Raw genomic sequence first — 57,318 nt, forward strand, 5'->3', positions numbered from 1 at the left:
GTCTGTTCTGTCATGGCTGTTACGAGTTAAGTCTGCAAACTTTAAAACGTACAGGAGCTATTGGCAGAACAGATTTTTTTGTTTTACCCCCGCGTGCACTATCACGCAACTTGAGTTAATTAATATATCACCGTCTAACAAATAAGGGTACCCCCCCCTCAGGCAAATAAAAAGAGGGGGGTACCCTTATTTGGTCTTAAGGGACTATATAATCTCGGGCCGATTTTAACCTTTTGAGACAACTGTATTATCACCACCAAGACGTTTTGTCCTATTCAATTTGCTTCGGAATGATTTTTATTGTAGTGCTGCACTCAATCACCTTCAGCTTAGATACTGTTTTTAAACTTGTTTAAAACTGTTTTAACACTGTTTTTATACTGTGTTCTTTATAACCCTATCCTATGTTTCGATAAAATACCCACTTTATTTCTTTCTAAATCTGATGAGAGGTATTATCTCATTCTCGAGTTGTTCCAATATAGCAATTCGACCTTTATTCTCTCCGTTCTTAATGGCCCTACATTTAAGACGGTGATGCTTGGTGGGGTACTTTTCTTTTAGGTAGTCTTTGATATACCTACTTTTTGGAAAAACATCAATCTTTTGGTACTTCTGTTTTGTGATTAAAAAACCTGCCCTATGAGCAGCTTGCCTTAACTCAGAGCATCGGCTTAATGACTTGCCAATCAGTTCAGAGATATAATGTACAGAGAGGCCGTTATAGTCAAAAACAGTCGAGGGTAGGCTTGGGTTGGTGCCGTTTACCCTATATTGTGGCACGAGCCTATTCCCTCTTCTGTTTCTTTGCTTTGCATATTTTATGTGGTTGATTTTGCAACATACAATGGAAGCAAAAACAAACTCTCTGAAGTTTCTAAATGAATCAGTTTCAAACCAAACGTATGTTTTATCGGGAATCTCAAGCTGAGAACATATTCTGTTGTAGCTCCTTATGAAGATGTAATTGGAAGATTCATTGTGACCAATCCAGTTAAGGGCTATAAGCTTGTTCAGGTGCTTTTTGAATGTCTTCCTACACTTAATACCTATATGCTCTCTCAGAGGCTTTATCAGCCTGCTATTGGCCTTTATTTTGCCAGAACATAACATCTTGAGAGCTACATATACCTTCAACTCTTCAATCAAACTAGCACGCTCTGCATGTAGGGCTAATTGTACAGGAATCCAGCTCTCTCTCTGATGAAAGAGGTTTGCTGCGTTGGCATCCATCAATATAACTAGGATGCTCTTCTCTTGCTGACTCTCATAATAGCCGAAGTTTCAGCTACTATCTCAGTTTGTGTTCTTTGGTATTGTCCTTTTACCCAAGCAATCAGGTCTTGCCTGTTGAAGTAAACCCTCTTACCTTTTTTGAAATGTGGGATTTCCCTTGTACTTGTCTTGCTATATATTGCGTGTTTGGATAGGCTAAGAAGAGCAGCGGCCTCAACTACAGTCATTATATCATTATTGGACTGTGACTTGTTCGTTAGGCTCAAATGCTCCTCAAAACGCAGTAGTATAGACTCTATTCTGCTTAAACGTTGCTCAATTATGGTGAACGGATTCTCTGTCATACGCCTCTATCATTTGGTTCGGTACAAATGTCCGAAAGAGGGTATTTGCAAAATTTGCTAATTATTTGCAGACAGATTTGTTTTGTTTTTTATAGCATCAAGCAATCTTTGTTTATGACGGTCTACTTCTTGACGTTCAATTGCACTTGCGTTTGACTCACTGTAGTTGCTTATATATTTAACCAGAAGCTGTCTTGTTCCAACTTTTTTGAACGTAGTTTCAAGTGCTCGGTGTAGTTCTTTTTGTCCTGTAAGATGCTTATAAATAAGGTACCCTAACTCACTCAATACGACAAGCATTATTGAGTATTCTTTTTTTAGTCTTACATCTGTGTACAGCTCCAGTATGATAGGATATATTTTCTTACCCTCATCTGTTAAGAGGTAATAGAAGTCAAACTCAGTAATGGTTGTGGGGGGATGCTGTTGATGTGCTGTGTCTGCTTGATGATGAGGAGAGTTGACTTGTGTAGCTTTCTTGATTTTAGTTATTATCTCTCTCTGTAGATCAAATAGAGGATACAAGTCCCAAGTTATAACACCTCCTAAAAGTTTGTCTGTATCAAGTATTTTTTCCTCACCACCTTTAGGGAATTTGATAACCTTCATAGGTAACTCCTTGCCCTGTTGAATGTATTGGTCCTCCAATTCGTTTATTCTGTCAGAATAACTTGCCTCTACTTGGTCTTTACGGTTTAGGGTGTGATAGTGTACCTCCTCTAACAGGGCTTTGAGTCTGTCTAATTTGTGATTTCCTGTAACATGGTCAATGTATGCTAATATCTCCAATCGGTCGAGTTCACCAGATTCTACAAATAGCAAAAACTCCTCTAGTTTCACCTTGGTTTAGTTGTTAACAGATTTACCTAACTTATATTAATTTTTTTCTGCATCTCTAAAATTTTGCTTAAAATAAGTAAGCACCTCCATAACGTCAATACAATAATTACTAATCCAAGGATATTATAGAAATAAAGAGCAAACCTGTATTTCTCGGGAAGACCAAGTTTTAATGAAAATCCAATTATCGATATTATGATTAATGATTTTATGCAGTTTTTAAGATGTTTTACGGTCTCAAAATAGAGCGATGATGCGAAGAACAGTTTAAATGTTGATTGCTCTTCTCTAAAGTTTTCTTGGGTTACATCGGAGCCACTTTTGAATGTTATTAAAACTGTTAGTAACGTCAGTATAAACCCTGAACTAGTCAAGCTTATGGTAGATAAATCAGAGGCCATTGGCAAATAATGGGACTCCTGTGGAAGGGGGAGAATTTTCTTTAGGTAAAACCAGAATACGGTAGCTGCTATAGTGATAGCAATCGTGTAGTCCCAAAACAGAGGTCTTATAAAGTACTTATCTAGCATAATTATAGGTCAGACATAAACTCATTAAACTCCTCATGAATCAGCTCATACCACTGTCTGCTGCTCTTAATTGATTTTAAATTAACCTCTTTTAAAACTTCCTTTTTTCCTTTGAGTAGATTAAATACCTCCTCCTTTCCTTCTACATCTTCATATTTAACCACAAAATTATCGAAACAATCAATATTATATGGTCTAGTTTTAAAAGCGTTGAGAAGGTCCAAGAACATTTTGTTACCCTCATTATTTATCTCTGAACTAGTATACGCCCTGCCTGGAGTTTGAAAAAGAGCTTCTAACTTCAGAAATTTTGGATGTACCAGATTTCCGAGGTTATTCAATCCTGTAAAATATTTACCCACAAGTGTTTTATCCATCTGTACGAAGTTCTTGGGTTGAATCTTAATATCCATATTAAGAACGTTTTTAAGATTTCTCAACGTGTCATCGATAGAAGTTTCCATGAACATCTCAACCTCTGTTGCTTTGGATTTTCTTAGTGTTTGATAAGAAACATTCCTAAGGTAATATTCAATATCCGAAATTCGAGGTCCGTGATGATTATACTCAACACAAATTACACTCTTATTCCTGCTGAAGTCTATAAAGAAGTGTGTTTCTTCGGCAACGGTTCCTATACTTGAAAGAGGGACTAGTTTATAATCATCAACAGGCTTAAGTTTAGGTACTCGTCCTGGTCTTAGGAGTGCAATTGAGCACCGAATCCTTCTTTCTCGATGCATAATAATAGCACTCGTCATAAAAAGCTCTCTCCTTTCTTCTTGGGGACGATTTTGATTCCTGTCTATTAGATGTCCTTTACCTGCATGCTTTTGTACTGATATATATGTTATTACATCTTTTAATATGGAATTATGGTCTTCATTCGAACCTTTAAATGGTGTGAATCCTAACGAGTAGAAGTGAAATTTTATAGGTGTTAAATTTTTCGATTGTTCCATAACGTTAACTGGGGTAGTCAAAAGCAATTTTATCAGGTCTATGAACTACCCACTAAAGTATAGTATTATAACTACTTGTGCTAATATATGAATTATAATATGCTATCAGTGAATACCAGTGTCAGTCATGCAGTTTGTATGCAAATTGTATGCAAATAAAAAAAGCCACTTAACAGTTTTACCTGTAAGTGGCTGATTTTCAAGTGGTCGCGAAGGGAGTCGAACCCCTAACCTTCTGATTCGTAGTCAGATGCTCTATCCAGTTGAGCTACGTGACCATTCCGTTATTGTGATGCAAAGTAAAGGCCTTTTTTCTTGCAATGCAAGCCCCCAGGCGAATTTTTCTTAATTTTTAGCTGTCGCTTTTCGCAATGCTTTCTTCAAGGCCTGGTCGAACACAAAGTAAAGGCCGCCTATCGAAATGATTATCAGGGATATCATGAGCAGCTGGCTGCCTTTGTTGCTGCCTGGGTCCTGCAATAATTTTATGACGTCGCTGGCCTGCGTGCCTACCCAATAGAAGAAAAGTGTGCGCGGCAGCATGCCCACCATACTCGCAATGAAGAACCTGACCTTGTCTACCTGCAGCAGCGAAAGCACAAAATTCATGAGCGCAAAAGGGAGCACCGGCGATATACGGGTCAGGAAAATCAGGCTCCAGCTCTGGTCGCGCAATTCCTGCATGAGGTACTTGGTCTTCTCGAAGCGGTTTAAGAAGTTCATCATCTTGCCATGATCGATCAGGCGGGCCAGGGTATAGCCGATGAGCGAGGCAATGCCATACGACACCACAACCCCCGCAAAGCCCGGCCAGCCTAGGTAGAAGCCGCTCACCAGGGCCACAAAAGTAGTTGGGGTGAGCGCAAGCGACATCGTAACGGAGATCACCACAAAATAAAGCAGCATCTGGGGCCAGCTCAGGTCCCGCAGCAGGTCCTGGTATTGGTATAGAAAAACCGCCGCCGTAGAGCTCACCACCAGCGGCACAGCTACCAGCAGCAGCATAGAAACAAACGAAGAAGCATTTTCCCGTATAAAGGTCCGCAACATGGACAGTTTTAGCATAGAACTCATGTTTTTAGAAGATGGCTATACCTGAAGCCATACGCAAAGTTGAAGAAGGTATACGTAAGAACAGAAAAGCAAAAGCTTTTGAAAGCATTCAGACGGTCCTGCCTCCTGGAAAGTAAATTTATTAACTTGCAGCATACCATTCACACTTAATGATAAAACTATGAAATTCGGAACGAAAGCTATACATGCCGGTGTGGAGCCGGACCCAACCACAGGCGCCATCATGACGCCAATCTACCAGACGTCAACCTACGTGCAGCGGTCGCCGGGCGATCACAAAGGGTACGAGTACTCACGCTCGCACAACCCCACCCGCACAGCCCTGCAGAACGCTTTAGCAGAGTTGGAGAACGGTCAGCATGGCCTCTGCTACGCGTCAGGTATGGCGGCCATCGACGGCATCATCAGAATGCTGAAACCAGGTGATGAGGTAATCTCTACGAACGATCTGTATGGCGGCAGTTACCGCATTTTCACCAAGATATTCCAGGATTACGGCCTCAAGTTCCACTTCACCGATATGAGCGACCTGAACAATGTTGAGTCGCTGGTGAATGAAAATACCCGAATGATCTGGGTGGAAACACCAACCAACCCCTTGCTCAACATCATCGACATAAAAGGCTGCGCCGAAGTCGCCAAGAAGCATAACCTCCTGCTGGTAGCTGACAATACGTTTGCGACGCCATTTCTGCAAAACCCGCTCGACCTGGGCGCTGATATTGTGATGCACTCGCTTACCAAGTACATGGCCGGCCACTCTGACGTGGTGATGGGCGCTGCGATTGTGAAGGATGACGAACTGCACAAGAAACTGGCCTTTATCCAGAATGCCTGCGGCAGTGTTCCAGGGCCGCAGGACTGCTTTCTGGTGCTACGTGGCATCAAGACGCTGCACGTGCGTATGGAGCGCCACTGCGAGAACGGCCGTGCCGTAGCACAATACCTCAAAAACCACCCGAAGGTAGAGAAGGTGATGTGGCCTGGTCTTCCGGATCATCCGAGTCACCACATAGCCAAGGAGCAGATGCGCTCTTACGGCGGTATGATTTCGTTTGTGCTGAAAGGCGATCAGATGGACGATGCCATTAAGGTGCTCGAACGCTTCAAGTATTTCACGCTGGCCGAGTCGCTGGGCGGAGTAGAGTCACTGTGCGGTCACCCGGCCTCCATGACGCATGCCAGCATACCGAGTGAGGAGCGCCAGAAAGCCGGCCTGAGTGATTCGCTGATTCGCCTGAGCGTGGGTATAGAAGACATCGAAGACCTGCTGGCCGACCTGGAGCAGGCCATCGGCTAGTTGCGTCTGAACCTTTGCAAAAAAGCCGTTTCGGGTTAAACCGGAATGGCTTTTTTTGTAAATTATCGGCTCAAACAGGTATAGATTGAAAAATACACAGGTCATATTCCGGGAGCGACAGCGATTCAGGCAGTTCTGGCTATGGGCGCTCATAATAGGTATAGCCGCCATCTTCTGGGCCGGGTTTGTATACCAGGTGGTACTGGGCGGAGCTTTCGGCAACAGACCGGTGACGGATGTGCAGCTGAGCATTATGCTGGCGCTCATCGGTTTTGGGCTGCCTTTTTTCTTTTACTGGATGTCGATGACAACAGAGGTGCAAACCGGTATGCTCTATGTTCGGTTCAAGCCATTTCACCTGAAGCCGGTGCGTATACCTTTGCACACCGTTCGGGATTACGAGAAAGTAACCTACAGCCCTATCAGCGACTATGGCGGCTGGGGTATCCGGTGGGGCGCCAAAGGCAAAGCCTACAGCATGTCGGGCAGGGAAGGGGTGCTGCTGCATTTCTATAACCAGCAGCCGCTGCTGGTTGGCTCGCAGCGGGCCAAAGAACTGTTCAGGGCAATCGAGCAGGCCAAAGTGTCTGGCTAAGGACTGGGGAATAAAGCAGACAGGTATAGGCATAACAGCAAAGGCCGCTACTCGGGGTGAGTAACGGCCTTTGCTGTTGATCAGGTATAAAAATTACTTCTGCGCCTGGATACCAAGGATTTTGTAAATCTCAGTGAAGTCTGGCGTCAGGATGATCTCCGTACGACGGTTCTTAGCTTTTGCGGCAGCAGAACGACCCGTATCCACAGGCTGGAAGAAAGCACGTCCGGCAGGCGTTACACGGTCAGGAGAAAGGCCGCGCTGTGTCATCAGACGAGTGATCTCAGTGGCACGCAGTACGCTCAGGTCCCAGTTGTCGGCAATGTTCTTGGTGCCGGCCAGTACTTCCACGTCATCTGTGTGGCCTTCTACCATCACACCCACGCTCTGGTTTTTCTTCAGTACGTTCACCAGTTGGTCAAGAGCTTGCTTACCGGTGTTGTTCACTTTCGTGCTGCCTGTCGCGAAAAGCAGTTTGTCAGACATAGACACGTATACCTTGCCATCGCGGATGCTCACGCTCAGGTCACCCTGGTTGAAGCCCGCAAGGGCGGTGTTCACCTCATTGCGCAGATCGTCCAGAATTTTCTTCTGATCATTCATGGCGCGCTCCAGGTCAGCAAGCTTCTGCTCACGCTCTTTCAGGGTACTGCTCAGCTCGTTTACTTTGTCGCGGTTGGCAGCCTGCTCACGCTCCAGCGCCTCTTTGCTGGCTTTCAGTTCGTCATACTTCTTAGACGAAACGCACGAAGACATCATAGCGCCGCATAGCAGCAGGGATAAAGAGGCTTTTGTGAAATTAGATTTCATGTGAATGGGTTGTTTATTTTGTTGTTTGTTAATTTTTAACTGGCAACTATGGGAAAGAACGCATTAGGAAACCCTGATCGTATACCTGGTCTCTTAAATAATTCGGATTCACTGCCCCAGCTGTCGTTTGAATAAGCAAATATTATGCTAAAACTATATATTATAAGCTTTATAGGTGAAAAATATTTTTCCGGATGGGTTTTGCTTTCTTTGTGAGTAAGTAATGGTCTGTTAATAAGTGCTATGTGGTGTAAAGCGAGGCTATGTGCTCCTGTGCAAGGTGATGCAGGCTGTTTAATTGAAACAGCGGATCGAACTGTGGGCACACGGAAGGTTCACATTGGGAAAACGCATTTCTGTTTACGGAAAAATAACTTAAATTTAGAGATTGTTTACATTCACGGAAACCTTACATACCTATACCTTCCCCATGAAAAAGAAACTATACCTGAGCTGGGTTCTGGTGCTGCTTAGCTTTGTCAGCTTTGCACAGCAGAAGCCCGACTATTCTAAAATAACCCTGGTCATACACGGCGGTGCGGGCACTATCACCAGGGCCAACATGACCCCCGACAAGGAGAAAGCCTACAAGGAGACGCTCAACCAGGCACTCGAAGCAGGTTATGCCATCCTCAAAAAAGGTGGCACCAGCCTGGACGCGGTGGAGGCCACCGTGCGGGTGATGGAAGACTCACCGCTGTTTAATGCCGGTAAAGGGGCCGTGTTCACCAACGAAGGCAAAAACGAACTGGACGCTGCGATTATGGACGGCCGTGATCGCAATGCAGGGGCCATCGCCAGCGTGACCACCGTACGAAACCCCATCTCAGCGGCCCGTGCCGTGATGGAGAAGTCGGAGCATGTAATGATGATCGGTTCCGGTGCCGAGAAGTTTGCCACCGAGCAAGGTATAGAGATCGTGGACCCGTCTTACTTCCACACCGAGACCCGCTTCCAGCAACTGCAGAAAATCAAAGACAAAGAAAAGACCGAACTGGACCACAGCGGCTCTGGCAGCAACGAGAAGATCTTCATCGAAGGCAATAAGTTTGGCACCGTCGGAGCTGTCGCCCTGGACGCCTACGGTAACCTCGCTGCGGCCACCTCCACAGGCGGTATGACCAATAAACGCTACGGTCGCGTGGGCGATGTGCCGATTATAGGGGCCGGCACCTTTGCCGACAACAACACCTGTGCGGTGTCGGCAACGGGCCATGGCGAGTACTTTATTCGCTCGGTGGTAGCGCACGACATCGCTGCCCTGATGGAGTACAAAAAGTTTTCGGTAAAAAAGGCCGCTGAAGAAGTGGTGATGAAAAAACTGGTAGAGCGTGGCGGTGAAGGCGGCGTGATTGCCCTGGACCGTAACGGTAACTTCGCCATGCCTTTCAACTCGGCAGGTATGTACCGTGGCTACATCAAGAACGGCAAAAGCGAAGTGGCGATCTACAAGGACTAAACCTCGATCAGGTATAAAACAGGAGCGGCGGATCTATCAAAGGTCCGCCGCTCCTGTTTTATAGGTATAAGAAACGCTACTGTTCGTTATCTGCCTTTATCCAGTGCAATGCTTTGTCACGGTCGATGTGCTCGAAATACTTTACCTTGGCCGTCGTGAAAGGAGATGCCATCACAGTGAGCCAATCCAGCCACTTCCGATTGCCCACTATGGCCACCCTGTTAAAGTCTGCGGCATGCCTGAAGTCGAATTTCAGGTCTTCCCAAAGCGCCCTGAGCGAAAGATCCTCCACCTCCTGTAATTCCGCATAGACGCGGACTTTGCCATACTGCTTTATTTTCTCCTCCAGGATAGGCAGCATCACCTGGTAGTCGTACTTGTCAATGCTGCCGGTAAGGCGTAAAGCCACCAGGTCTTCTTTCGACTCTTCAAGTAACTGTAGCATGGTGATCAGGTTTGTCATAAGTACGTAACGCCCGATCACGCGTTCAGGTATAGGATCTGATTACAGCACTACTTATACCTTGTTTTGTGCTAATTTATGGTGTGTTTCCATCAAGGCGGCGAAGCTCACGGAGTAGCGCCTCGCGGGTGGTGACTGTTTTGCCGTCTGCGAACCGAATGCTGTAAGGGGTACCCGAAGATGACGCCGACGCCAGCTTAAGGATAAAGCCTTCCGCTGTTTTTACTTTCTCGCCGTGCTTCTGCCATTTCGACTCCAGATGGCTGGCTGCTTTTTTGGGGTCGTATTCGCTGTTATTCCGGATAAAAGTGGCACCTTCGAGACCGCGGATGTATTGCAGGAGCTTGGCTACCTTTTGGCCTTCGGAGAGGCTGCCGCCCACGTTATGGGTATACTGTGGTGCTTGCGCTGCTGTGTATTGAAATGCCCCTTGGGTACCGAAAAGAGCGAGTGCGATCAAGACTACTTTAAGCATAAATTTTGTACTTCTTTATTTTTAAAAAATCTGATAAACTGTAATTAATTTTGTGGCATTAACGCACTTAATTTCAGGTCGTAACGTTAGGTTCAGAAGCAAAAGCTATACCTTTTTCTGCCGTTGTAACGGTAACACGTAATTTATGAAAAGAATAACTCCTCTATTCATGTTGGCACTGCTGATATGTCAGCAGGCTTTTTCCCAGCAGAACATTGAAACCAGACTGGGCTATCATTACAACGATAAATTTGAATTTTCGGATGAGTGGCAGTATCTCTCCACGGATATTTACCTCTATAATGGCGGCCAGTTCAACCGGGTTTTGAATGAACTGGAGACTGGCGTGAAGAAGGATCGGAAGAACCGCTATGCGTATGAACTCGAGCACCTGTTCATCACGGCTCAGCTAAAGAACCTGAAGCTCTTTGGCAACGACCAGATTGTGTATCCGCTATTTAACTTCAACATCAATCGCGACAAAAACGACTACCACACCCAGGTGAGCGATCATTTGGAGGTAGTGCGCATCATCGACAAGATGCCGCTCAGCTCAGCCCAGAACAATATTGATGCTGCCATCAACGCCAAAGCCGTCTCCACACAGGATGGTGATCAGGTGTTTAACCTGGTAGCCAGCCAATTGGTGAATCTCTCTAACCTGGCCAACCCGTCGGTGGCGGTGATGTCGCTGGTGGGGGAGTTCGGTAACCTGCTGAGTGCCCGTGCCAAGAAGAAGGAATACAAGTTCAGCTCTACCATCCGGCTTTACGAAGGGCAGAACTTTGACACACGCCTGCACTCGGTTAAGGTTTACGTGTTTGTGCCGGGCAGCGTGAAAGCCGTGACCCTGAAACCAGCCAAACTTGCCGATTACCTGAGTAAAAACACAAGCAAGCTAGACCGTAGGCAACTGGAAGATGCCATTGGCTACAAAGACTACCCTTACATTGTGGTGGCCAACTACAAATCGCTCTATAAAGTGGATGTGCTGACAGGGGACGAAGTAACAATGGATCTGATCGAGAAACGCAGGCAGAAGATACAGACGGCTTACGATACCAAGCTGATGAATGACGAGACTTATCGCCAGGAGAAACTGTATGTGGAGTTCCTGCGGATTTTCGCGGAGATGAAACAGAACCTGAACGCTTACCGGCTCAACTATCGCAATAACTCCCCGGAGATCAATGCTAAAAACCTGTTCGGCATTATGCAGGAATACAAGCGCATGAAAACCGCTTTTGAAGCCCGTGAAAAGGAGTTTGACAAGAACACGACTTACAAGAATATTTTCCGGCCTGAGTACGAGTCCATTTTGGGCAATGCTGACTTATACCTGGATGCCGACCATAATCTGAAAAACGCCAAGGTGCTGGTAAACACCCTGCAAGAACTCGAGAACAACCCCAAAGCGTGGGATATACCCGCCAAACGCGAAGCTGCACTGGCCAGGCTGTCGGCTGTAGAACTGCCCCGCGCCGATTACCTGTCGGCTTCGGTGGAAGGGGAAGCGATTGTGCGCCTGACAAAAAAGCTGGAAGACCTACAGTATCGCGAGGTGTTTGAGAAAGAGGTGAAGAAGCTGGCGGATGCGCAGGCCTCTGACGAAACGGTGCCCATGCGCAATGCCCTGCAGGACAAGGCCAATACCAGCAACTGCGTGAGTTGTCGCGACAAAGTGCGCGACGCCGTCAGCGAGTATAACAAACGCTACGAATCATTCCGGTTGAAGGAAGAGAAAAAGGAAATGGGCGCTTTGCAGAGTGCCGCTGAGGAGCAGGTGCTCCGCCAATTGCGCTGGCAGTCGTGCTTCGAAACCAACTTACAGGCAGTAGCTGTGGCCAGCACCGAAAACGGGATGGACAAATACTACAGCAAGCTGAATGAGAAGAGTAGCGATTTTTCCGTGACCATCAAGGAGCTGGAGGCACTCGTGAAAAACGAGCCTGCAAACCCTCGGCTGCAGCAGGTGCAGGAATACAACAAAGAGCTTAAGCGGCTTATGCAAGACGCAGAGCAGCACTATGCCCTGCTCTGTCAGTTGGACAAGAAACTGTGTCAGTGTCAATAACCAGCTGATAACATTACCCGGATGTTCCCCGTTGGAAATGTATGGTTGATGTGCTGGACACGCTTTTAGGGATAGGCTCCGATTCGCTCACATGGTGGCAGATGTCCATCAGAGCGGTGCTGGTTTTCATAGCGGCCTTGCTGATTATACAGGTCGGCAATAAGCGCATTTTCGGCAAGCATACCGCATTCGATATTGTACTGGGTATCATTTACGGCTCCATTCTCAGTCGTGCCATTACAGGCAACTCCCCCTTTTGGCCCACGCTTGCTGCCGCCCTCACACTGGTTTTGCTCCACCGTTTTTTTGCGTTCATGGCTTACAATACATCAGGGTTTTTCGGACCCTTCATCAAAGGAGACCCAGTGTGTTTGATAAAAGACGGCAAGATTCAAGAAGATGAGCTGAAGAAACACAGCCTAACCGAAAAAGACCTGAATGAGGCTTTGCGCTCTGGGGGCGTCACAGATGCAAAAGACGTGGCATACGGTTTTCTGGAGCGCAGCGGGGACATCAGTATCGTTAAAAAAGACTCTTAAACAGAAATGCCTTTCCGAATTCGGAAAGGCATTTCTGTTTAATGATTTAAGCAAATGCTTAGGCCATCTGAGCGTCCAGCTTCTGAGCCAGCGCGCCTTTTGGAACGGCACCTACTTGTTTGTCAACAACCTGACCGTTTTTGAAGATAAGAAGCGTCGGGATGCTGCGGATACCGAACTTGGCAGACGTCTGTGGGTTAGCGTCCACATCTACTTTACCGATAACAGCCTTGCCTTCGTACTCTCCGGCCAGCTCTTCTACGATCGGGCCTACCATGCGGCATGGACCGCACCACTCTGCCCAAAAGTCTACGAGTACAGGTTTATCTGAATTGATGATCTCATCAAAATTAGCGTCAGTGATTTCTAATGCTTTGTTAGCCATAACTTAAACGTTTTGTTGGTTAAATTCTGTGTTTTAAATATAATGATAATTACTAGTTCGTCAAATATAAGCCCAAAGTGCGCCTGTCTGACAAGCTGTCCTGTTTGCAAACAGTCCTTGCTGCAAATTTAGAATTTATACATACGACTTTTACAAATCGAGGGTATATTTATTTGTATAAACAAATGTTATGGGGTTTAGTTTCAGGGGAGCTAAGAGTAGGGGATACGGATGTCCGAATGAGCAATGAACCGGAGTACCGATTGCAACAAAAAAGGTATGCCACTACCGCAGCATACCTTCTCTATACCTGGAGTTAAGAGAAATTCATTTCCAAATCGCTCCATCCCAAAAACTTCAAATCAATTACAGCAGCTTACATTCGCCCAGTCCCAAGTCCTTGATCTGACCCAGAAAGAGCTTCGGATCGATTCTATACTTACGGGAGTAGGTAGGCAGTACCAGTTTTTCGTCTGGCACGTGCAGGGTAATCTCCAGTCGTTTCTGGCCCGGGCTGGTGGCAATGGCTTCTTCCAAAGCTTCGGCCAGATTCGGAGTCAAAAGTTGCAGATTCACGTTCACTTGCACGCCCTGCGCCATTTTGTCCATCACATCGCCCAACAGCTGGATGTTGGTTGGCTTGAGCTCCCACTGGTCCTCGGTGCGGTAGCGCAGCTGCACCTTGCCTCTGATAAACAGGTATAGCCCCTGCCGCAGGTAAGGCTGGAACTTCATGTAATCTTCGCCGAACAAGGCCATTTGCAGCGTGGTGTCATAATCCTCGATAGAGAACAGTGCAAAGGGGTTGCCATTCTTGGCTGTCCTGATGACCACCTCCGACACCATGCCGGCCACATTAATGTCTTTATTCTTATGGTTGGCAATGTCAGCTAAGGCAGAAGTGCAGTAGGAGTCGATTTCCAGTTTGAACTGGTCGAGCGGGTGTCCTGAAATGTAGAAACCTACTACTTCTTTCTCGCGGCGCAGCATTTCGGCCTGCGTCCATACCTGTACTTCCGGGATTTTAGGTAGCGGGGAGGCCACAGCGGCACTGCCTCCGAATAGCGACTGTTGCGCTGCCTGTTGCTCGGCCTGGTAGTTGTTGCCGTAGCGAACCGCCTTCTCCAGCAAGCTGATGTTCTCGCCTTCCGGCACTTCCATCAGCTGGGCGCGGTGGTACAGTCCCCACGAGTCAAATGCTCCGGCCAATGCCATGCTTTCAAAGGTTTTCTTGTTCACGGCACGCAGGTTAATGCGCTTCGCGAAGTCGAAAATATCCTGGTACGGACCGTTCTTCTCTCTTTCTGAAATAATGGCGTCTACCGCGGCTTCGCCCGTGCCTTTGATGGCGGCCAGACCGAAACGGATCTGCCCCTGTTCGTTCACGTTGAACTTGAGCAAGGACTCATTCACATCCGGACCCAACACAGCCACACCTTGTTTGCGAGCCTCCTCAATAAAGAACGTCACCTTTTTGATGTCGTTCATGTTGTTGGTGAGCACCGCGGCCATGTACTCGGCAGGGTAATGCGCCTTCAGGTAACCGGTTTGGTAAGCCACAACAGAGTATGCGGCGGAGTGGGAGCGGTTAAAGCCGTACTGGGCGAACTTCTCCATTACGTCGAACACCTCCGAAGCTTTCTTGGCCGGAATCTTGTGCATTTCTGCAGCACCGGCAATAAACTTCTCACGCTCCTCGGCCATCTTTTTCATGTCCTTCTTACCCATGGCGCGGCGCAGCAAGTCGGCGCCACCCAGCGAGTAACCGGCCAGAATCTGGGCCGTCTGCATGATCTGCTCCTGGTATACCATGATCCCGTAGGAGTAATTCAGGATTGGCTCGAGCAGCTCGTGCGGGTATTCCACTTCCTCTTTACCGTGCTTACGGTTAATGAAGTTCGGGATGAACTGCATTGGACCCGGACGGTAAAGGGCGTTCATGGCGATCAGGTCTTCAATATTGGTCGGCTGCAGGTCCTTGAGGTACATGCGCATGCCTTCCGACTCGAACTGAAACGTACCGATCGTGTCACCACGCTGGTAGAGTTCGTAAGTCTTCTCGTCGTCTATCGGAATGTTGTCGATGTCGATCTCTACGCCATGGTTTTTCTTGATCAGCTCCATCGCGTCTTTGATGATGGTCAGGGTTTTCAGGCCCAGAAAGTCCATCTTCAGCATGCCCGCACTCTCAATCACCTTGCCATCGAACTGCGTCACCAACAGGTCGGAGTCCTTGGAAGTGGATACCGGAATGTAATTGGTGATGTCGTCCGGGGCGATAATAACACCCGCAGCGTGTATACCTGTGTTTCGAATCGAACCTTCCAGCTTTTCGGCCAGCCTCAGCACGGCGGCGCGTGCGTCATCCCCTTCGCGGATGGCGGCCAGCTCCAGGTTCTCCATAAAGGCCTTGGCCAGCGTGGTGCCCGGAGTTTCGGGTACCATCTTAGCCAGCTCATTGGCATCCGATAAAGGAAGTGAAGTTGAACGGGCCACGTCCTTGATCGACGATTTGGCAGCCATTGTACCAAACGTAATGATCTGGGCTACCTGCGTCTTGCCATACTTGTCTACCACGTAATCAATCACGCGCTGGCGGTTCACGTCGTCGAAGTCAATATCAATATCGGGCATGGACACACGCTCCGGATTCAGAAATCGTTCGAAGAGGAGGTTATACTTGATCGGGTCGATGTTGGTGATGCCAACACAATAGGCCACCGCCGAACCGGCGGCAGAACCACGACCCGGACCCACGAACACACCCATGTCGCGGCCACGGTTAATAAAGTCCTGCACAATGAGGAAGTAACCCGCAAAGCCCATGGTCTTGATCACGTGCAGCTCAAAGTCAAGTCGCTCGGTTACTTCGGCAGTAATTTCAGAGTAGCGCTTGGCAGCACCTTCGTAGGTGAGGTGGCGCAGGAAATCGTCGGCGTCGGCGTGCTGCGGCGGTATAGGGAAGTTCGGGAGCAAAATATCGCGCTTCAGAACAGGCGGCGTGATCTTGTCCACTATCTCGTTGGTATTATCCACCGCCTCGGGCACATCTTGGAACAGCTGGTTCATCTCTGCCTGCGTCTTGAAGTAGAACTGGTCGTTCGGGAAACCAAAGCGTGTTTTCGGGCCAGCCTCGTCAATGCGCTGCAACATCTGGCGCACGTTCATGTGGTTGCTGTACTTGCTGCGCACATTCTCTACCGTGTCGTAAATCACTTTCTGGTCGTCGCTCAGGAAGCGGTAATACTTCGTGGCAAAGTCACCCACGGGGGTACTCTGGTCTTCGCCGGTGTTTACGCAAAGCAAGATGTCGTGCGCATTCCAGTCTTCCTGATCCACATAATGCGAATCGTTGGTGCAGATTACCTTGCAGTTATATTTCTTTGCCCACTTCAGCAGTACCTGGTTGATGTCCTCCTGGCTCTTGCCCGTGCCGTCGATGTTCTGCAAGCCATGGCGCTGTATTTCAATGTAGTAATCCTCACCGAACACATCGAGCCACCACTTGAATATTTCTTCGGCCTCCTCTTCACTTTTCCAAAGTATAGCCTGCGGTACTTCTGCGCCAATGCAGCAGCTGGTCGCGATCAGGCCTTTGCTATACCTGAGCAGCAGCTCCTTGTCGATACGCGGCCACTTGCTGTATACCCCCTCGATGTAAGAAAGCGAGCAAAGTTTGGCCAGGTTCTGGTAACCCTCCTGATCCTTAGCGAGCAGCAGTTGGTGGTGACGCACGTCCTTCTGCTCTTTGGTAAAGGTCTTGAGGTGACGGTCGGTTACCAGGTAAAACTCGCAGCCCACGATCGGCTTCACGTTATACTTGTTGGCCTCGTTCACGAAGTTGAAGGCGGCGAACATGTTGCCGTGGTCGGTCATGGCAACGGCGGGCATGCCATCGGCCTGCGCCTTTTTCATGAGCGCGCTGATGCTGGCCTGACCGTCGAGCAGGGAGTACTGGGTATGGGTGTGTAAATGCGAAAAAACTGGCAAGACTATAGAGAATTAGTAATGACGAATGATGAATAATGGATGACACGCCGGTATAGTTCTGGTTATACCATCGGTCATTTTCGGGATGTTAAAATTACGGAAAATTGATCGGCTGCCCAAACCAAAAGCAACTCCCGACCAAAACAAAAACGCGACGGAAATAGTCCCGTCGCGCTCCTTTATTTTGACTTTGCCTGGATCTCAAAATGTTATCCTAAAACATTTGCTGTGCTTCGTTTTCGGCCATTTGCTTTTCGTTCACGACATACAGTTTCTGGGTAGGGTAGGCGAACTCAATGCCGCGTTTTTCAAACTCTCTGAACAATTGCATGTTGATGGCCTGCTGTGTGTCCATATACCTGTTATACTCGGATGAGAGCACATGGTATACGATTACAAAATCGAGGGAGGAATCGCCGTAGGACGCAAAGTGTGCCCGGTCAAACTCCGCCAAATCCTGCGCCGTGATAATTTCTTTGATAATCTCAGGTATAGCCTCCACCTTGTCGGCGGGTGTTTCGTAGGTGACGCCAATGTTGAACTGAATGCGGCGGCGCTCCATGCGCTTGTAATTATGGATGCGCGAACTGGTGAGGTCAGAGTTCGAAATAATGAGTTGCTCACCTGTCAGGCTTATGATGCGCGTGGTTTTCACACCGATATGCTCTATGGTGCCGCTCTTATCGCCGAGTGCCACAAAATCGCCCACCTCAAAAGGCCTGTCGAGAAAGATGACGAAGTAGTTGAAAAGGTCACCCAGAATATTTTGAGCCGCCAATGCCACGGCAATGCCGCCTATACCTAAGCCGGCGATAATAGCCGTCAGGTCGTAGCCCATGTTATCGAACAGGAATCCGAGACCGATAAACCACACGACCAAGTTGATGATCAGGCTAATGGCCCCGATCTCGTTGGCGTTGCTGCGGTCCTGGTGTTTTCGGTTTAAATAAGACTTCACTAAAAGCACCAGCGTGGTCGTGATAAACCGGATCACCATGAACGTAACGGCCACTGTAACCGCAATCTGGAAGATACCTGCTACTTTTGGCGTCAGGTTCAGGGAGGTGATCCCGAAGTAGATGACGATAAAATGCACGATCGGAATGCCAAAGCGAGCAAAGCTCTGAACAGCATAGTCATCGAAGTTATTGTTGGTGTTCTCGGTCCATCTGCGAATGCGGATCAGGACGGAGCGCCTGAAAATGGTGATAAGCAGCGAGCCCAGCAGGATAATAGCGAAGGCAATAAGGTAATCTTGAACGGTGTTGTGGAAATAGACGCTCTCTAAAAGGTCGGTCATGTACTCTTGCAATGGTTGATGAAGTTTAAAGTTACAAATTATAGTTTAAACTTTGGGTATGGGGCTACCCGTAAGCACTTAGGTATGCACGAACAGGTAAACGCGTAAAACAGGTATGGCGGAAGCAGAAGACTCAAGGAAGCCAGGGGGCATGTTCCGGGCACTGCGCTCGCGCAACTACCGGCTGTTCTTTACCGGGCAGGGAATCTCGCTGATCGGTACCTGGATGCAGCAGATCGCCATTAGTTGGCTGGTATACCGGCTTACTGATTCTGTGTTCCTGTTGGGTGCCGTCACATTCGCCAACCAGATTCCGTCTTTTCTGCTGGGGCCGTTCGCCGGTGTGCTGGCCGACAAATTTAACCGCTACCAAGTGTTGCTGGTCACCCAGTTCCTATCGATGCTGCAGGCGGGCACCTTGGCCGCATTGGTCCTCACCGACACCGTGCAGGTATGGCATGTGCTCGTGCTGATGGCGCTGCTCGGCACGATCAATGCCTTCGATATCGCCACCCGGCAGGCCTTTGTGGTGCAACTGGTGGAGAAACGCGAAGACATCAGCAATGCCATTGCCCTTAACTCTTCTATGTTTAACATGGCCCGCCTGGTAGGCCCATCCATTGCGGGTTTGTTGATTGCGTGGGTAGGAGAAGGCATCTGTATTCTGATCAATGCGGTGAGTTACGTCGCTGTGCTGGCCTCTTTGTTGATGCTGCGGCTGGAACCGTTTATACCGCAGGCGGTGCAGCGCAAGGTATGGGAGTCACTCAGGGATGGCTTTTCGTATGCCTTCGGTTTCCCGCCTATCCGGACGCTCATCCTGATCGTGGGTCTGATCAGTCTGTTCGGGATGCCCTTCAGTGTGATGCTGCCGGTGTTTGCCCGCGACATCCTGCAGGGTGGGGCCAATACACTGGGTTACCTGATGGGCGCTTCGGGTTTAGGTGCGCTGAGCGGGGCTCTTTTTCTGGCGCAACGCAAATCAGTGGTCGGGCTTGGCAAAGTCATTGTATTGACGATGGCCCTGTTTGGCACAGCCCTCATGGCGTTCTCTTTTTCCACGGTGCTCTGGCTCTCGCTGGTGCTGATGCTGTTCTCCGGCTTCGGTATAATCGTGACGATGGCTTCCTGCAATACTCTGCTGCAAACCCTGGTGGATGACGACAAGCGGGGGCGTGTGATGAGCCTGTACGCGACCGCCTTTATGGGGATGGCACCCCTGGGGAGTATGCTGGCCGGTGCGGTGGCAGAGCATATCGGGGTAGCCTATACCTTGCTGGGTTGTGGTTTTTTATGCGCCGTCAGCGTGATACCTTTCGCCTGGAACCTAAAGCGGCTTCGCCTGATGGTGCAGCCCATATATGAGCGTCTCGGCATAGAATCTGAGATTGCCACCGGGCTGCGCACCGCCACAAAGCTAACGGCTCCGCCGGGTAAGCGGTGATGTTTGTCAGCTATACCTTTTAATTAAAAAAGCCAGCTTATCCAGCTGGCTCTTTTAATTTAATCATTCTTGAGAGTTTATTTCTTCCTGATTGTCAGCTTGTCGCCGGGCTTTACATTGAAGTCGGATTTTCCGTTCCACTCCATAATGTCTTTGATCGTAACGCCATACTTACGGGAGATTTGGTAAAGGCTTTCGCCAGATGCCACCGTGTGCTGGGTACTGTTACCCGTAAATGTTTCTGCCGGCGCTTCTTCCAGGTCTTCGTTTGCGTTGGTCGCATCAGCGGGTGCTGTTACGCGTAGCTGTTGGCCAACGGAAAGCGCCGAGCCGGAGAGGTTGTTCCATGCTTTCAACTCGTTCACTGTCGCATTATACTTCCGGGACAGCATATAAAGCGATTCGCCCGAAGCTACTGTATGGATATCGGTGCTTTCTTCGGTAACTGCTGCTGCCTTTGCTTCCGCTTTGCCGACAGACGATTCCGAAGGCACGGTAAGGGGCTCCGCAATAAGCAGTTCCTGTCCGATTTTGATTGGCGCGTCACCCAGGTTGTTCCAGGTCGTGATGTCATTCACGGTTACGGCGTAGAGCCTGGCTATGCCCCACAGCGACTCACCCTGCTTCACGATGTGGCGGGCAGGTTTGGCAACAGGAGCGGTTTCTTGCTGCGGAGCGGATTTCGTTTCTTTCTTAACAGCCGCCACTTTGGCTGGCTCAGGCTTCGCCGGAGTGGTTTCCTTTTTCGGTGCTTCTGTAGTGGTTTCTACAACAATTTCTTCGGCTGCTATTTCCTCTTCCGTACCAGAGAACCCCACAAACACCTCCTCACCCAGACCAGCGGCCCACTCCCCGGATTCTTCTTTCTCTGCAACTTCCTGTTCTACAACTTTCGGTTTCTCGGGTTTTGTTTCCGGTGCTTTCTTGCCAGGGTATAGAATGGCGTTATGCTGTTTGGATTCTTGAGGATCTGCCTCGGTCTTTGTTTGCTGCTTCGGCTCCTTCATAGCCGTTTCTGTGGCAGGTATAGCAATTGCCGTGTCTTTCTTAGCAGGCACTTCTGCTACGGCCTCTTCCTCTTTTACCTTTTTATCAACGGTTGCCACTTCTGCGATTGGTTCTGGCTTAGAAGCCGGTGCAGGGGATGGCTCCGGTTGTTCCGGCTCTTTTGTGAACCGCTGCAGGCTGTTCTTAAAGCGTGTGAAGATGTTTTCGGTTGGGGCAGATTGTGTTGCCGGAGTTGTCTGGCTAGCAGTAACCGTGGTCGCAGGCGTTTTTTCCTGAGAAGCCACCGTTGGCTTAGCAGCTGGTTGTGTCCGCTTCACGTCACGCACTTCGATCGCTACCTTGGCTGGTCGGCGTTTCTGAAGCCAAAGCACACGGCCCGGAACAGGCACTTCGGAGCGTTTCATACGGTTTTTGAAGATCAGGTAATCCATCCGGATGCCATACAGTTGTGCAATCTCCTGCATGGTTTCACCCTGCTGCACGACGTGGTACTCTGTGTCGGCATTCAAATGCTTCGGCTGAATGTAATAAGCAGTGCCTTCTGTCAGCTTATCGAAATCGCGCAGGTCATTGTAGCGCAGGAACTGCCGGGTGGTAATGCCAGCCTTGATGGCCAGTTTGTCTTTGTTGTCTCCCTTGCTGGCCACGATGGCGTTCAGGTTGTTGCGTTTCACAATGCTGCCTGCCGTTGGGGCCGCTGCCGCCTGCCGTACCGGAGTGGTGAGCGTTGGCTCAGCCGAGGCAACTATACCTGGCTCCACGTTACGGCGAACCGGCAACATCACATAGTAATCCTTGTCTGCAGGTATAGCGCTTCCCAACAGCCATTTGTTATACTTCTCAAGTTCGGCGGGATCGGTCTGGTGGGCCAGTGCAATGTCTGCCAGGCTTTGGCCTGGTGTGGCACGCAACTCGCGCAATGAGACAACCGGCTGCGGGCTTTTGCCAATAAACGCGTCGTAAGCGACTTTGTGAGCCAGGAAGGTTAGCAGATAAGGATCTGAATTCTCCGTGATATCCATCTTCTTGCTTCCTTTATCCGATTCTTTGGTATAGGCCTTGGCGCCACTATAACCATGGTAATAGGAGAGGAGTGCGTTGAACCAGTTGTTGTAATAGTTGTTACTGCGCTTGAAATAGCGGGCAGCGCCACGGCTGGCCTCTATGATGTGCTTTCGCTCATCCACGATGTGGTCCATGCGCAGGTTGAAGTCCATGGCAGCCTCTTTTTTGAATTGCCAGTAACCCACGGCATTCGATGTAGACACAGCATCGCCACGCAGGCCACTTTCCTGCAGGGCTAGGTATTTGAAATCATCCGGCACCCCTTCTTCCTTGAACGTACGCTCTATCAGCGGAAAGTAAGCATCAGCCAGCTCCACCTTCATCTGGAAAAACTTCGGGCTGCGGTGCAGCGCATCGACTTTCTTTTGAATCTCATCCTGTGCCTTAGGCGAAATGCGCAGGTGAATGTCGCCGAAATAGATGTTATGAGGTACGGTAACTTGTTGTGCCATACCCAGTAAAGGCAAAAGCAATAACAGCAAAAAGGGTAATGATGTCTTCATAAGCGTAATCGGATAAAAAAAGAGACTGAGGCCGCGTGCAGGGCTACAGTAAATGTTGAAACAAGTGTTGATAACTATTTAAGGTATAGTGTGTTCTATATATAGATATACACTTGCAAAAATAACGCAATTTGCCGCTCATTCTAAAGCTTAGAACGAAGTAATTTTTGAGAAATTTTCGGCTGTGGATAAATAGGAAGGCTAGTGCAAAAAAAGGGCGGTATTGCTACCGCCCTTTCAGGTTATCGCTTTCGGGCCACCATGAGCCCGTCCCGCACCGGGAGCAGAATGTTTTCCACACGCGGGTCGTCCTGCACTTTTTTGTTGAATTCCAGCAGGGCGGCGGTGTCTTCGTCCAGCTTTTTTCGGTACTTCTCCAGTACCTTGCCGCTCCAGAGCACATTGTCGGCGATGATGTAGCCGCCGGAGCGCACCCGGTCTATCACCAGGTCGTAGTAATTGGCATAGTTATACTTGTCGGCATCGATAAACACCAGGTCGAAGGTCGCGTCGATGGCAGGTATAATCTCCAAGGCATTGCCCAAGTAGTATTTCACGCTTTCGGTCAGGCCGGCTTCCGCGATGTAGCCGCGCACGATGTCCTCCAGTTCTTCGTTGATGTCGATGGTGTGCAGCGTGCCGTCTTCCTGCAGGCCCTCGGCCAGGCAAAGAGCGGAGTAGCCGGTATAGGTGCCCACTTCCAGGATCTGCTTTGGCCGGATCATGTGTGAGAACATAGAAAGCAGTCGTCCTTGCAGGTGCCCCGAGAGCATGCGTGGCTTCATCACGTTCAGGTGCGTCTGGCGGTTTATCTTGTGCAACAGCTCCGATTCCGCAGAGGTATGGTCCTCTGCATAGTGCTGCAGGTCTTCGTCAATGAATTCCATCTTATTAATTGTTAAATGGTTGAAGGTTAAATTGTTGTTCTTAACAATTTAACCATTTAGCAATTTAGCCTTTAACTAGGTACGTAGTTGAGAAAACTGAGCTTCTCTTCGGGCAGCACGTCGTTGGCGATGTCGATCAGGTCCTGGGCTGTAGTGTTTTTGATCTGGTCAAAAATCTCGTTCAGGGTGTCGATGTGACCCTGGTCCAGTATGCTTTTGCCCATCATCATCATCAGGCCCATGTTGCTTTCCTCGGCCATGGCCAGCTGTCCCATCAGCTGTTCTTTGGCCGTGTGCAGCTGGAGGGAGCCAAGCTGTTTCTCCCGTAGCTTCTTAAGTTCTTTCAATACCAGGGCCGTGGTGCGCTTTAGCTGTTTCTTCTCCGTGCCGAAGTAGATCGAGAGCAGACCGGTATCAATGTAAGTGGCGTAGTTCGCGTCGATGGTATACACCAGGCCGTGCTTTTCGCGGACGGCCAGGTTTAGTCTTGAGTTCATGCCTGGGCCACCCAACAAGTTGACCAGCATAAAGAAAGGTATACGGCGCTCGTCATTCAGGGCGTAAGCCGGACAGCCGATCACGCAATGCGCCTGCGAAATCGCTTTCTCGACAGTCACCGTTTTAGGAGTATACTGTCCGAAAGGGGCGCGCTTGCGGGGTTTGCTGATACTCGGAATGTCAGCCAGGTACTTCTCCGACAATTTAAGCACCTGTTCGAAAGGCAGGTTGCTCACTGAGCAGTACACCAGGGCATCCGTACTCAGATTGTCTTTGATAAAACGCTGAAAGTCGTCTTTCTTAAAGCCTGCCACGCTCTCCTTGGTGCCCAGAATATTGTTGCCAAGCGGATGATGGTCGAACACCACGTTGTCGAACTCATCCACGATGGCTTCTTCCGGGGTGTCCAGGTACATGGCCATTTCCTCCAGAATCACGCCGCGCTCTTTCTCAATCTCCTTCTCAGGGAAGATAGAATGAAAGGTGATATCGGTCAGCAGCTCAAAGGATTTTTCGAAGTGTTTGTCTAGTACCGAGCTGTAAAAGCATAGTTTTTCCTTGGTGGTGTAGGCGTTGAGTTCGCCACCCACCGACTCAAGGCGGTTCAGAATATGGAATGACTTGCGCTTGGCAGTGCCCTTAAACGCCATGTGCTCCCAAAAGTGGGCCAAACCTAGCTGCTCAGGCTGCTCATCGCGGCTCCCGATATCAAGAATGAAGCCGCTGTGGGCGATTTTGGTGTGTAGTACTTGTTTGTGAACGATACGGATTCCGTTCGGTAATGTATGGATATGATAATCAAGCATTCAGTTCGCAATTAGCCTGCAAAGATACGCAAAATTAACAAATCTGGCTTGGCCGGTACCTGCTAGTTAGCGGCTAAGGTTACGGCCACCTACATTGATGACGAAACCGAGCGAGAAAACCGAGTAGCCTGCAGTAAGTGCCTTTCGGTTGCGCAGGCCGAAGTTGCTGCCACTGGTATACTGCAACTGCACCGTGGGGCTCAGCGCCAGGCGAGTGAAGAAAATCGGCTCCAGGAAGATGTTGTCCTCCTTTTCCTGTGCCACGCCGTTGAGCAGGTGTTTGTTCATGTCCACGTAGCTAAGCCGCAGGGCCGTGCCGTAGTTCAGTGGAAACTCATTGCCCAGCAAACGTAGCGACTTTTTCTTTTTAGAGCTAAAATTGACCTGCGTGAAATATTTGCTGAAACCGGCCTCGCGCCGGGTATAGGTTATGACGCCCTCTTTTTCCTCTTTTTCAGTACGGTCGCTGCTGCCGCCCCCAATGCCGGCGTATATCTCCAGCACCCGGTTCTGGTTCGGCCCGAAAGTGGTGAAGTAGCCAGCGCCGGCTTCGATCAGGTTATGTCGGAAATCACGCTTTTTGCGCTCCTGATCGAGCATAGAGCCATTTATCATTACCCCAAACTTATCGGTTACGGCATAGGCCGTGTTGAAAGTGATGTTTCCCTTGGGAGTAATATGGCCTGCCGCACTCAGCTCGCCTTTTTCGGTGAACATAGGTACGTTAGGCACATTCGGCATGTAAGTGGACACACAACCGGTAGTAAGCAAAAGGGCAACAAAAGGAAGAAGCTTCGTGAGATGTAAAACTGATTTCATACGGGTAACCTGGCTAAAAGAACTGCTAAGCTAATTCTCTCCTGGCTAAGAAGAAAAATATTTTTGCTCTTTTCCGCGAATGTCCAGCAGCAGGCCATCAGGCGACATGATGCACAGCCATGGGGTTATACCTGCTTTCAAGTTTAGGCGCATTCCCTTAGCTTTGCCGCCAGGTTATACCTTATGAAGAAAATCCTAATCATACAGACGGCCTTTCTGGGCGATGTGGTGCTGGCGACAGGCCTGGTGGAGAAACTGCATGCTCACTACCCACAGGCGCAACTCGACTTTCTGCTGCGCAAAGGCAACGAGTCGCTCCTGAAAGGGCACCCGCTGCTGCGCCAGGTGTTGGGATGGAACAAGCAGGAAGGGAAGTACAAGAGCCTGCTGCAATTGCTCTCGCAAATCCGAAAAGAAAAGTACGATCTGGTAGTCAATCTGCAGCGCTTCGGAGCCACCGGTATACTGACCGCACTGTCAGGGGCTGGGGAGACCGTGGGTTTCGATAAGAACCCCTTCTCCCGTTTTTTCACCCGCCGCTATACCCACGATGTAGCGTCCGGCACGCATGAGATAGAGCGCAACCATTTGCTCATCGCTTCCCTCACCGACTCACAGCCAGCCAAACCGAAGCTATACCCTGCGGCAGAGGATTTTGCCAAAGTTCAAAGCCTGAAAGAGGAACCCTATATCTGTATGGCGCCTACCTCAGTTTGGTTCACAAAACAGTACCCGCAGGAGCAGTGGGTGGCATTGCTCAACCAACTGGGTGACAGGTACCGGGTATACCTGTTGGGCTCTCCTGCCGACAAGACGCATTGCGATGAAATTATTCAGCAGACCAGTAGCCAACGGGTAGAGAACCTTTGCGGCCAACTCAACCTGCTGCAATCGGCTGCCCTGATGCGCGATGCCGTGCTCAACTATGTGAACGACTCAGGCCCCATGCACCTGGCCTCTGCCCTGGATGCGCCAACCTGCGCCATTTACTGCTCTACCGTGCCCCGCTTTGGCTTTGGTCCGCTGGCCAGTTTTGCCAAAGTTGTCGAAAAAGAGGAGCCGCTTTACTGCCGCCCCTGTGGTTTGCACGGATATAAATCCTGCCCGGAGGGACATTTTCGATGCGCAAAAGATATCAGGACGGAACAGCTGCTGGATGTGCTTGCAGGGCGTACAGAGTGAGCCAGTTATTATTGAAAACTTGCCAAGCCACGGCCACACGCCGGCCCAGGTATAGCGTATTGGTATATTAGGTTTTTTCTATAGATGTATTTGGTCTTGTGATAAAAGTGCTACATTTGCAGTGCAAAATCAGCTGTACGAAAAGCAGCTGACAAGCAAATCCGCTTAGCTACTATACCTACAAAACTATGAAATACCAGCCCATCGACAAGGAGCTGTTCTGCCACAACAGGCGCAATTTTGCGCATCAGCTCAAACCTTCGTCCCTTGCTGTTTTTCATTCCAATGACGTGATGCCAACCAATGCGGATGGTACCATGGCGTTTCGTCAGAACAGTGACCTTTTCTATCTTTCCGGCATAGACCAGGAGGAGAGTATTTTGTTGCTTTTCCCGGATGCCCGCGACGAACGCATGAAAGAGATTCTTTTCCTGCGCGAATCGAATGAGCACATCCTGGTTTGGGAAGGGTATAAGCTCACTAAAGAACAGGCCCGCGAAGCCTCCGGTATAACTACCGTCTATTGGCTGAAGGACTTCAAGCAAGTACTCAACTCGCTGATAGCCGAAGCCGAGCACGTATACCTGAACACCAACGAGCACCTGCGTGCCGTGGTAGAGGTAGAGACGCGTGATGCCCGCTTTATCAAGTGGTGCCAGCAAACCTACCCGCTACACCGCTACGAACGCAGCGCACCAATCATGCACCAGCTGCGGGCCATTAAATCCGATATCGAAATAGCGCTGCTTCGCAAAGCATGCCACATCACCGAACTAGGTTTCCGCAGGTTACTGCAGTTTATCAGGCCCGGCGTGATGGAGTATGAGGTAGAGGCGGAGATATACCATGAGTTCATACGCAACCGCTCACGTGGACCTGCCTATAGCTCGATCATCGCCTCGGGAGAGAACGCCTGCATACTGCACTATACCGACAACAGCCGGGAGTGTAAAGACGGCGACCTGCTGCTCATGGACTTTGGTGCCGAGTATGCCAACTACGCAGCCGACATGACGCGCACCGTGCCGGTAAACGGGAAGTTCACCAAGCGCCAGCGGCAGGTATACGACGCCGTACTGCGCGTAATGAAGGCCGCCATCCAGATGCTCGTACCGGGCAACTCACTCGATCAGTACCACGCCTTTGTGGGCACCGTAATGGAAAATGAACTGATTGGCCTGGGCCTGCTCAGCGAAGGCGACGTGCGCAACCAGGATCCTCATAACCCGCTATATAGGAAATACTTTATGCACGGCACGTCTCATTTTCTGGGGCTCGATGTGCATGACGTGGGCAGCAAATACCGTCCGTTCGAGGCAGGTATGGTGTTTACATGCGAGCCAGGAATATATATAAGGGAAGAGGGAATCGGGGTCAGGCTGGAAAATGATATTCTGGTGACAAAAGGCGGTCCGGTTGATCTGATGAAAGACATTCCACTGGAGGCAGAGGACATCGAGCGACTGATGAAAGGATAATTTGCCTGTGTTCGGCGCATGCGCTCTACAGGCTCGCTTTTAACTCTCTGCAGCCTTTTTTATTGTATTTACGTTAAAAAAAAGTGGCTTTGCATTAAATAGTGTTGGGCAGACAACCTTAATGGGACTGCGAGGGTTGAATTAAACTGGTGCAACACATGCACAACGTGTGGAAAGCCGTGCAATAAGACAGGTTATTGGAAAATGGATTTAAGCTTTTAAAGGCAATTTTATACAACAACTAAATGCTTTTTGCTTATGGATAAACACTACACTCATGTAAAGACTACCCGCCTGACGTATCAAAATATACGTTCCGTCTGTTTTTTTATGGAAATATAAAAAAACTTACCTGAAAATATGTACGTATTGTCATATCAAAATATACTTTTTAAAATTATGCGAAAAACTCTAACGAAACTATGTGCAATTGCTTCTGCGTTTGTATTCCTGCTGTCTGCCAATTCAGCTGTGCTTGCGCAGAACGCTGACCAACGGACAAACCTCCAGCTATACGGAAGTGCGCTCCAATATAAAGGTGATCTAGGTAACCAGTGGTGGACTTCAAAGCTAGGCTGGGGAGGCGGTGTATCGCTGAACCAATACCTGAGCCCGTCGCTTGACGCCGGCCTGCACCTGAGCTACAGCAATCCTGAGTTCAGCAACGGATTCCCGAACACCATGAACACGAAAATAGGTATGGCCATGCTGGGCCTGCGCCTTAAGATGTATGGTAACATTCTGAAAGAAGACGCTTTCATCGGCCCATACCTGACCGTAGGTGGCGGCGGTCACTTCGCCAGAGCTGAAGGTATGTCACCGACGGGTGCTTACGACGATAACTTCGTTGCCTTCGCTGGTTTTGGCGGTGCAGGTATCCGTTTCAGATTCTCTGACAACGTAAGCCTGTTTGTGCAGTCTGTTGCCCATTTCACTAGCAACGACATGTACGACAACCTGGACGGCTCTCCGAACGCTCCTTCCGATATCAACGACCGTTTCCTGCAACACACGATTGGCCTTGGCTTCAACTTAGGCAAAGGTACTGACACAGACGGTGACGGTGTTCCGGATAGAAGAGACAAATGCCCTGACACTCCAACAGGTGTTCAGGTTGACAAAGAAGGTTGCCCAATCGATACAGACGGTGACGGCGTAGCGGATTACCAGGACGACTGCCCAACTGAGGCTGGCGTAGCAAACCTCGGTGGTTGCCCTGACCGTGACAATGACGGTGTAGCTGACAAAGATGACCAGTGCCCTGACGAGGCCGGTACTGTTGCGACGCAGGGTTGCCCTGATAGCGACGGCGACGGTGTAGCCGACAAAGACGACAAGTGCCCAGACACTCCACGTGGCGTACAGGTAGGTGCTGATGGTTGCCCAGTTGACTCTGACGGTGACGGTGTTCCGGATAACGAAGACCTTTGCCCTAACTCTGCTGGTACTGCTGAAACCAAAGGTTGCCCTGAGCTAGACGCTCGTACTAAGAAACTGATTGAAGAGAAGGTTCGCTTCGAATTTGACCAGGCTCGCGTACAGGATGGTTACCGCCAGCTGCTTGACAGCATTGTGGTAGCACTTGAGAAATACCCTGACCATGTACTCTTGATCAAAGGTCACGCTGACCACATCGGTTCAGAAGAGTACAACCAGGCGCTGTCTGAGCAAAGAGCCCAGGCTGTGAAGGATTACCTGATCCAGCGTGGTGTTCAGAACCCAGACCGATTGGTAACAAGAGGTTACGGTGAAACTCAGCCACTTGTACAGGTTAACACAAGACTCTCTAAAGCCAGAACAGCAGCGGCCCGTGCTCAGAACCGACGTGTCGGTTTCGAGATGAATACACCGGACATGAAGCTGAACATGGAATAATATAGCCGAAAGGTTGAACGTTAAAAGGCCCCGCAGAGCGATCTGCGGGGCCTTTTGCGTTTTGTAGATTCTGGAAATGAGAGTTTAACCGTAAGAAAGGTTTATACCTGATGGCAAGGTATAGAAGGCCAAAAATAGCGAGTAAAGCAGGTAGGAAAGCGAGTTTTACTTTTTCGAGGCCAGCAGGTATAGCACCGCCATGCGGATGGCGACACCGTTTTCTACCTGGTTGAGTATGATGGAATGATGGGAGTCGGCGGCGTCGCTGCTTAGTTCGACCCCGCGGTTGATCGGGCCAGGGTGCATCAGCACGATTTCCTTGTCGAGGCTATCGAGCATCTTTTTATCGATGCCATAGTACAGAGTATACTCGCGCAGAGAGGGGAAATATTTCATCTGCTGGCGCTCCAACTGTATGCGCAGCACGTTGGCCACATCGCACCAGGCAAGGGCTTTGCGCACGTCCAGTTCCACTTTTACACCCAGTTCCTTGATGTATTTCGGGAGCAGCGTAACAGGGCCGCACACCATCACCTCGGCACCAAGTTTCTGGAGTGCAAAGATGTTGGAAAGCGCCACCCTTGAATGCAGAATATCGCCAACTATCACCACTTTTTTGCCAGCCACCTCGCCCAGTTTCTCACGGATAGAGAAGGAATCCAGTAAAGCTTGTGTCGGGTGTTCGTGGGTGCCGTCGCCGGCATTCACGATGTTGGCGTCAATATGGCGGCTCAGGAAATGTGGTGCACCCGGGCTGGAATGGCGCATCACGATCATGTCCACTTTCATGGCCAGAATGTTGTTAACCGTGTCGAGCAGGGTTTCGCCTTTTTTGACAGAACTGCCGCTGGAAGAGAAATTGATCACATCAGCAGAGAGCCTTTTCTCAGCCAGCTCAAAGGAAAGGCGTGTGCGGGTAGAATTCTCGAAGAAAACGTTGGCAATGGTGATGTCGCGCAGCGAGGGCACTTTTTTGATGGGCCGGTTCAAAACATCCTTGAAGTTATCAGCCGTTTCAAATATCAGCTGAAGATCTTCTGCTGTAATGTCTTTGATGCCGAGTAAATGCCGGACGCTGAGCTCTTGCATGGGTGCTTTATTCTTCGTTTTTGGTTACTAACCAGATATTGTCTTCCTGTGTCTCCGGGCCTTCCCACTCTACAAGCACACGCTGCGACTGCAGGGAGTTGACGCGGCGCCCTACATAAGTAGGCTCGATAGGCAGGTGGCGGCTATAAAGGCGGTCTATCAGCACAAGCAATTCCACATTGGCAGGGCGCCCAAAGGCGATCATGGCGTCCATGGCAGCCCTGACGGAGCGACCAGTGTACAGTACATCGTCTACCAGGATCACTTTTTTGCCCTCAATCAGAAAATCGATTTTAGTGGCGTTGGCGGCCAGAGGAGTCTCCCTTCTGCGGAAGTCGTCGCGGTGGAAAGTAGTGTCCAGGTAGCCGGTCGGGACGGTAGTGCCCAGTATAGTAGCCAGCGTGCTTTGGATGCGTTGCGCTACCTGGCGGCCGCGTGGCTGCAGACCGATGATAACGGAATCAGAAAAGTCGCCGTGGTTCTCGATGAGCTGGTGGCAAAGGCGCATCACCATGATCTCAAGCAACTGGTGGTTTACAATGAGTCTTTTCTGCATGGCCGGAGGTATTGATTGCAAATATAGAGACTTAGGTTGAATTGCTAAATTGTTTGATTGTTTAATTCTTGAATGGCTACATGGTTAGACGGGTGAATACTTAGCTAGTTAAATAGCTGCATGGTATACCTATACCTGGAGTTTGGGTCAATTGATCAGTTCAACGTTTTAAGCATGTAGCCAGGCAGCCATCTAAAAAGTGATTTTATTGATATAGAAAACGCTGCGGCTGGGGGATTTAGGGGAGCGTATGCGCTGATAACCAAAGGCGACGAAACTGGACCCGTACCAACGCACTACTCCCGGCATTTCGGTGCTGGTTATTTTCTCGTCCTGCTTGTAAGGCAGCAGCTCGATTGAGGTTTCTTTGTCGCTATACCTGTCCTGCTCCATGATGCGGTATTGGAGTTTCTTCTCCTCGGGGTAGACCATGACAAAGCGCCCGCCAGGCAGGTGGCCGATCTCCACAGCATGGGTCAGCTCCGGGGTCGTGACATCGCGTAGCGGGAAGGTGTTGTCCCAAAGCAACACTCCGTTCTGGTCAAAGCCCAGGGCGACGGCATGTGTGCGCTTATAGGCGTTGGCAGCCCTTTCGCCGCTTCGCAACTTGGGGTCCAGGTAGCTGCTTCCGCTTCGGTACTGAGGATAGTAGGCTTCTGCGGCCAGCACATAGCCTGTTGGGGTAACCACGAGGTCGTGCAGCAGAAGCCGGAAGCGGTGGAGGGGCTCTTTGCCAGCGGCTACTCTGGCCAACTCACGCTTCTTCGTCCGCTCTTCCCGTCGGGGTTTCATGTACTTGAAAAAATTCTTCAGCTGTAGGAATGAGTAAAACTCTCCGCTAACCACCTGCGAGGCCACGGGCGAGGTGAAAAAACCCTGGGAATAGCGCAAGTCACGCGCCCCGTAAGTGCCCAGAAGCATTTTGGAAAGAGAGTCGCCGGGGGTTACTTCCGCATTGAGCAGGCTCTTGTTTTCCTGCTGCAGGATAAAGTAGTTGCCGAGGAGTTTACCTTTCGCATTAAACCGCTTAACCTGCAGGCGTGAGATCCGGCCATTGCTTTCGGTGAGCACCACATCGGCAAAGCCCTGAGTTGGGTCTACCAGCAAATCCGAAAACGTAGACTCGCTGCCGTAGACGGAGGGTAGCATGAGCGGCTTTTTTTCGGCCGGGTCTAGGTATAGCAACACCGGTTTCTGATCATAGCGGTTGTCGGCAATGATAAAGTATTTGCCCTGCAGCACGTTGAACTCATGCATCAACTCTGCCTCATCGAGCGTATACTCCTCCTGCCGTACCGTTCCGTTATCGTTGTTGATCCGGACAAAGGTATAGTGCTCGGGTCTGTTGGCCTGGAAAATAAGGTAGGTATAGGGGCTTTCGGTGTAATGTCTTACAAACTCATATTCGTACTTGAGATCGAGCTGAGCGCTCCAGCCTCGCTCCAACTGGGAATCAAATTTTTCAATCAGAAAGGTCGCATCCGTTAGCCAGGCGTTCGACTTCTTGCTGTAAACCAACAGGCTGCTGTCAGGTATGGGGATCACCTCGAGGTGACTGGTGCCAATCTCAAACGGCAGCTCCAGGCGCACAGGTTGCTGCGGCTCCTGTGCCCAAAGCAGGGCAGGGGCTATTGTGGCAAGGTATAGCAGCAGGACTCGCAGGTTAGGCATGGCACAGCATTAATGCTAACGGGTAGCAGAAAAGTAGAATGCGACAGTAAAAGCTTTTTACTGTGTTTGTTAGGCTAACGTTGTGCCAGCTGACTTCAGGAGCACCGTGTTAGTTGCCCAGGGCCAGCAGCACGTCAAACTCCTCGGCCTTGAGCGGCATAACCGACAACCGTGACTGGCGCAGCAGGGCAATGTGTTCGAGTCGCTGGTCCTTTTTGATTTGTTCCAGTGTTACAGGGTCGCGGAAGTCGCGTACGGGCACCAGGTCCACAGCTACCCATTTGGCGTCGTCGGCAGTAGGGTCGGGGTAGGCGGCTTTGTCTACTTTGGCCATACCTACAATGGCTTTTTCGGATACGCTATGGTAGAACAGCACCAGGTCGCCGGGCTGCATCTGCTGCAGGTTGTTTCGGGCCTGGTAATTGCGCACGCCGTCCCAGCAGGCACGTCCTTCTTTCACAAATCTAGACCAGGAGTATGTTTCGGGTTCTGATTTTACTAACCAGTATTGCATATGATAGGGTGTATTCGGTGTTGTGATAAAATTCTGTTTGAGCTGCCTCTTCCCCTTATTCCAGGTTAGGGCAGGATTATTTGGCAGCCCGCCTTTTCAGGTATAGCGTCAGCTCACCAATAATGACTGCGATTAAAAAACCACCTAAAAATCCTTTGAAAAACCCAGCTGCCGTGTCGGTTGCGATCAGGGTAGCCGAAACGAGAAGCAATGACGCGTAAAGAATGATACGGGTTTTTGCAGGGAGTTTTTCGGAAGGAGCTGCCATCGGTATAAGGTATAGCGAATCAGGGGAATCAGTTTTGTACGTCTGGGGTGATCCTGACTTTTAGCACGTTGTCTTTCAGCGAAACCACCTGCATGGTATAGCGCTGCTCCGGGTGGCCGTTGCCTTGAATATGCACCAGTACAGTATTCTTGTCCTTGTACTCCCAAAGGCCAATTTGTTCCTCCAGTCCGTCGGCGGGCGCGATAACATACTGCTTGGCTACCCCTTCGCGCTCCAGAGCAAACCCGGTTCGGCCTCTGGAAGGCGGGAAATCATAGGAGTTGGGCCGGTATACCTGAATATCATCCTGATCTTCTTCGTACGAATGCAGCCAGGTTTGGCCAAGGAGCTCAGCCTCCGCCTTTTTCCGGCAGGTGTTGGACAAAAGCATCAGGCAAAGTATGCAGATAAACGAAGCGTATTTCATAAGTTATCTTTTACACCGGTTCTGGGTGGCTATTCTAAGGCTAAGATAGGTAATTCCAGCTTTATATAGAAACCTCAGAATATAAAACCCGTGGAATCCAGTGTGGCAATGGTTTGGAGGCTTTTTCTATCTTTGTGTTTAGACGAAACATAGCCTTGGAAAATAAGAAGATCATAAAGCTGTTTAAGCATGCGGCCGAGCTGATGGAGCTGCACGACGAGAATCCGTTTAAAGTGCGTTCTTACGTGAACGGGGCCGCAGCGCTGGAATTGGTGGAAGAGCCCTTGGCCTTGAAAAGCCAGGCCGAGCTGGAAGGTATAAGCGGTGTGGGCAAGAGTATAGCCGCCCGCATCATCGAGATAAACGAGACAGGCTCCTTTACAGAGCTGGACCAACTCCTATCCGTTACGCCGCCGGGCGTGGTGGAAATGCTGCGCATCAAGGGGATAGGTCCTAAAAAAGTACGCACGCTTTGGAAGGAGCTCGGAACAGAAACCGTGGAGGAACTGCTGGACGCCTGCGAGCAGGACAAAGTAAGCAAGCTCAAAGGCTTCGGGGCCAAAACGCAGGAGAACATCCGGCAGGCGCTGCTCTTCACGCAGCAGAACAGGGGCAAATTGCTTTATGCCGAGGCCGAACCCGCCGCCCAAGAACTGCTGGAACGAATGCAGAAAGTATTGTCGCATACCCAAATTGCGCTGGCCGGAGACGTGCGCCGCAGGCTGGAGATCGTGGAAAAACTGGAGCTGATTGTGGCGACGGATTCCGCAACCGATGCCGAAACTGCCCTGAACGAGCTGGACGTGCTGCAACAGGACGAAACCACATCCGGTCCTTTGGTATGGCGCGGCAAGCATACACTGAGCGGCTTGGCTACCGAGATCCGCTTTGCCAGTAAGGAGCGTTTTGCCAATGAGCTGTTTGTGCGGTCTGCCGCCGTAGCGCACCTTTCGCAGGTATTCGCCGCCGGCAAGACCATGCTGACCGTGGTGCGGGAGGGAAGCCATACCTCCGAAGAGGACATCTATGCCTCGGCAGGTATGGCCTATGTGGTGCCGGAACTGCGTGAAGGAACCAACGAGCTGCAACTGGCCATGGAGAACAAACTGCCCAAACTGCTTGAAATCACTGACCTGAAAGGCATACTGCACAACCACAGTACCTACTCCGACGGAGCGCATACCCTGGAGCAAATGGCGACTTACTGCCGTGATATGGGCTACCAATACCTGGGCATATCCGATCACTCCAAAACCGCTGCCTATGCCGGCGGACTGCGGGAAGGCGATGTGCTGCGCCAGCAAAAGGAAATTGACGAGCTGAACCAAAAACTGGCTCCTTTCAAGATATTCAAAGGGATAGAGTCTGATATTCTGGGCGATGGCTCCTTAGATTATGATGAGGACATTCTAGCTTCGTTTGACTTCATTGTAGCCTCTATTCACAGCAACCTGGGCATGGATGAGAAGAAGGCGACGGCCCGTTTGATCACGGCGATCGAGAATCCTTATACCACCATGCTGGGCCACCCGACTGGCCGGTTGCTGTTGCGCCGAGAGGGCTACCCGATCGACCACAGAGCTGTGATCGATGCCTGCGCTGCCAACAACGTAATTATCGAGATTAACGCCAACCCCTGGCGACTCGACCTGGACTGGCGCTGGGTGGCGTATGCGCTGGAGAAAGGCGTGATGCTCAGTATCAACCCAGATGCCCACCACACCAGCGGCTACGACGACATGAAATATGGTGTGCTGGTTGGCCGAAAAGGAGGCCTTACCAAAGAGATGACCTTTAATGCGAAATCGGCGGAAGAGGTGGAGAAGTATTTCAGAGAGCGGAAGGAGAAGATCAAGTAAGGAATGCCGAAAGTACTCATCCTCCGTTTTTCCTCTATTGGCGACATCGTGCTCACCACTCCTGTCATCCGTTGCATCAAGCAGCAGGTGCCGGGGGCAGAGGTACATTACTGCACCAAGCAGGGCTTTAGAGGTATACTAGAGCATAACCCCTATGTGAACAAGGTGCACGTGTTGGGCGAGAGCCTGAGCGAACTGGTGCGGCAGCTGAAAGCGGAGAACTTCGACTACGTGGTAGATCTGCACAATAACCTGCGTACCCGCGTCATCAAAACCCGACTCGGAAAACCATCCAAAAGTTTCAATAAGCTCAACTATGAAAAGTGGCTGATGGTAAACTTTAAGGTAAACCGGCTGCCGCATACCCACATCGTGGATCGTTACCTGGCAGCCGCCTCGGCGCTAGGTATACAGGACGATGGCAAGGGACTGGACTACTTTATACCTGCCCAGAACGAGGTGGAGCTTTATACTTTGCCCGAGCCGTTTCGGCAAGGCTACGTGGCCTTTGCCATCGGAGCGCAGCATTACACCAAACGACTGCCTACCGAGCGCATCATCGAACTGTGCGAAAAACTGCAAAGCCAGATTATCCTCTTAGGCGGCAAGGAAGACATACCAGTAGGAGAAGAAGTAGCCACTTATTTCACACGATCAACGAACAACGATCAACGAACAACGATCATCTACAACGCTTGCGGCAGGTATAGCCTCAACGGATCGGCATCGCTGGTGCGGCAGGCGGAGCTGGTCGTAAGTCACGACACGGGTCTGATGCACATTGCGGCGGCTTTTCAGAAGGACATCATCAGCGTGTGGGGCAACACCATCCCGGAGTTTGGCATGTACCCTTTCCGCACCAGGTATAAGGTGCTGGAGGTAAACGGACTCAGCTGCCGCCCGTGCTCTAAAATAGGGTATAGCAAGTGCCCGAAAGGTCATTTTAAGTGCATGCGCGAAATTGATTTTAACGAACTGACAAAGCTTGATTTCAGAACCTGATTTCATTTCGTCTTTAAACAAAAGGAACGCCCGCGCAGGTATGGACTTGCGCGGGCGATATTTTTTAAGGTATAGCTATACCTTGCATTGGCGGTTTACTGCAGCGGTTTCACGGTATAGCCAGCTTTCTGCAGCAGCTGGAGCAAACCGTTCTCGCCGGGTAGGTGCAGCGCGCCCACTGCAATGAAAGTGGATTGAGCCTTCATGATGGCGGGGAGTTTGGTCATCCAGGCCTTGTTGCGGTCGTCCACCATATAGGCCATGTCGCCACCTCCTGTAAGCTCATTGTATTCTTCCGAGATGGTCCACATACCTGCCAGGTCCTTATCGAAGTACAGTTGCGTGAGGCGCTCGGATATTTGCTCAGCCGGCTCCTTGTGCTTCACATACGCTACCAGGTGCTCTGCCTGTTTCTCGACTGTATGGTGGTCATAAAGTAGGTCAAACTGCTGCTCCATGGTTTCGAGCCTGTGGATCTTCTTACCGTCCTTATGGCCAGAGTTGGCAAAATAAACGTCGAGCGGCTGGCCTTTGTATTGCTTCAGCACCTCCATGTTCTGATACTGCGACATGGAAAGCATCAGGAGAATTGTCATGGGTTTCATCTGGTCTGCCATGGCCAGGTCAAAGCCAAAAGACTGCTTCACCTCGTTACTGACCAGGGCAAAATCTTCTTTACTCAGCAAGGCAGAAAGCTTATTATCCGGCATCACCATTTTAGCGCCCAGCTGCATCATTTTGGCCGAATCAATTTCCGTTTCCACTACCACTGCGCGGGCTTTTGTGAAGTGTTCCAATACTTCCGGCTCTGAGTTCAGGTAGCTTTGGTTTAGCAGGTGGAAGGTGCCGTACAGGTAGGAGGGCGCTTTCAGGTCCTTGCCGCTGATCTCCCAAAGCAGCGATTTGGCTAAAACTGTTGGATGGCTTTTGGCAGTCGCCTGCGCCGGTTTCGTCTTTACTTTTTGTGCCTCGCCCGCTACGGGGATCAGCAACAGGACAAACAAAAAGAGGTACAGGAGAGAAAGCTTGTTTTCGTGTTTCATGATGTCAACTTAAAGAGAGTTGGATCGAATCAGGAGCTAAGATTTGCTATTTCAAGCGATTAGTATGAATTTGAAACTGAATATGGCGGAGGTCGCATATTCTTGGTAATAATCAGAAATACAATTGAGATGTCCAAAAAGAATTTGACCTGGCAAGCTGCCGACGAACAGTTGCTGGAGGCACTGTTGCTGGCGACAGGCGGCGAAGGTGGTGCCTCTCTGCAGGATGTGTTGCTCATGGGCGACGCACTGGATGGCACTGTGCTAACGCTGCAGGAAATAGAACAGGCGCTGGAGAAACTGGTGTCGGTGGGTTTTGTCCTGATCCAGAAGAACAAGCTGTCTTTATCGGAAAGTTTTCTGAAAGCCTACGAGGCTATCACCTTAATCTCAGGTGCCGAGGAGTTGCAGAAACCCTTGCAGAAACTACTGGAGCAGCAGGAGATAAGCGAAGAAGGTATAGCGAGGGCAAAAACTGAAACGCTGAAGAAATTCAAACTCAAAGCCTACTACCAGCAATACCTGGAGCAGTTTGGTTGATTTTAAATTTGAAGATGTGGAGATTTGAAAATTTGGAGATGAAAAAATGTATGAATCTTCAAATTCGACCTTTAACTAAAGTTGCAAGGGGCTAAGGTATGGATCCAATAAAAAGAGCCGCTGAAATCACTCAGCGGCTCTTCTGTTTTATCAGGTATAGAGACATCTTCAAATCTCCACATCTCCAAATTTTCAAATCTTAAGAAATCTTCTCAAAACCCAGGTATGGGTGCAGCACCTTCGGCATGTTGATGCCATCTGGCGTTTGGTTGTTCTCGAGTATAGCGGCTACGATGCGTGGCAGGGCCAGGGCGCTGCCGTTCAGGGTATGCAGCAGCTGTGTTTTACCCGACTCGGTTTTGTAACGCAGCTTCAGACGATTGGCCTGATAGGTTTCAAAGTTGGATGCAGAGCTTACCTCCAGCCAGCGGCCCTGTGCAGTAGAATATACCTCCATGTCGTAAGTCAGGGCAGAGGTGAAGCTCATGTCGCCGCCGCACAAGCGCAGCACACGGTATGGCAGTTCCAGCTTCTGCAGCAAGCCTTGGATGTAGCTGCTCATTTGTTCCAGTGCTTCGTAAGATTTCTCTGGCAAGGTAATCTGCACGATCTCCACCTTATCGAACTGGTGAAGGCGGTTTAGGCCCCGCACATCAGCACCCCACGAACCTGCCTCTCTTCTAAAACACGGCGTATGGCCCGCGTTCTTGATCGGCAATTGTTCCACCGGCACGATTACGTCACGGTAAATGTTGGTGATCGGCACTTCGGCTGTCGGGATCAGGTATAGGTTGTCTTCTGTGGCATGGTACATCTGCCCGTCCTTGTCAGGCAGCTGACCGGTGCCGTAGCCAGAGGCCTCGTTTACCAAAATCGGTGGCTGCACTTCCATATAACCGGCTTTGATGGCCTCGTCGAGGAAGAAGTTGATTAGGGCGCGCTGCAGTCGAGCGCCCTGCTTCTTATACACCGGGAAACCAGCGCCTGAGATTTTATTGCCCAGCTCGAAGTCGATGATGTCGTATTTTTGTATAAGCTCCCAGTGCGGTTGCGCTCCTTCGTGCAAAGTTGGGATTTCACCGTGTTGGAGAACTACTTCGTTGTCTTCTGCTGTTCTACCTTCAGGAACACTCGTGTGCGGAAGGTTAGGCAGTTTGTATAATGCCTGCTGTATTTGCTCCTCGATAGCAGATAGCTGGTCAGCCAGCGATTTGGTCTGCTGCTTCAACTCTGATGTCTCTGCTTTATAGGCTTCTGCCTTTTCGCGGTCGCCGCTTTTCATCAGTATACCGATCTCTTTGGAGATCGTGTTGGCCCGGGCCTGTAATTCGTCGTGGGTGCTTTGCACCTGCCGGCGCTGCTGGTCCAGCTCCACCAGTGCAGCAACTTCTTGCGCTGCGTTTTTGTAGTTTTTCTTGTTCAGCCCAGCCACTACCAGGTCTGTCTGCTCTCTTAAAACGTTTAGCTGTAACATAGTTTGGTGTTATGTAGAGGTGCAAAAATATACTTTTTTAGGTAGTAAGCGGCATTTACGAAATCTTTTAAAGAAATTCTGAAACATTTTCAACAAAAACACCGCTAATATTTGTTAATTAATAAGCATTGCAATAACATTGCAGTGCAATTTAAGGACGGCCCTTTCCTGAGCCTCACAAACTCTATCGCAACCTATTCTTTTTCCTAATAAAACAGATGCTCTCGCTGCGTTCGCACACTGCGCGCCTGGCAGGTTAATTAAACTACCATATCATATTTATGTACAATATTGAAGAATTGAAAGATCGGCTTCTTTCAGAACTCAAGGAAATTGCAGAAGACCTGGGTGTTAAGAATTTCAAGAAATTGAGCAAACAGGATCTTGTCTACAAAATACTTGACCAGCAAGCCATTACCCCTCCCGACAAATTGCCGAAAAAAGTAAAATCCTCTCCTCGTCCAGCCGCCACCGGCGAATCAGCAGCTACTGAAAACACAATTACTGTTGTAGAAGAGCAAGAACCAGCAGTTGCACCAGTTGCAGCTGAAAAGAAACCAACTCGAGAAAGCGTAGCCCGCCAAGAAACTACAGCACCAACACTGGTGCAGCAACCAACTCCGGCGAAAGACCACGGTCCGCAAACCATGCAGCGTGAACGTACGCAGCAGCCCCGCCGCGACAATCGCAGTGAAGGCGGTGCACGTGAGCAGCGAAATGAACAGCGCACTGAGCGCACAGAGGCTCGTCCGGAACGCGTAGAACGTACAGAAAGGGTAGAACGCACCGAAAGAGCGGAGCAGCAACGCCCGGATCGCAGCGAGCGCAACGAGAACCGCCCTGAGCCAAGAGAGCAGCGTGCAGAAGTGGGCAACAGAAGCGACAGCCGCAGCGAGCAGAACCGCGGTGGTGACAATTTCCAGCGTCGCGGACAGCAGCCGCAAGCCGCTGCCAGCAGCAATAACTTTAGAGAATTTGACGGAATAATCCTAAATGAAGGGGTGTTGGAACTGATGCAGGACGGCTATGGCTTCCTCCGTTCCACGCACTACAACTATTTAGCTTCTCCGGATGATATATATGTGTCGCCGTCGCAGATCAAATTGTTCGGTCTGAAAACAGGGGACACCGTAAAAGGCCAGATTCGTCCGCCGAAAGAAGGCGAGAAGTATTTTGCCCTTTTGAAAGTAGAAACCGTGAACGGACGCACGACAGAAGAAATCCGTGACCGTATTCCTTTCCAGCACCTCACGCCGCTTTTCCCGGAAGAGCGCCTGAAGTTAACAACCAAGCCAAGCCAGCTTTCAACTCGTATCCTAGACCTGTTTGCCCCAATCGGTAAAGGCCAGCGTGGTATGATTGTAGCGCAGCCAAAAACAGGTAAGACTGTGTTGTTGAAGGAAATCGCCAATGCGATCTCTGAAAATCACCCGGAAGTATACTTGATGATCCTGCTGATCGACGAACGTCCGGAAGAAGTAACCGACATGGCCCGCAGCGTGAGAGCGGAGGTGATCGCCTCTACGTTTGACGAGACAGCCGACCGCCATGTGAAAGTATCCAGCATTGTGTTGGACAAAGCCAAGCGTATGGTGGAGTGCGGACACGATGTGGTGATCCTGCTGGACTCGATCACACGTCTGGCCCGTGCCTATAACACCGTGGTGCCTTCTTCTGGCAAGATTCTATCGGGTGGTGTGGACGCCAACGCGCTGCACAAGCCGAAGCGCTTCTTCGGTGCTGCCCGTAACGTGGAGAACGGTGGTTCCCTGACCATCATCGCCACGGCCCTGATCGACACGGGTTCTAAGATGGACGAGGTAATCTTCGAAGAATTTAAAGGTACCGGTAACATGGAACTGCAACTGGACCGCAAACTGGCCAACCGCAGAATTTACCCTGCTATCGACGTACCAGCTTCTGGTACCCGTCGCGAGGACCTGCTCATGGACAGAGACGAATTGAACCGTATCTGGATTCTGCGCAAGTTTATGTCCGACATGAACTCTGTGGAAGCCATGGAATTCCTGAAGGACAGAATGGTAGGAACGAAGAGCAACGAAGAGTTCCTGATTTCGATGAACAGCTAAGGTTATACCTGGCTCTATATAAAGACCGGCCCCATTGCTGCAAAGCAAAGGGGGCGCTTTTTTTTTATTTGAACTGATTGAGCGAAATAGTGAATGAGTGATTGAGTGTTTCTTATTTATTCATAGATTTTCGTGCTTTGGCCATGATGGATAAGACTTCTATGAACTCCTTTTTCAAGTCTTGAACAGTACCTGTAGCGGTGGTCCCAGATTCTTCCAGAAGTTCAAGCCAGAAAAGACTTTCATCGGCTTCCTCTATCACGATACAAAGTTTAGCATAAAACTCTGCGGATGACCTGGCTCTGCAGGCCGCTCTGTAGTTGGCGGCAACCGATGTGGCGGAGCGTAGCAGTTGTCGCTTCATAATAATTGCCTCTTCCACTTTTGGCAATTGCTTGCTAAACTTGATTACATCCAATGCAAGCTGCTTGGTACGCTGCCTGAAAAGCTCGGCAAACTGTTCTTTGGGTAAACGTTCTCTATCCACATTACTTAAATTTGATTTACTGTGAAATCAAAAAGTAATCTTTATAGTTCAATAATGTAATCACTCATTCACTCATTCACTCATCCAAAATTTAACCTAACTCCAAAACGGATAATTCGGGTGAGCGAGCAGGTACACGGTATAGGTTAGCACTAAGCCATAAACAATGTGAGCGAAAATGAGTGTTATCAAGTAAGTGCGGAGTGAAATAATGGGTGGGCGTGGGTGTACCAAAAAGAAAAGGTACCACAGAAACATCGCCATTAGCCCATGCGCCAGCCCAAACAGGAAACCCCAGGAAGCATTGATCAGACCCACCTCAGAGTGCCACAATGCGAGATAGAAAAGTGCGAATATAATCCCGATAATGTAGTGGGCTACTGTGCCGTATACCTTGGTGCTAACTGTATCAGATAATGTACAGTCCGGATGGGTCCGGTTGGTTAGCATAGTGCCCAGAATCTTGATAACTTTCATAACACGGTGCGTAACCAGCGAGAGCAGGTATAGGAAGGCAGTCATGGCGGCCGTAGCGGCGAGTCCGGCAATTACAGCGTAGAGGAGTTTCATGGCACAGGCGGTTTTTGGTGTTATACGAAATCCGGCTACGTAGTTTTGCTCAAGGGCCTCTGAAGGAATCAGGAGTTATAAAAGGTGCGCCAGACAAGCATGAGCATGAAAGCCAGACTGATACAAAGCGATGAGATTTTGTTCATGCGCATGGTATTCTCAAAGTTCACCTCTTTGGGGTTTCGCCAGGATTTTAGCACCCAACGTGTAAAAAAGAAAGAGATAGGAGCGGTGCAAAGCAGGAAAATCAGCACGTTCAGTAGTTGACCGGCGTTAAGGTATAGCCCAAGCAAAAGCGCCGCGCCAAGGCTTAAACTTATCCCGGCAAACAGGAAGGTGCCCCGCACGCCCAACAGCAGACTCAATGTCTTGTCGCCTCGCTGGCTGTCTTCCTGGTGCTGGTAAATCTGGGTGAGCGGGTAGGAGCCGCACAAAAAGAGCGTGCTTACCATAGCATACCAAATGTTAGGCGGCTGCAGCACGTGCTGCAAGTCCAGACCAGCCCCCACCTGAACCGTCAGGAAAGTGAAAGCCCCCTGAAAAAATGTAACCACCACGGTACTGACGATCGGGTATTTCTTGAGCCGGACCCCTCTGTAGCTGTAGGCCTTTGATACGAGCAGGTATACAGCAACCAACAGGGCAAATAGCGGCGATAGGAAAAGACTGCCCAGCACCGCGGCCACATCGAAAAGCACAACTAAATGAAATAACTCCTGCGTAACCTGAGGCGGCCGCTTGAGCCCGCCAATGCTGCCTTCGTCGCGGTCGTGGTAGGAGTTGTAACCGTTGCTGGCAGGATACACAAGCAGATGCAGGATAATGAAAACCCCCACCGCCCGCCACAAGGTATAGCCATCGGCCACACTCAGGGCAAACCAGTACACCGGCATCAGGTATACCGAAAACGGAATCCGCATCAGGGTGAGTGCACTGCTGTATTTTCCGGAAACAGGTATGGCGAGAGGTTTCAAGGTTATAGTTGCTTAATTGTTAAACTGTTTAATTGTTGGTTGATAGGATTTTTGTAATAAGTTATTCGGATAGTTATTGCAGCTTCTTTTTTCAGATGAATAGCCATGGCTAAGGGATAGCGCAAAGCCATCAACTTATCAGTTAAGCCAACCAATAATTCAACCATTTAACCATGCAACCATTAAACCATCAATCAGGATACCCCACCAGATAAATAACCCGCTTCCCCAAACCCTTGCCAACGATGCCGCTACGCCAGGTATAGCCGGGCGGTGTTTGCACTTTTGCCACCAGTTGGTCGAGCATGCGCGGGTTGTACAACCGGAAGAGCGACACAAACCCATCCCACATAATGCCCAATGGAATGACAGGTATAAGATACGTGAAAAACAGCCGGTTTAGTTTGAACGGCCGGATAAAAGGCGTAACAGCCAGAATGATGAAAGGGAAAGTGAGCAGAAAGATGAGCAGTTCGCCCCAGGTTTTGCCGCCTCCCTCCAGTATGCCAATGGGGACACGCTGATTGGCGGCATCCTGCAGTATGGCCACCGCCTGGTTTGGCCTGAAATGGTGAAAAGAGGAAAACATGGTTCGCAGGCCCGTAATTTGTGGCGGTACCTTGGTGGCGTCGACAGGTGAGGCAATAAAACCGATCAGGCCACCGGATTGCTTTTGCAGGAACCTGTAGGCAGCCATGTTGGGATACAGGTCGGAAAGGGATACTCGCACAGGTTCACCCATGCGCTGGCTCAGGTCCTGGCGTATCCCCTCTATGCCACCGCCTGCGCCCGAGCAAAGGTCTGTGAAATGCATCTGACCGCTGCGTCGCAGCATTTCCTCCAGCAAAGGTATGGCAGCATGGTAAACCCTAAGCTTCGAGATCATGAATCGCAGGAAGTCTAGCATGCCCTGCCGGAAAATGTGCGGGAACCAAGGCTGGTCTTCCAGTTCGAAAAGGTGCAGGCGAATGTTCAAAGGCAGCTGGGAATGTACCATCCGCATACTGCCCTACCCCCATAAAAGTTGCTACGGAAGTTTAGTGCCGCGTTGGCTCATCCAGGGATGCAGTTCCATAATCAGCTTTCCGGCTTTCACGGCTGGGTCTGCTTCGGTCAGGGCTTTGGCTTCCTCCAGAGAAGCTACATCAAAAATGAAAACGCCACGCAGGTCACCGTTGTCCAGAAAGGGGCCAGCCATCACGAGTTTGCCATCGGCGGCCATCTTTTGGATGTGCGCCATGTGGCCACGCTGTATGCTGTTTATCTCTGCGGTGTCAGTTGGCTGGTAAGGTCCTTTTTTAAGCAGCGCCATGTAATACGTCTTCATCTGGCTCATGTCCATCTCGCCCTGTTGCTGGGGTGCAGCCAGGGCTTTGGCAGCCGGTTTTTTACTGGTAGCCGCTTTTGCGCTGGACTGGGCTTGTGTGCTTAGGGAAAAGCATAGGCCAAAGGCCAGGGCTATACCTGTGGTTTGTAGCAGTTTTTTCATTTCTGTTGGGTGCAGACGCATTATTTGTTCAGAAGTATATCAGGAGCAAACTAGGCTTTATTCTCCATAATACCAGCCGCACCCGCACCGATGCTAAAATTATCGCCGGTGTTGCTGAACAGTTGCCAGTATGCCTCCTGTGGTTTACTTAGGTCAGGAGCAAGCACCAGGCAGTCGCCGTTCACAAAGGTGAGCTCTATACCATAGGCGTCCTTTATCTCCACACGCTCAATCGCCAGTGCCTGACTGCTGATAACCACACCCTGCAGACGCTGATCGCGCAGGTTGGCGCCGGGAACTTTCCAGTCGAACTTGGGAGAGGGCAGGCCGGGCTCTCGTTTGCGCATGAACACCTCGCTGTGCTTGATCGTTTCGCCTTTAGCCAGGTGAAGTGTCCAGGGGCAATTCACAGCTAAGGTATAGGCACCTACATCCAGTATGAGGCCCTGCGGGGTGGTATAGCTGGTTTTTCCGAAGTGGAAGTATTGCACCAGTTCGTTGCGGGTGGTCTTGGTGAGCGGCAGGCCTTCGATCTTTCCGAAAGCTGCTTGTAATTGCTGTTGCATGGGCGTGTCAGGTAATCCGGGGCAAAGATAGGCAGGAAGGGGAAATTTATACGTCTTCTGGGCACCGTTGGCTAAGTTTTGAGCGTTTCTCAGAGAGTATTTGTACACAAAAGGTATATTTGCAGTAGTTTAGATAGAAGCGTACGGAAATTACGGGTACTTTGCCCAGGATACATTAACATGCTGCAAGAGCAAGAACAAATTAAAGAACCGATCAAGAGCAAGAGGTCGTTATACGGCCGTATGATCACATTTGCCTGGAAGACGTTTCTGTTGGGTATGTCGGTGGTCATTGTATACCTGGTGAGCGTGGAGTATAATTTCTTCTACCTCTTCGGGTCTTCTCCAAGCCTCGACCGCCTGGAGAACCCACGCAGCGACCAGGCTTCCGAGCTATACACCGCCGACGGACAGCTGATCGGCAAATACTTCCGCGAGAACCGTAGCCCGGTAAGCTATAAGCAGATGTCGCCCACGCTTATCAAGGCGCTCGTTGCCACAGAAGATATCCGTTTCTACGAGCACTCCGGTATAGACCCTGCTGCCATATTCGGGGCCGTTTACGACAACCTGCGTGGTGAGAACCGAGGCGGCAGCACCATCACGCAACAGCTGGCCAAGAACCTCTACAAAACACGCACCGACGACTCCAAAGGGGTGATGGGGCATATCCCGGGGCTCAATATTATCATCTCCAAAACAAAGGAGTGGCTCACGGCCATCAAGCTGGAGCAACGCTACACCAAGGAGGAAATCCTGGCCATGTACCTCAACACAGTGGATTTTGGCAGTAACTCGTTTGGTATACAGGTAGCTTCCAAAACCTTTTTCAATACCTCGCCCGACAGCCTGAAGGCGGAGCAGGCGGCTGTGCTGATCGGCTTGCTGAAAGCCCCGACTTATTATAGCCCCCGTTTCAATCCGGAAAACTCGACCCGCCGCCGTAACACGGTGCTGGGTCAGATGGCCAAGTATAACTACCTCACACAAGCCCAGGCCGACTCGCTGAGCCAGTTGCCGCTTGCGCTGGATTACAAAGTAGAGAACCACTACGACGGGCCGGCAACTTACTTCCGGGGCGCTGTGGCCGACTTTATGAAAGAATGGTGCAAGCAGAACGGTTACGACCTATACCGCGACGGCCTTAAGGTATACACCACCATTGATTCCCGCATACAGGCACATGCCGAAGCCGCCATGGAGCAGCAAATGCGCAACTTGCAGCGCCGCTTCGATAACCACTGGAAGGACCAGAACCCGTGGGTGGACGAAAAGAACCGTGAGATTCCGGGCTTTATCGAAGAGACAATCAAGCGCACGGATTATTACCGTCGCCTCAAGAAAAAGCATGGCGATAATGTGGCAGCCATCAACAAAGAGCTGAACACCCCGCGCGAAATGATGGTCTTTACCTGGGAGAATCCCGAACGGGAGAAGAAAATGACATTGTCGCCGCTCGATTCCCTGCGCTATTACAAGCGATTCCTGCACGGTGGCATGATGACCATGGACCCCTTTACAGGTGAGATAAAGGCCTGGGTAGGCGGTATCAACTACAAGTACTTCAAATACGATCACGTCAAGCAGGCACGACGCCAGCCGGGTTCCACTTTCAAGCCTTTCGTGTATGTTGCCGCCATCGACAACGGTTACTCGCCTTGCGACAAAATAGTGGACAAACGCATCACCATCAATTATGTAGAGAACGGGGAGAAGAAGAGCTGGTCGCCGACCAATGCCGACTGGGAATATACCGGTGCCCCGATGACACTGCGCAGGGCTATGGGCAAATCCGTTAACTCCGTGACGGCACAATTGACAGAGCTGGTAGGCTGGGAAACCGTAGTAGACTATGCGCACAAACTCGGCATCAGCAGCCCGCTAGACAAGGTGCCCTCCATTGGGCTGGGGCCAAGCGATGTGTCGGTATATGAGATGGTGGGTGCGTACAGCACCTTCCCCAATCAGGGTTTCCACACCAATCCCATGTTCATTACCCGCATCGAAGACCGCAACGGCAACCTGATCCACCAGTTTATGCCGGAGCAGAAGAAAGTGCTAAAGGAAGAAACCGCTTTCCTGATGATGCACATGTTGAAGGGAGGCATGGAGGAGCCGGGCGGTACGTCACAGGCGCTCTGGGAATACGACCTCTGGAAAGGCAACGAGATAGGCGGAAAGACCGGTACGACCTCTAACCACTCCGATGGCTGGTTTATGGGCGTCACCAAGGACCTGGTTTCAGGCGTTTGGGTAGGCGGTGAGGATCGCAGCATTCACTTCCGCACTTCCCAGCTAGGCGAGGGTTCCAAGACAGCTCTGCCGGTTTATGGCCTTTTTATGGAGCGTCTTTACAAAGACAAAGAGTTGGGCTATACCATGGGGCGCTTCCCGGGACCAACCGTTGAGATTACCAAGAAGTATAACTGTACCACCGTTTTGCCAAGGCCGCAACCTGACTCCACCATGCTGGATCTGGAGCTTGACATCCTGAATCTGATAGATACATTTTAGGTATAGGAAGCATAATGAAACGAAAAGGGGCAGCTCGTATTGAGCCGCCCCTTTTCGTTTACCTTGTTTTCTTGGTGAGAAGAAGGTGATTTGCCAATTCTAGTCCTGCTTATAAAAAGACTCAAGTGCCTCCTCCAGGTAGTTATATTCATAAGTGAAACCAGTATGCATGACCTTGTTGGCGCTTACCCGCTGGCCTGTCAGGACGACCTCGCTCATTTCGCCGAGCATCAGATTAAGAGCGAAGGAAGGCACCTTCGGCAATACCAGTGGCCTGTGCATCGATTCGGCCAGCTCTTTGGTAAACTCCTTATTGGTGACTGGGTGAGGGGCCACGGCATTGTATACGCCTTCAAAATGTGTGTCTTCAATGGCCCGGATGTAAAGACGGCACAAATCATCTATGTGTATCCAGGACATGTATTGGCGACCGCTACCCAAGGGAGCACCCGCCATAAGCTTAACTGGTCTGGCCATTTGAGGCAGCGCACCGCCTTTGTCGCTTAAAACAATACCGGTGCGCATGATAACAGTCCGTATACCCAAGTCTTTGATCTGCCATACAGACGCTTCCCAGGCTTTGCATACCTCTGCCAGAAAATCTTCGCCATAGGTGCTCTCCTCCGACATCAACTGGTCTCCCGCATCGCCGTAAATGCCAACGCCCGACGCCGAAATAAAGCCTTTGACGTGATGGTCGCATTTTCGTAGACTGTCCAGCAGGAGCTGCGTACTGTCTACACGGCTGCGCAGTATTTCCTTTTTGCGCGCATTTGTCCACTTCTCGTCGGCCAAGCCGGCACCTGCCAGGTGGATAATGTAATCCGCGTAGGTGATGGCGTTTTCATCCAGGTAAGGCTCTTTCACATCCCATCGGAATGATTTGTAATGGGAGAACTTATCCGGGCTTCTGGACAAGTGCGCCACTTCGTAGCCCTGGTCAATGAGCATTTCGGACAGCCGCGAACCAATAAGACCTGAACCTCCCGTGATGAGTATTTTACCTGGCATAAATGTATTTGGGTAAAAAGAATTATATAGAAATATACCTATACGAGCAAGTGGTAGGATTCTGTTATGAATCCGGGATAAAAACTCATAAAGGTCTGCGCAGGCCTAGTAAACAGTAGGCGCTACTTCTGGCGGATATGGCTCAGGAACTCGTTGCGGTACTGCTCCTGCTCAAACAGGCCAGAGTACTCAGCAGTGATGGTACTGCTGCTTACGTCGTTCACGCCGCGGCTCATCACGCACAGGTGGTCAGCCTCAATCAGCACAGCCACATTCTCTGTTCTCAAGGCTTCCTTCAGTTCATTGGCAATCTGCATGGTCATGCGCTCCTGTACCTGCGGGCGGCGGGCATAGTAGTGCACAATGCGGTTGAGCTTAGAAAGGCCGATCACATGCTCGTTGGGCATATAAGCTACGTGCGCCTTCCCGATAATCGGCACAAAGTGGTGCTCGCAAGAGGAGTATACCGTAATATCGCGCTCCACCAACATCTGGTTATACTTGTACTTGTTCTCGAAGCGTCGGATAACCGGCTTGTTTTCGGGGTGGAGTCCACTGAAGATTTCCTGCACATACATTTTGGCAACGCGCATGGGCGTGCCCTTCAGGCTGTCGTCTGTCAGGTCAAGGCCCATGGTCAGCATGATCTCACGGAAGTGCCTTTCGATGATCACGATCTTTTCGGCGTCAGAAAGCTTAAAAGCGTCAGGGCGCAAGGGCGTTTCCAATGAACTCATCATGTGGTCATCCATCTCTTCTGCGTCGCGTCCCAGGTCCTGGTTATCCATTATATTTAACAAAGTTTCTTTCAGTTTCATAAAGCGTTACAGCCAAATCATAGTTCCCGTTGATCTTCGCCCGAAGCCGCTCCCAAATCACGATGGCGATATTTTCGGCCGTGGGGTTAAGTTGCTTAAACTCCTCTGTGTCCAGGTTGAGGTTTTTGTGGTCGAACCGTTTGATCACCTCTTCCTGCACCAGTGTGCTGAGTTTTTTCATGTCGTACACGTACCCGGTCTCCTCATCCACATGGCCGGTTAGCTTCACTGTGAGCTGGTAATTGTGACCGTGGTAGTTGGGGTTGTTGCACAGCCCAAAAACTGCTGCATTCTGTTCGTCGCTCCAGGCTGGGTTGTGCAAGCGGTGGGCGGCATTGAAATGCTCTTTTCTACAGATTGTTACTCTCATCGTGTCTCCAACAGGCAGGTAAATGCTATTGTTCGGGTGCGTTTAAAATCATTTTGGGACTGGTATGGCTATAAACACGTAAAGTTACGCGTCGCTGTACCCAATGCCAAACCATTTGGGCTGTAAATTATTATCCCCCATATATCTGAAATATTATATGGATTGCCTATTTTCGTAGGTATACGATTGTTCCTGTCAAAACAATATTTCCAAGTATAGGTATGCGAGTAAAAGGTTTAATAGTGGCGATTGGCTTGATGCTCTCGTCAGGGATGGCCAGTGCACAGGTGATGCAGGTAGATGAAAGTGAGCAGACCATCAGCGGCGTGAAGCGCAGAGGGCAGCAGCTTACCGTGCAGTTGGATCCCAAATTTGTGGAAAAACACTGGAAAGACCACCTTTCCAAGGAGGCCGGCAAAGCCAAGCACTCTAAAGGGGTTTACACCGTGGAAGGCGCTGAAATTCACAGTATCAGCAAATCGCCCATGCGGATTTCCTCCACGGTAGGTAGCCATGGTGCCGGCAGTTTCGTGTGGTGGTCGCTGGACATGGGGGTGACGTACATAGACAAGAGCGCAACACCAGCTGAATATGCCGCCGCTGGGCGTTTTATGGAAGACTTTGCCCGCAAGCTATACCGGGAGGATGTGCTGCTGCAGATAAACCAGGCGGAAGATGTACTGCGCGCTACAAAGCAGGAGCAGGACCGTGTCGTGAAGCAGGCCAACGACTTGCAGCTCAGCATCCAGAAAAACCAAAAACGCAAATTGGAACTAGAAGCAGAACTGGTGCGAAATGCCGAAGAACTCAAGCAACTGGAGCAAAACGTAGAACTAAACGTGAAGCAGCAGGAAGCCAGCCGCCAACAGGTGCAAGCCATGGAACGTGCCGTGGAGGAAGTGCGGGACAGGCTGAAAGAGATCAAATAGCGATACTATACCCTAAAACAAAAGAAAGCCGCTCTGCAGAGTGGCTTTCTTTTGTTTTAGGGATTACTTACTAGAGTTTCATCCAACGCAGGATTTCCTGCTCGGCAAATTGCTCATTGCGCCAACCTATAAAGCGGCTCTTGGCAGTTGGGTTATGGTAGACGAACCACTGTTGCAGGATGGCTTTCGCTGCCGGGTAGTCACGGCTAAAGCTATTGTAGTCCGAGGCGTTGATGCTGCGCTCGCTGGGGCGAGCCGGTACGGCCACAATTTTATGGTCCAGTTCCCCATCTGTCTCCAGTTGCAGCACGCCTACCGGGATCACCTCCATGATAGTGCCTGCCTCCACACTTCCTGCTATCACCACGATCTCCAACGGTTTTTTCTGGGCGTTTGTCTCTGTGGAAGGTATAAAACCGAAGTTGGCCGGGTATGGCAGGAAATCGATAATGCGGTCCTGGCCCGCCAGTTTATCCACCTCAAAAGCCTTGGTCTGTTGGTTGTAATGCATTTTGACAGCACTTCCTGCCGGCACTTCGATCACGGCATGCAATTGTTTATTTGGGTTATAGGTAGGCAGAGAGGCATAGTCTGTCTGGCAAGAGGCCAGCAGCACAAACTGCAACAGCAGCAAGGTATAGCGTAAGTAAGTTGTCATCTGGGTAATCAGGAGGTAGGTATACCTGCAAATATAAGAAGCCTTGCCAAAGTGCTTGCAGTTTAGGCAGGTATGGGCACAAAAAAGAGCCGTTCGGTTAGAACGGCTCTTTTTACTAAAACTATGGAAAACTTATGAAAACAGGTATTTTTATCTTCTTTCCTTGATTCTAGCAGCCTTGCCCTGCAGACCTCTCAGGTAGTACAGTCTAGCTCTTCTAACACGGCCTTTTCTTACAAGCTCAATTTTCTCGATAGATGGAGAAAGCAGCGGGAAAATACGCTCCAGACCGATCTGGTTAGACACTTTTCTTACAGTGAATGTCTCACCATTTGTGTTTACGTTTTTGCGCTGAATTACAACACCTTGGAACTGCTGGATACGCTCCTTGTTACCCTCACGGATCTTAACGTGGATGTTGATTGTATCGCCAGCCTGGAAAGAAGGGAAAGAGGCGCGCTTGTCTGTAGATTCCTGTTCGATAAATTTTAGTAATTCGCTCATGGCTATGTTGTTAAAGCTAAATATCTTCTTCAAAATTCGGACTGCAAAGATATGTAATTATTTATTACATAAGAATTTTTGCAGAAAAAAAATGTAAGTTTTTGAAACTTATACCTTAAATCGACTGTGGCAGCGATTTTCGGCTGGTTTTGTGCTTGTATTGGGTTACTCGTTCAGCAAATCCGGGCGGCGCTGTTTGGTGCGCTCCACGGCTTGCTCAAAGCGCCATTGTTCTATTTTAGGGCCATCTCCTGACAGCAATATATCCGGTACCTGCATGCCTTTGTAATCGGCCGGGCGGGTATAAACCGGCGGGGCCAATAAGCCGTCCTGGAAAGAATCAGTCAAGGCCGAAGATTCATCGTTGAGCACGCCCGGTATGATTCGGATGATGGCATCGGCTAGCACAGCCGCTCCCAATTCTCCACCCGAAAGTACATAGTCTCCTATGCTTATCTCGTGCGTCACATAGTGCTGTCGCACACGCTCATCCACGCCTTTGTAGTGGCCACATAGAATGATTACGTTACGGAGGAGCGAGAACTGGTTAACTATTTTCTGATTCAGCGTTTGCCCGTCTGGTGTCATGTAGATCACCGCGTCATACTCCCGCTCGGCTTTGAGCTCCGAAAGAAGCTTGTCAATCGGCTCGATCATCATGACCATACCTGCTCCACCGCCAAAGGCGTAGTCGTCTATCTGGCCATGCTTGTTGATGGCGTACTTACGAAGATCGTGGATATGGATTTCTACCAGGCCTTTTTGCTGTGCTCTTTTAACAATGGAATGGCTAAAAGGACTGTCCAGCAGGTCGGGCTGGCAACTGATAATGTCAAATCGCATGATAACAGGGGGCTACTCGTCGCGGTCGTCGGCGTCGTCAGGGGTGCCGGGCTGGGTGTATACCTCCAGCAGACCTTCCGGCAGGTTCACGTGCAGTACCTTTGCTTCGTGGTCGGCGCGTACAAACACCTCGTCCAGCACAGGTACCAACATTTCCTGGTTATTGTACTCCATGGCCATCAGCTGTTGCTGCGGCATGTCGTAAAAGTCCTTCACAGTACCAAGCGGGCCATGGTTCTGGTCCACCACCTGATAGCCGATCACCTCATGGAAATAGAACTGTCCCTCTTCCAACTCCGGGAGCTCGTCGAGTGGCAGGTATAGGCTGACATTGCGGAGCTTCTCTGCTTGCTCGATCGTTTTGATATCCTCAAACTGGATAATAAAACGGCCTTTCTGCACGGGCTCCATCTTGTCAATAAAAAAAGGAATCAGCCTTCCTTGTTGTTCAAGAAAGACTGATTCCAGATCATCATAATCTTCGGGGTAGTCCACGTCAAAGAACGCAACGACTTGGCCCTTGATGCCATGGGTCTTGACGATGTGACCTAACAGGAAGCAGTCATCAATGTGCATGGCCGATGTAATTTATGCTTGTTCTTCAGTAGACTCGCCTTCAGCAGCAGGTGCCTCAGGAGCTTCTTCAGCTTCAGCAGCAGGAGCGTTGGCAGCAGCCTTATCAGCCTCACGCTGACGGATAGCCTCTGCACGAGCCTCTTTTACTTTCGTTTCAGCATCAAATGCAGCCTTACGCTTCGCCTCTTTCTCAGAGCCAAGGGTAGTACGCTTGCTTTCGATCTTAGCTTCTTTCTCTTTCTTCCACTCTTCGAAACGAGCGTCAGCAGTTTCCTGAGAGATAGCGCCTTTTACAACACCGATCTGCAGGTGCTTCTTGTACAGAATACCTCTGTAAGAAAGCATCGCCTTCACTGTGTCAGTTGGCTGAGCACCGTTCATTAACCACTGGAACGCCTTTTCCTCGCTGAAATCGATAGAAGCGGGGTTAGTGTTTGGGTTGTAAGTACCCAGTTTCTCGATAAACTTACCATCACGTGGTGATCGAGCGTCAGCTACTACGATATCGTAGATAGCGGCTTTTTTGCGGCCTCTGCGGGCCAGTCTGATTTTAACAGCCATTTTTTATATAAAATTTAAAGTCGGCGAAACCCGTCCGCCAGTTTTTAGAACCGCAAAGGTAATGATTTTGTGCCGATTAATGCAAGGTTTTTGGAATTTGATTTGAAGGTATGGTAGCAAGGTATAGCCCTCGACCTTTGTGGCCACTACACATACCTTTGCAAATAAATGCGGCACCATAAAAAAAAGCCCTCCGTTTCCGAAGGGCCTTCCTTTATAATCTTGAAGTATTTAAGCGGCTACTTTGCTGCGGGCCGCTTTCACTTTCACGGGCTTCAGTTTGATGATGCTCAGCTTATCCAGTGTCCAGATTACCGGCCAAGTTGGGTCCACTTCCCACCACTTCACACCGAAGTTCACACGGTTAGGCAGTTTGTGGTGGTTGTTCTGGAACAGCTCGCCGCCTGTCAGGAAGTCGAAGAAAAGCGAGTTGCGAGACTTGTCGTTGTTGTCGAAGTTCTGGTAGCCGTACTTGTGTCCGCTCCAGTTCACGATCGCGCCGTGCACCGGACCCATCAGGAAGTGAAGCGGCAGCAACAGGAACATCCACCATTGCGTGGCAAAAGCGATGTAGAACAGCACATAAGCCACACCCCAGCCAATGCGTGAAATCTTGGAATCCCCGATCTTCTCCAAAGCCGGCCACAGCGGGTAGTCGCCATCGAAGCGGCGCTCCGGCTCCACGCGGTGGTTCAGCACGTCGTTGTAAATAGTTTTGGTCTTCCACATCATCGTGAAAGCGTTGTTGGAGTAATGCGGTGAATGCGGGTCACGCTCGGTGTCAGAGAAGGCGTGGTGCATGCGGTGCAAAATCGCATAGGCACGCGGCGAAAGGAATGAGGAACCCTGCGCCGTGTAAGTCAGGAGGTAAAAGGCCTTTTCCCAGAAAGGGTTCATGGTGAACATCTTGTGGGCTGCATAGCGGTGCAGGAAGAATGTCTGCACGAACAGCGACAGGTACCAGTGCAGAACAAAGAAAATGAGTATAGCCATTAAGCAATTAGTATGATGATGTGATTGTTATCTGATTCAGGTATAGCGGAGCCCAACATAGTCGCCCTGCTCTTGCAAAATTACGACGCGATTCTATAGAAATAATAAAATCAGGTATAAAAGTTCAGAAAGATAATAAATATCAGTTTTTATGAATGGATGAAGACCCAATAGTGGACAAAAGAGAAGCTTATAGGATTGCTGAAAGGTATAGGAAGTCCACACCTTAATGCCCACAGCATGTTGGCTAATTCATTATGATTGAACAACCACAACTCATTAATCAGTAGAAAAATTATTCGTTCGCCTTGAAAGCTGCCCAAATGGGGGCGGATGGGAGTGGTGCGCTCACTGTTACCAGGGTTTTGAGGGTTGGGTGCTCAAACTGCAGGCGGCGGGCATGCAGGGCGATGCTTTTGTCAGGAAGCGGCTTGTTGGCGCCATACCTGAGATCGCCTGCTATGGGGCAATGCATAGAGGCTAGTTGCACCCTGATTTGGTGTGGACGGCCTGTAACGGGGTTCACCTCCAGCAAATAGTCTTTGTTGTGCTGGGCGATCAGGCGGTAACTGAGTTCGGAGCGGAGGCCCTTGCTGTTTTCGCGGGTATAGGCAGTGGTTACGTTGCGGCTGCTGTCTTTGATGAGCCAGTGCACCAATGTCTGCTGTTCTACGGCGGGTTTGTTCAGCACCACGGCCCAGTAGGTCTTGATGGTTTTTTTGCTTCGGAAAAGTTCGTTGAGGCGGGTAAGGGCTTTGGATGTTTTGGCCAGCAGGACGACACCACTCACCGGGCGGTCGAGCCGGTGCACTACCCCAATAAACACATTGCCCGGCTTGTTATACTTCTCTTTGATGTACTCTTTCGCTAGATCAGCCAGGCACACGTCGCCGGTCTCGTCGCCATGCACCAGCAAACCGGCCGGCTTGTTGACCACCAAAACATGGTTATCCTCAAAAAGAACGTCTAACTTCTTAACTC

At 50.0% G+C, this 57,318-nt stretch carries 54 protein-coding genes and 1 tRNA gene (1 of these 55 only partly in view); 15 read left to right on the top strand and 40 right to left on the bottom strand.

What is annotated here, in order from left to right; all coding sequences use genetic code 11:
* Positions 1–426: 426 nt before the first annotated feature.
* The 6 genes from H9Q13_RS14325 to H9Q13_RS14350 form a co-directional block, all read right to left on the bottom strand.
* Positions 427–1,233 carry a hypothetical protein gene (locus H9Q13_RS14325; RefSeq protein ID WP_191184493.1) on the bottom strand — a complete coding sequence of 269 codons (807 nt, stop codon included), beginning with the start codon at positions 1,231–1,233 and terminating at the stop codon, positions 427–429.
* 8 nt (positions 1,234–1,241) lie between these two features.
* Positions 1,242–1,580, bottom strand: coding sequence for a helix-turn-helix domain-containing protein (locus H9Q13_RS18260; RefSeq protein ID WP_191184494.1), 339 nt, complete (start codon positions 1,578–1,580; stop codon positions 1,242–1,244).
* Between the two features lie 57 nt (positions 1,581–1,637).
* Complete coding sequence (locus H9Q13_RS14335) at positions 1,638–2,420, bottom strand: hypothetical protein (RefSeq protein ID WP_191184495.1); 783 nt, start codon at positions 2,418–2,420, stop codon at positions 1,638–1,640.
* 532 nt (positions 2,421–2,952) lie between these two features.
* Positions 2,953–3,912, bottom strand: coding sequence for a hypothetical protein (locus H9Q13_RS14340; RefSeq protein ID WP_191184496.1), 960 nt, complete (start codon positions 3,910–3,912; stop codon positions 2,953–2,955).
* Between the two features lie 204 nt (positions 3,913–4,116).
* Positions 4,117–4,190, bottom strand: a tRNA-Arg gene (locus H9Q13_RS14345).
* Positions 4,191–4,257: 67 nt separating this feature from the next.
* A complete protein-coding gene (locus tag H9Q13_RS14350) occupies positions 4,258–4,986 on the bottom strand; it encodes a TVP38/TMEM64 family protein (RefSeq protein WP_224744303.1) in 729 nt (242 codons plus the stop codon).
* 160 nt (positions 4,987–5,146) lie between these two features.
* Between H9Q13_RS14350 and H9Q13_RS14355 the strand changes: the two genes are divergently transcribed.
* Both H9Q13_RS14355 and H9Q13_RS14360 read left to right on the top strand, forming a co-directional pair.
* Positions 5,147–6,286 (top strand): cystathionine gamma-synthase, encoded by a 1,140-nt coding sequence (locus tag H9Q13_RS14355; RefSeq protein WP_191184497.1) that lies wholly within the window; start codon positions 5,147–5,149, stop codon positions 6,284–6,286.
* A gap of 85 nt (positions 6,287–6,371) precedes the next feature.
* Positions 6,372–6,881 carry a DUF6141 family protein gene (locus tag H9Q13_RS14360; protein ID WP_191184498.1) on the top strand — a complete coding sequence of 170 codons (510 nt, stop codon included), beginning with the start codon at positions 6,372–6,374 and terminating at the stop codon, positions 6,879–6,881.
* Between the two features lie 93 nt (positions 6,882–6,974).
* On the opposite strand, the gene H9Q13_RS14365 is transcribed toward H9Q13_RS14360, so the two are convergent.
* Positions 6,975–7,691, bottom strand: a complete 717-nt coding sequence (locus tag H9Q13_RS14365; protein ID WP_191184499.1) for an OmpA family protein — start codon at positions 7,689–7,691, stop codon at positions 6,975–6,977.
* Between the two features lie 430 nt (positions 7,692–8,121).
* Between H9Q13_RS14365 and H9Q13_RS14370 the strand changes: the two genes are divergently transcribed.
* Positions 8,122–9,150, top strand: a complete 1,029-nt coding sequence (locus tag H9Q13_RS14370; RefSeq protein WP_191184500.1) for an isoaspartyl peptidase/L-asparaginase family protein — start codon at positions 8,122–8,124, stop codon at positions 9,148–9,150.
* 76 nt (positions 9,151–9,226) lie between these two features.
* Here H9Q13_RS14370 and H9Q13_RS14375 read toward each other — a convergent pair whose 3' ends face one another.
* Together H9Q13_RS14375 and H9Q13_RS14380 are read right to left on the bottom strand one after the other, a co-directional pair.
* The gene (locus tag H9Q13_RS14375; RefSeq protein ID WP_191184501.1) at positions 9,227–9,595 is read right to left on the bottom strand and encodes a SpoIIAA family protein; all 369 of its coding nucleotides are present in this window, start codon (positions 9,593–9,595) and stop codon (positions 9,227–9,229) included.
* Between the two features lie 94 nt (positions 9,596–9,689).
* A complete protein-coding gene (locus H9Q13_RS14380) occupies positions 9,690–10,088 on the bottom strand; it encodes a DUF5329 family protein (protein ID WP_191184502.1) in 399 nt (132 codons plus the stop codon).
* Between the two features lie 145 nt (positions 10,089–10,233).
* On the opposite strand from H9Q13_RS14380, the gene H9Q13_RS14385 reads away from it, so the two are divergent.
* Together H9Q13_RS14385 and H9Q13_RS14390 are read left to right on the top strand one after the other, a co-directional pair.
* A complete protein-coding gene (locus H9Q13_RS14385) occupies positions 10,234–12,162 on the top strand; it encodes a hypothetical protein (protein ID WP_191184503.1) in 1,929 nt (642 codons plus the stop codon).
* Between the two features lie 41 nt (positions 12,163–12,203).
* Positions 12,204–12,701, top strand: coding sequence for a DUF421 domain-containing protein (locus H9Q13_RS14390; protein WP_224744304.1), 498 nt, complete (start codon positions 12,204–12,206; stop codon positions 12,699–12,701).
* 58 nt (positions 12,702–12,759) lie between these two features.
* On the opposite strand, the gene trxA is transcribed toward H9Q13_RS14390, so the two are convergent.
* The 3 genes from trxA to H9Q13_RS14405 all read right to left on the bottom strand — a co-directional run bounded on the left by trxA (position 12,760) and on the right by H9Q13_RS14405 (position 18,376).
* Positions 12,760–13,086: a thioredoxin gene (gene trxA / locus H9Q13_RS14395; RefSeq protein ID WP_191184504.1), complete on the bottom strand. Its 327-nt coding sequence runs from the start codon at positions 13,084–13,086 to the stop codon at positions 12,760–12,762.
* A gap of 366 nt (positions 13,087–13,452) precedes the next feature.
* The gene (gene dnaE, locus H9Q13_RS14400) at positions 13,453–17,076 is read right to left on the bottom strand and encodes a DNA polymerase III subunit alpha (protein ID WP_191184505.1); all 3,624 of its coding nucleotides are present in this window, start codon (positions 17,074–17,076) and stop codon (positions 13,453–13,455) included.
* Positions 17,077–17,290: 214 nt separating this feature from the next.
* The gene (locus H9Q13_RS14405; RefSeq protein WP_191184506.1) at positions 17,291–18,376 is read right to left on the bottom strand and encodes a mechanosensitive ion channel family protein; all 1,086 of its coding nucleotides are present in this window, start codon (positions 18,374–18,376) and stop codon (positions 17,291–17,293) included.
* A 115-nt stretch (positions 18,377–18,491) separates the two neighbouring features.
* Between H9Q13_RS14405 and H9Q13_RS14410 the strand changes: the two genes are divergently transcribed.
* Positions 18,492–19,820 carry an MFS transporter gene (locus tag H9Q13_RS14410; RefSeq protein ID WP_191184507.1) on the top strand — a complete coding sequence of 443 codons (1,329 nt, stop codon included), beginning with the start codon at positions 18,492–18,494 and terminating at the stop codon, positions 19,818–19,820.
* Between the two features lie 77 nt (positions 19,821–19,897).
* Here the strand turns inward: H9Q13_RS14410 and H9Q13_RS14415 are convergent, their stop codons facing one another.
* From H9Q13_RS14415 to H9Q13_RS14430, 4 genes are all read right to left on the bottom strand, one after another.
* Positions 19,898–22,345: a LysM peptidoglycan-binding domain-containing protein gene (locus H9Q13_RS14415; RefSeq protein ID WP_224744305.1), complete on the bottom strand. Its 2,448-nt coding sequence runs from the start codon at positions 22,343–22,345 to the stop codon at positions 19,898–19,900.
* Positions 22,346–22,638: 293 nt separating this feature from the next.
* Complete coding sequence (locus H9Q13_RS14420; protein ID WP_191184509.1) at positions 22,639–23,283, bottom strand: O-methyltransferase; 645 nt, start codon at positions 23,281–23,283, stop codon at positions 22,639–22,641.
* A 71-nt stretch (positions 23,284–23,354) separates the two neighbouring features.
* Positions 23,355–24,587, bottom strand: coding sequence for a M16 family metallopeptidase (locus H9Q13_RS14425; RefSeq protein WP_191184510.1), 1,233 nt, complete (start codon positions 24,585–24,587; stop codon positions 23,355–23,357).
* 66 nt (positions 24,588–24,653) lie between these two features.
* On the bottom strand, positions 24,654–25,406 hold the full coding sequence (locus H9Q13_RS14430) for a hypothetical protein (protein ID WP_191184511.1): 753 nt from the start codon (positions 25,404–25,406) through the stop codon (positions 24,654–24,656).
* A gap of 183 nt (positions 25,407–25,589) precedes the next feature.
* On the opposite strand from H9Q13_RS14430, the gene H9Q13_RS14435 reads away from it, so the two are divergent.
* The 3 genes from H9Q13_RS14435 (at position 25,590) to H9Q13_RS14445 (ending at position 29,941) form a co-directional block, all read left to right on the top strand.
* Positions 25,590–26,588, top strand: coding sequence for a glycosyltransferase family 9 protein (locus H9Q13_RS14435; protein ID WP_191184512.1), 999 nt, complete (start codon positions 25,590–25,592; stop codon positions 26,586–26,588).
* Positions 26,589–26,776: 188 nt separating this feature from the next.
* The gene (locus H9Q13_RS14440) at positions 26,777–28,066 is read left to right on the top strand and encodes an aminopeptidase P N-terminal domain-containing protein (protein WP_191184513.1); all 1,290 of its coding nucleotides are present in this window, start codon (positions 26,777–26,779) and stop codon (positions 28,064–28,066) included.
* A gap of 399 nt (positions 28,067–28,465) precedes the next feature.
* A complete protein-coding gene (locus H9Q13_RS14445) occupies positions 28,466–29,941 on the top strand; it encodes an OmpA family protein (RefSeq protein ID WP_191184514.1) in 1,476 nt (491 codons plus the stop codon).
* A 165-nt stretch (positions 29,942–30,106) separates the two neighbouring features.
* Here H9Q13_RS14445 and H9Q13_RS14450 read toward each other — a convergent pair whose 3' ends face one another.
* From H9Q13_RS14450 to H9Q13_RS14475, 6 genes are all read right to left on the bottom strand, one after another.
* Positions 30,107–31,030 (bottom strand): aspartate carbamoyltransferase catalytic subunit, encoded by a 924-nt coding sequence (locus H9Q13_RS14450; RefSeq protein ID WP_191184515.1) that lies wholly within the window; start codon positions 31,028–31,030, stop codon positions 30,107–30,109.
* A gap of 7 nt (positions 31,031–31,037) precedes the next feature.
* Positions 31,038–31,586, bottom strand: a complete 549-nt coding sequence (gene pyrR, locus H9Q13_RS14455; protein ID WP_191184516.1) for a bifunctional pyr operon transcriptional regulator/uracil phosphoribosyltransferase PyrR — start codon at positions 31,584–31,586, stop codon at positions 31,038–31,040.
* 192 nt (positions 31,587–31,778) lie between these two features.
* Positions 31,779–33,257, bottom strand: coding sequence for a hypothetical protein (locus H9Q13_RS14460; RefSeq protein WP_191184517.1), 1,479 nt, complete (start codon positions 33,255–33,257; stop codon positions 31,779–31,781).
* A 109-nt stretch (positions 33,258–33,366) separates the two neighbouring features.
* Positions 33,367–33,771 carry an EVE domain-containing protein gene (locus H9Q13_RS14465; RefSeq protein ID WP_191184518.1) on the bottom strand — a complete coding sequence of 135 codons (405 nt, stop codon included), beginning with the start codon at positions 33,769–33,771 and terminating at the stop codon, positions 33,367–33,369.
* Between the two features lie 76 nt (positions 33,772–33,847).
* Positions 33,848–34,039, bottom strand: a complete 192-nt coding sequence (locus H9Q13_RS14470; protein WP_191184519.1) for a hypothetical protein — start codon at positions 34,037–34,039, stop codon at positions 33,848–33,850.
* 28 nt (positions 34,040–34,067) lie between these two features.
* The gene (locus H9Q13_RS14475; protein ID WP_224744306.1) at positions 34,068–34,466 is read right to left on the bottom strand and encodes a hypothetical protein; all 399 of its coding nucleotides are present in this window, start codon (positions 34,464–34,466) and stop codon (positions 34,068–34,070) included.
* A gap of 155 nt (positions 34,467–34,621) precedes the next feature.
* Here H9Q13_RS14475 and polX point away from each other — a divergent pair, with 155 nt between their 5' ends.
* Positions 34,622–36,325, top strand: coding sequence for a DNA polymerase/3'-5' exonuclease PolX (gene polX, locus H9Q13_RS14480; protein WP_191184520.1), 1,704 nt, complete (start codon positions 34,622–34,624; stop codon positions 36,323–36,325).
* A 3-nt stretch (positions 36,326–36,328) separates the two neighbouring features.
* On the top strand, positions 36,329–37,327 hold the full coding sequence (locus H9Q13_RS14485) for a glycosyltransferase family 9 protein (protein WP_191184521.1): 999 nt from the start codon (positions 36,329–36,331) through the stop codon (positions 37,325–37,327).
* Positions 37,328–37,422: 95 nt separating this feature from the next.
* Here H9Q13_RS14485 and H9Q13_RS14490 read toward each other — a convergent pair whose 3' ends face one another.
* Complete coding sequence (locus H9Q13_RS14490) at positions 37,423–38,370, bottom strand: TraB/GumN family protein (RefSeq protein WP_191184522.1); 948 nt, start codon at positions 38,368–38,370, stop codon at positions 37,423–37,425.
* Between the two features lie 129 nt (positions 38,371–38,499).
* Between H9Q13_RS14490 and H9Q13_RS14495 the strand changes: the two genes are divergently transcribed.
* A complete protein-coding gene (locus tag H9Q13_RS14495; RefSeq protein WP_191184523.1) occupies positions 38,500–38,910 on the top strand; it encodes a hypothetical protein in 411 nt (136 codons plus the stop codon).
* 199 nt (positions 38,911–39,109) lie between these two features.
* On the opposite strand, the gene serS is transcribed toward H9Q13_RS14495, so the two are convergent.
* Complete coding sequence (gene serS / locus H9Q13_RS14500) at positions 39,110–40,384, bottom strand: serine--tRNA ligase (RefSeq protein WP_191184524.1); 1,275 nt, start codon at positions 40,382–40,384, stop codon at positions 39,110–39,112.
* A 281-nt stretch (positions 40,385–40,665) separates the two neighbouring features.
* Between serS and rho the strand changes: the two genes are divergently transcribed.
* A complete protein-coding gene (gene rho, locus H9Q13_RS14505) occupies positions 40,666–42,474 on the top strand; it encodes a transcription termination factor Rho (RefSeq protein ID WP_191184525.1) in 1,809 nt (602 codons plus the stop codon).
* 112 nt (positions 42,475–42,586) lie between these two features.
* On the opposite strand, the gene H9Q13_RS14510 is transcribed toward rho, so the two are convergent.
* The 6 genes from H9Q13_RS14510 to H9Q13_RS14535 all read right to left on the bottom strand — a co-directional run bounded on the left by H9Q13_RS14510 (position 42,587) and on the right by H9Q13_RS14535 (position 46,560).
* Positions 42,587–42,961 (bottom strand): four helix bundle protein, encoded by a 375-nt coding sequence (locus H9Q13_RS14510; RefSeq protein WP_191184526.1) that lies wholly within the window; start codon positions 42,959–42,961, stop codon positions 42,587–42,589.
* 96 nt (positions 42,962–43,057) lie between these two features.
* Entirely contained in the window at positions 43,058–43,531 is a 474-nt protein-coding gene (locus tag H9Q13_RS14515; RefSeq protein ID WP_191184527.1) for a hypothetical protein, read from the bottom strand.
* A 68-nt stretch (positions 43,532–43,599) separates the two neighbouring features.
* Positions 43,600–44,505: a UbiA family prenyltransferase gene (locus tag H9Q13_RS14520; protein WP_224744307.1), complete on the bottom strand. Its 906-nt coding sequence runs from the start codon at positions 44,503–44,505 to the stop codon at positions 43,600–43,602.
* A 190-nt stretch (positions 44,506–44,695) separates the two neighbouring features.
* On the bottom strand, positions 44,696–45,502 hold the full coding sequence (locus H9Q13_RS14525; RefSeq protein ID WP_224744308.1) for a class I SAM-dependent methyltransferase: 807 nt from the start codon (positions 45,500–45,502) through the stop codon (positions 44,696–44,698).
* A gap of 30 nt (positions 45,503–45,532) precedes the next feature.
* Positions 45,533–45,994, bottom strand: coding sequence for a YciI family protein (locus H9Q13_RS14530; RefSeq protein ID WP_224744309.1), 462 nt, complete (start codon positions 45,992–45,994; stop codon positions 45,533–45,535).
* Between the two features lie 50 nt (positions 45,995–46,044).
* Positions 46,045–46,560 (bottom strand): hypothetical protein, encoded by a 516-nt coding sequence (locus H9Q13_RS14535; RefSeq protein WP_191184530.1) that lies wholly within the window; start codon positions 46,558–46,560, stop codon positions 46,045–46,047.
* Between the two features lie 180 nt (positions 46,561–46,740).
* Here H9Q13_RS14535 and H9Q13_RS14540 point away from each other — a divergent pair, with 180 nt between their 5' ends.
* On the top strand, positions 46,741–49,074 hold the full coding sequence (locus H9Q13_RS14540; RefSeq protein WP_224744310.1) for a penicillin-binding protein 1A: 2,334 nt from the start codon (positions 46,741–46,743) through the stop codon (positions 49,072–49,074).
* A 99-nt stretch (positions 49,075–49,173) separates the two neighbouring features.
* Here H9Q13_RS14540 and H9Q13_RS14545 read toward each other — a convergent pair whose 3' ends face one another.
* The 3 genes from H9Q13_RS14545 to H9Q13_RS14555 form a co-directional block, all read right to left on the bottom strand.
* Positions 49,174–50,085, bottom strand: a complete 912-nt coding sequence (locus H9Q13_RS14545; protein WP_191184531.1) for a TIGR01777 family oxidoreductase — start codon at positions 50,083–50,085, stop codon at positions 49,174–49,176.
* A 122-nt stretch (positions 50,086–50,207) separates the two neighbouring features.
* Positions 50,208–50,873, bottom strand: a complete 666-nt coding sequence (gene folE / locus H9Q13_RS14550; protein ID WP_191184638.1) for a GTP cyclohydrolase I FolE — start codon at positions 50,871–50,873, stop codon at positions 50,208–50,210.
* Entirely contained in the window at positions 50,866–51,273 is a 408-nt protein-coding gene (locus H9Q13_RS14555) for a 6-pyruvoyl trahydropterin synthase family protein (protein ID WP_191184532.1), read from the bottom strand. Before H9Q13_RS14555 ends, folE begins: the two co-directional genes overlap by 8 nt.
* Before the next feature lie 221 nt (positions 51,274–51,494).
* Between H9Q13_RS14555 and H9Q13_RS14560 the strand changes: the two genes are divergently transcribed.
* Positions 51,495–52,202 (top strand): DNA repair ATPase, encoded by a 708-nt coding sequence (locus tag H9Q13_RS14560; RefSeq protein ID WP_224744311.1) that lies wholly within the window; start codon positions 51,495–51,497, stop codon positions 52,200–52,202.
* A 70-nt stretch (positions 52,203–52,272) separates the two neighbouring features.
* On the opposite strand, the gene H9Q13_RS14565 is transcribed toward H9Q13_RS14560, so the two are convergent.
* The 7 genes from H9Q13_RS14565 to H9Q13_RS14595 form a co-directional block, all read right to left on the bottom strand.
* Complete coding sequence (locus tag H9Q13_RS14565; RefSeq protein ID WP_191184533.1) at positions 52,273–52,860, bottom strand: inorganic diphosphatase; 588 nt, start codon at positions 52,858–52,860, stop codon at positions 52,273–52,275.
* A 150-nt stretch (positions 52,861–53,010) separates the two neighbouring features.
* Positions 53,011–53,364, bottom strand: a complete 354-nt coding sequence (gene rplS, locus H9Q13_RS14570; RefSeq protein ID WP_101443924.1) for a 50S ribosomal protein L19 — start codon at positions 53,362–53,364, stop codon at positions 53,011–53,013.
* Positions 53,365–53,529: 165 nt separating this feature from the next.
* Positions 53,530–54,207: a tRNA (guanosine(37)-N1)-methyltransferase TrmD gene (trmD, locus tag H9Q13_RS14575; RefSeq protein ID WP_191184534.1), complete on the bottom strand. Its 678-nt coding sequence runs from the start codon at positions 54,205–54,207 to the stop codon at positions 53,530–53,532.
* Positions 54,208–54,219: 12 nt separating this feature from the next.
* Entirely contained in the window at positions 54,220–54,783 is a 564-nt protein-coding gene (rimM, locus tag H9Q13_RS14580; RefSeq protein WP_191184535.1) for a ribosome maturation factor RimM, read from the bottom strand.
* Between the two features lie 12 nt (positions 54,784–54,795).
* On the bottom strand, positions 54,796–55,344 hold the full coding sequence (locus H9Q13_RS14585) for a 30S ribosomal protein S16 (protein ID WP_191184536.1): 549 nt from the start codon (positions 55,342–55,344) through the stop codon (positions 54,796–54,798).
* 231 nt (positions 55,345–55,575) lie between these two features.
* Complete coding sequence (locus tag H9Q13_RS14590; RefSeq protein WP_191184537.1) at positions 55,576–56,337, bottom strand: acyl-CoA desaturase; 762 nt, start codon at positions 56,335–56,337, stop codon at positions 55,576–55,578.
* A gap of 295 nt (positions 56,338–56,632) precedes the next feature.
* Positions 56,633–57,318, bottom strand: the 3' portion of a protein-coding gene (locus tag H9Q13_RS14595; RefSeq protein ID WP_191184538.1) for an RluA family pseudouridine synthase. It continues 4 nt past the right edge of the window; the window shows 686 of its 690 coding nt (coding positions 5–690); the start codon falls outside the window, past its right edge; it ends in the stop codon at positions 56,633–56,635.

Origin of the sequence: Pontibacter aquaedesilientis (genome assembly GCF_014773225.1) — a bacterium.
GTDB classification, from domain to species: Bacteria; Bacteroidota; Bacteroidia; order Cytophagales; family Hymenobacteraceae; genus Pontibacter; species Pontibacter aquaedesilientis.

Bases quoted from the DNA above. Each gene is read 5' to 3' on its own strand.
- H9Q13_RS14325 (WP_191184493.1), bottom strand. From the start codon at position 1,233: ATGGATGCCAACGCAGCAAACCTCTTTCATCAGAGAGAGAGCTGGATT.
- H9Q13_RS18260 (WP_191184494.1), bottom strand. From the start codon at position 1,580: ATGACAGAGAATCCGTTCACCATAATTGAGCAACGTTTAAGCAGAATA.
- H9Q13_RS14340 (WP_191184496.1), bottom strand. From the start codon at position 3,912: ATGGAACAATCGAAAAATTTAACACCTATAAAATTTCACTTCTACTCG.
- H9Q13_RS14350 (WP_224744303.1), bottom strand. From the start codon at position 4,986: ATGAGTTCTATGCTAAAACTGTCCATGTTGCGGACCTTTATACGGGAA.
- H9Q13_RS14355 (WP_191184497.1), top strand. From the start codon at position 5,147: ATGAAATTCGGAACGAAAGCTATACATGCCGGTGTGGAGCCGGACCCA.
- H9Q13_RS14365 (WP_191184499.1), bottom strand. From the start codon at position 7,691: ATGAAATCTAATTTCACAAAAGCCTCTTTATCCCTGCTGCTATGCGGC.
- H9Q13_RS14370 (WP_191184500.1), top strand. From the start codon at position 8,122: ATGAAAAAGAAACTATACCTGAGCTGGGTTCTGGTGCTGCTTAGCTTT.
- H9Q13_RS14375 (WP_191184501.1), bottom strand. From the start codon at position 9,595: ATGCTACAGTTACTTGAAGAGTCGAAAGAAGACCTGGTGGCTTTACGC.
- H9Q13_RS14380 (WP_191184502.1), bottom strand. From the start codon at position 10,088: ATGCTTAAAGTAGTCTTGATCGCACTCGCTCTTTTCGGTACCCAAGGG.
- H9Q13_RS14385 (WP_191184503.1), top strand. From the start codon at position 10,234: ATGAAAAGAATAACTCCTCTATTCATGTTGGCACTGCTGATATGTCAG.
- H9Q13_RS14390 (WP_224744304.1), top strand. From the start codon at position 12,204: ATGGTTGATGTGCTGGACACGCTTTTAGGGATAGGCTCCGATTCGCTC.
- trxA (WP_191184504.1), bottom strand. From the start codon at position 13,086: ATGGCTAACAAAGCATTAGAAATCACTGACGCTAATTTTGATGAGATC.
- H9Q13_RS14405 (WP_191184506.1), bottom strand. From the start codon at position 18,376: ATGACCGACCTTTTAGAGAGCGTCTATTTCCACAACACCGTTCAAGAT.
- H9Q13_RS14410 (WP_191184507.1), top strand. From the start codon at position 18,492: ATGGCGGAAGCAGAAGACTCAAGGAAGCCAGGGGGCATGTTCCGGGCA.
- H9Q13_RS14415 (WP_224744305.1), bottom strand. From the start codon at position 22,345: ATGGCACAACAAGTTACCGTACCTCATAACATCTATTTCGGCGACATT.
- H9Q13_RS14420 (WP_191184509.1), bottom strand. From the start codon at position 23,283: ATGGAATTCATTGACGAAGACCTGCAGCACTATGCAGAGGACCATACC.
- H9Q13_RS14425 (WP_191184510.1), bottom strand. From the start codon at position 24,587: ATGCTTGATTATCATATCCATACATTACCGAACGGAATCCGTATCGTT.
- H9Q13_RS14430 (WP_191184511.1), bottom strand. From the start codon at position 25,406: ATGAAATCAGTTTTACATCTCACGAAGCTTCTTCCTTTTGTTGCCCTT.
- H9Q13_RS14435 (WP_191184512.1), top strand. From the start codon at position 25,590: ATGAAGAAAATCCTAATCATACAGACGGCCTTTCTGGGCGATGTGGTG.
- H9Q13_RS14440 (WP_191184513.1), top strand. From the start codon at position 26,777: ATGAAATACCAGCCCATCGACAAGGAGCTGTTCTGCCACAACAGGCGC.
- H9Q13_RS14445 (WP_191184514.1), top strand. From the start codon at position 28,466: ATGCGAAAAACTCTAACGAAACTATGTGCAATTGCTTCTGCGTTTGTA.
- H9Q13_RS14450 (WP_191184515.1), bottom strand. From the start codon at position 31,030: ATGCAAGAGCTCAGCGTCCGGCATTTACTCGGCATCAAAGACATTACA.
- pyrR (WP_191184516.1), bottom strand. From the start codon at position 31,586: ATGCAGAAAAGACTCATTGTAAACCACCAGTTGCTTGAGATCATGGTG.
- H9Q13_RS14460 (WP_191184517.1), bottom strand. From the start codon at position 33,257: ATGCCTAACCTGCGAGTCCTGCTGCTATACCTTGCCACAATAGCCCCT.
- H9Q13_RS14465 (WP_191184518.1), bottom strand. From the start codon at position 33,771: ATGCAATACTGGTTAGTAAAATCAGAACCCGAAACATACTCCTGGTCT.
- H9Q13_RS14470 (WP_191184519.1), bottom strand. From the start codon at position 34,039: ATGGCAGCTCCTTCCGAAAAACTCCCTGCAAAAACCCGTATCATTCTT.
- H9Q13_RS14475 (WP_224744306.1), bottom strand. From the start codon at position 34,466: ATGAAATACGCTTCGTTTATCTGCATACTTTGCCTGATGCTTTTGTCC.
- H9Q13_RS14485 (WP_191184521.1), top strand. From the start codon at position 36,329: ATGCCGAAAGTACTCATCCTCCGTTTTTCCTCTATTGGCGACATCGTG.
- H9Q13_RS14490 (WP_191184522.1), bottom strand. From the start codon at position 38,370: ATGAAACACGAAAACAAGCTTTCTCTCCTGTACCTCTTTTTGTTTGTC.
- H9Q13_RS14495 (WP_191184523.1), top strand. From the start codon at position 38,500: ATGTCCAAAAAGAATTTGACCTGGCAAGCTGCCGACGAACAGTTGCTG.
- serS (WP_191184524.1), bottom strand. From the start codon at position 40,384: ATGTTACAGCTAAACGTTTTAAGAGAGCAGACAGACCTGGTAGTGGCT.
- rho (WP_191184525.1), top strand. From the start codon at position 40,666: ATGTACAATATTGAAGAATTGAAAGATCGGCTTCTTTCAGAACTCAAG.
- H9Q13_RS14515 (WP_191184527.1), bottom strand. From the start codon at position 43,531: ATGAAACTCCTCTACGCTGTAATTGCCGGACTCGCCGCTACGGCCGCC.
- H9Q13_RS14525 (WP_224744308.1), bottom strand. From the start codon at position 45,502: ATGGTACATTCCCAGCTGCCTTTGAACATTCGCCTGCACCTTTTCGAA.
- H9Q13_RS14530 (WP_224744309.1), bottom strand. From the start codon at position 45,994: ATGAAAAAACTGCTACAAACCACAGGTATAGCCCTGGCCTTTGGCCTA.
- H9Q13_RS14535 (WP_191184530.1), bottom strand. From the start codon at position 46,560: ATGCAACAGCAATTACAAGCAGCTTTCGGAAAGATCGAAGGCCTGCCG.
- H9Q13_RS14540 (WP_224744310.1), top strand. From the start codon at position 46,741: ATGCTGCAAGAGCAAGAACAAATTAAAGAACCGATCAAGAGCAAGAGG.
- H9Q13_RS14545 (WP_191184531.1), bottom strand. From the start codon at position 50,085: ATGCCAGGTAAAATACTCATCACGGGAGGTTCAGGTCTTATTGGTTCG.
- folE (WP_191184638.1), bottom strand. From the start codon at position 50,873: ATGGATAACCAGGACCTGGGACGCGACGCAGAAGAGATGGATGACCAC.
- H9Q13_RS14555 (WP_191184532.1), bottom strand. From the start codon at position 51,273: ATGAGAGTAACAATCTGTAGAAAAGAGCATTTCAATGCCGCCCACCGC.
- H9Q13_RS14560 (WP_224744311.1), top strand. From the start codon at position 51,495: ATGCGAGTAAAAGGTTTAATAGTGGCGATTGGCTTGATGCTCTCGTCA.
- H9Q13_RS14565 (WP_191184533.1), bottom strand. From the start codon at position 52,860: ATGACAACTTACTTACGCTATACCTTGCTGCTGTTGCAGTTTGTGCTG.
- rplS (WP_101443924.1), bottom strand. From the start codon at position 53,364: ATGAGCGAATTACTAAAATTTATCGAACAGGAATCTACAGACAAGCGC.
- trmD (WP_191184534.1), bottom strand. From the start codon at position 54,207: ATGCGATTTGACATTATCAGTTGCCAGCCCGACCTGCTGGACAGTCCT.
- rimM (WP_191184535.1), bottom strand. From the start codon at position 54,783: ATGCACATTGATGACTGCTTCCTGTTAGGTCACATCGTCAAGACCCAT.
- H9Q13_RS14585 (WP_191184536.1), bottom strand. From the start codon at position 55,344: ATGGCTGTTAAAATCAGACTGGCCCGCAGAGGCCGCAAAAAAGCCGCT.
- H9Q13_RS14590 (WP_191184537.1), bottom strand. From the start codon at position 56,337: ATGGCTATACTCATTTTCTTTGTTCTGCACTGGTACCTGTCGCTGTTC.